At 47.7% G+C, this 57,671-nt stretch carries 58 protein-coding genes; 51 read left to right on the top strand and 7 right to left on the bottom strand.

The window, feature by feature from the left end; translation table 11 throughout:
- Positions 1-154 precede the first annotated feature (154 nt).
- Together ACKTR5_RS05680 and ACKTR5_RS05675 are read left to right on the top strand one after the other, a co-directional pair.
- Positions 155-667, top strand: a complete 513-nt coding sequence (locus ACKTR5_RS05680; protein WP_407879908.1) for a tRNA (cytidine(34)-2'-O)-methyltransferase — start codon at positions 155-157, stop codon at positions 665-667.
- A gap of 36 nt (positions 668-703) precedes the next feature.
- Entirely contained in the window at positions 704-3,031 is a 2,328-nt protein-coding gene (locus ACKTR5_RS05675) for an FtsK/SpoIIIE family DNA translocase (RefSeq protein WP_407879907.1), read from the top strand.
- Positions 3,032-3,118: 87 nt separating this feature from the next.
- Here the strand turns inward: ACKTR5_RS05675 and ACKTR5_RS05670 are convergent, their stop codons facing one another.
- Together ACKTR5_RS05670 and ACKTR5_RS05665 are read right to left on the bottom strand one after the other, a co-directional pair.
- Positions 3,119-3,241, bottom strand: coding sequence for a DUF4044 domain-containing protein (locus tag ACKTR5_RS05670; protein ID WP_407879906.1), 123 nt, complete (start codon positions 3,239-3,241; stop codon positions 3,119-3,121).
- Between the two features lie 83 nt (positions 3,242-3,324).
- Positions 3,325-4,281: a magnesium transporter CorA family protein gene (locus ACKTR5_RS05665; protein ID WP_407879904.1), complete on the bottom strand. Its 957-nt coding sequence runs from the start codon at positions 4,279-4,281 to the stop codon at positions 3,325-3,327.
- Positions 4,282-4,407: 126 nt separating this feature from the next.
- On the opposite strand from ACKTR5_RS05665, the gene ACKTR5_RS05660 reads away from it, so the two are divergent.
- From ACKTR5_RS05660 to ileS, 16 genes are all read left to right on the top strand, one after another.
- Complete coding sequence (locus ACKTR5_RS05660) at positions 4,408-4,767, top strand: DUF3397 family protein (RefSeq protein ID WP_407879903.1); 360 nt, start codon at positions 4,408-4,410, stop codon at positions 4,765-4,767.
- A 382-nt stretch (positions 4,768-5,149) separates the two neighbouring features.
- The gene (gene mraZ, locus ACKTR5_RS05655) at positions 5,150-5,581 is read left to right on the top strand and encodes a division/cell wall cluster transcriptional repressor MraZ (RefSeq protein WP_407879901.1); all 432 of its coding nucleotides are present in this window, start codon (positions 5,150-5,152) and stop codon (positions 5,579-5,581) included.
- 28 nt (positions 5,582-5,609) lie between these two features.
- A complete protein-coding gene (gene rsmH / locus ACKTR5_RS05650; RefSeq protein WP_407879900.1) occupies positions 5,610-6,563 on the top strand; it encodes a 16S rRNA (cytosine(1402)-N(4))-methyltransferase RsmH in 954 nt (317 codons plus the stop codon).
- A gap of 61 nt (positions 6,564-6,624) precedes the next feature.
- Positions 6,625-6,996, top strand: coding sequence for a cell division protein FtsL (gene ftsL / locus ACKTR5_RS05645; RefSeq protein ID WP_407879898.1), 372 nt, complete (start codon positions 6,625-6,627; stop codon positions 6,994-6,996).
- Positions 6,996-9,161: a penicillin-binding protein gene (locus ACKTR5_RS05640; RefSeq protein WP_407879896.1), complete on the top strand. Its 2,166-nt coding sequence runs from the start codon at positions 6,996-6,998 to the stop codon at positions 9,159-9,161. The genes ftsL and ACKTR5_RS05640 overlap by 1 nt, the downstream gene beginning before the upstream one ends.
- Before the next feature lie 44 nt (positions 9,162-9,205).
- Complete coding sequence (gene mraY, locus ACKTR5_RS05635; RefSeq protein WP_407879895.1) at positions 9,206-10,174, top strand: phospho-N-acetylmuramoyl-pentapeptide-transferase; 969 nt, start codon at positions 9,206-9,208, stop codon at positions 10,172-10,174.
- Positions 10,175-10,276: 102 nt separating this feature from the next.
- Positions 10,277-11,659, top strand: coding sequence for a UDP-N-acetylmuramoyl-L-alanine--D-glutamate ligase (gene murD / locus ACKTR5_RS05630; RefSeq protein WP_407879894.1), 1,383 nt, complete (start codon positions 10,277-10,279; stop codon positions 11,657-11,659).
- Positions 11,656-12,771 (top strand): undecaprenyldiphospho-muramoylpentapeptide beta-N-acetylglucosaminyltransferase, encoded by a 1,116-nt coding sequence (gene murG / locus ACKTR5_RS05625; RefSeq protein WP_407879893.1) that lies wholly within the window; start codon positions 11,656-11,658, stop codon positions 12,769-12,771. Before murD ends, murG begins: the two co-directional genes overlap by 4 nt.
- Positions 12,772-12,844: 73 nt before the next feature.
- Positions 12,845-13,774 (top strand): cell division protein FtsQ/DivIB, encoded by a 930-nt coding sequence (locus ACKTR5_RS05620; protein WP_407879891.1) that lies wholly within the window; start codon positions 12,845-12,847, stop codon positions 13,772-13,774.
- Between the two features lie 239 nt (positions 13,775-14,013).
- Entirely contained in the window at positions 14,014-15,369 is a 1,356-nt protein-coding gene (ftsA, locus tag ACKTR5_RS05615) for a cell division protein FtsA (protein WP_407879890.1), read from the top strand.
- Between the two features lie 20 nt (positions 15,370-15,389).
- Complete coding sequence (ftsZ, locus tag ACKTR5_RS05610) at positions 15,390-16,682, top strand: cell division protein FtsZ (RefSeq protein WP_407879889.1); 1,293 nt, start codon at positions 15,390-15,392, stop codon at positions 16,680-16,682.
- Positions 16,683-16,744: 62 nt separating this feature from the next.
- Positions 16,745-17,170 carry a cell division protein SepF gene (locus ACKTR5_RS05605; protein ID WP_407879887.1) on the top strand — a complete coding sequence of 142 codons (426 nt, stop codon included), beginning with the start codon at positions 16,745-16,747 and terminating at the stop codon, positions 17,168-17,170.
- Between the two features lie 48 nt (positions 17,171-17,218).
- Entirely contained in the window at positions 17,219-17,485 is a 267-nt protein-coding gene (locus ACKTR5_RS05600) for a YggT family protein (protein WP_407879886.1), read from the top strand.
- A 35-nt stretch (positions 17,486-17,520) separates the two neighbouring features.
- The gene (locus ACKTR5_RS05595; RefSeq protein WP_407879885.1) at positions 17,521-18,309 is read left to right on the top strand and encodes a YlmH family RNA-binding protein; all 789 of its coding nucleotides are present in this window, start codon (positions 17,521-17,523) and stop codon (positions 18,307-18,309) included.
- 67 nt (positions 18,310-18,376) lie between these two features.
- Positions 18,377-19,087, top strand: a complete 711-nt coding sequence (locus ACKTR5_RS05590) for a DivIVA domain-containing protein (RefSeq protein ID WP_407879883.1) — start codon at positions 18,377-18,379, stop codon at positions 19,085-19,087.
- Between the two features lie 317 nt (positions 19,088-19,404).
- Positions 19,405-22,194, top strand: a complete 2,790-nt coding sequence (gene ileS, locus ACKTR5_RS05585; protein ID WP_407879881.1) for an isoleucine--tRNA ligase — start codon at positions 19,405-19,407, stop codon at positions 22,192-22,194.
- Positions 22,195-22,336: 142 nt separating this feature from the next.
- On the opposite strand, the gene ACKTR5_RS05580 is transcribed toward ileS, so the two are convergent.
- On the bottom strand, positions 22,337-22,576 hold the full coding sequence (locus ACKTR5_RS05580; RefSeq protein ID WP_407879879.1) for a helix-turn-helix domain-containing protein: 240 nt from the start codon (positions 22,574-22,576) through the stop codon (positions 22,337-22,339).
- A gap of 402 nt (positions 22,577-22,978) precedes the next feature.
- On the opposite strand from ACKTR5_RS05580, the gene ACKTR5_RS05575 reads away from it, so the two are divergent.
- The 18 genes from ACKTR5_RS05575 (at position 22,979) to ACKTR5_RS05490 (ending at position 40,196) form a co-directional block, all read left to right on the top strand.
- The gene (locus ACKTR5_RS05575) at positions 22,979-23,221 is read left to right on the top strand and encodes a cold shock domain-containing protein (protein WP_407879877.1); all 243 of its coding nucleotides are present in this window, start codon (positions 22,979-22,981) and stop codon (positions 23,219-23,221) included.
- Positions 23,218-23,784, top strand: coding sequence for an NUDIX hydrolase (locus ACKTR5_RS05570; RefSeq protein ID WP_407879875.1), 567 nt, complete (start codon positions 23,218-23,220; stop codon positions 23,782-23,784). Before ACKTR5_RS05575 ends, ACKTR5_RS05570 begins: the two co-directional genes overlap by 4 nt.
- Positions 23,785-23,829: 45 nt before the next feature.
- Positions 23,830-24,204: a hypothetical protein gene (locus ACKTR5_RS05565; protein ID WP_407879873.1), complete on the top strand. Its 375-nt coding sequence runs from the start codon at positions 23,830-23,832 to the stop codon at positions 24,202-24,204.
- A gap of 44 nt (positions 24,205-24,248) precedes the next feature.
- The gene (locus ACKTR5_RS05560) at positions 24,249-24,947 is read left to right on the top strand and encodes a 5'-methylthioadenosine/adenosylhomocysteine nucleosidase (RefSeq protein WP_407879871.1); all 699 of its coding nucleotides are present in this window, start codon (positions 24,249-24,251) and stop codon (positions 24,945-24,947) included.
- 27 nt (positions 24,948-24,974) lie between these two features.
- On the top strand, positions 24,975-26,147 hold the full coding sequence (locus tag ACKTR5_RS05555; RefSeq protein WP_407879869.1) for a cysteine desulfurase family protein: 1,173 nt from the start codon (positions 24,975-24,977) through the stop codon (positions 26,145-26,147).
- Positions 26,147-26,494, top strand: a complete 348-nt coding sequence (locus ACKTR5_RS05550; protein ID WP_407879867.1) for a DUF1831 domain-containing protein — start codon at positions 26,147-26,149, stop codon at positions 26,492-26,494. The genes ACKTR5_RS05555 and ACKTR5_RS05550 overlap by 1 nt, the downstream gene beginning before the upstream one ends.
- A gap of 173 nt (positions 26,495-26,667) precedes the next feature.
- Positions 26,668-27,801 (top strand): tRNA 2-thiouridine(34) synthase MnmA, encoded by a 1,134-nt coding sequence (mnmA, locus tag ACKTR5_RS05545; protein ID WP_407879865.1) that lies wholly within the window; start codon positions 26,668-26,670, stop codon positions 27,799-27,801.
- 150 nt (positions 27,802-27,951) lie between these two features.
- Positions 27,952-28,614 carry a histidine phosphatase family protein gene (locus ACKTR5_RS05540; RefSeq protein WP_407879863.1) on the top strand — a complete coding sequence of 221 codons (663 nt, stop codon included), beginning with the start codon at positions 27,952-27,954 and terminating at the stop codon, positions 28,612-28,614.
- A 35-nt stretch (positions 28,615-28,649) separates the two neighbouring features.
- On the top strand, positions 28,650-29,360 hold the full coding sequence (locus ACKTR5_RS05535; protein ID WP_407879861.1) for a tetratricopeptide repeat protein: 711 nt from the start codon (positions 28,650-28,652) through the stop codon (positions 29,358-29,360).
- Positions 29,361-29,379: 19 nt separating this feature from the next.
- Entirely contained in the window at positions 29,380-31,884 is a 2,505-nt protein-coding gene (gene recD2 / locus ACKTR5_RS05530) for an SF1B family DNA helicase RecD2 (RefSeq protein WP_407879859.1), read from the top strand.
- 24 nt (positions 31,885-31,908) lie between these two features.
- Entirely contained in the window at positions 31,909-33,171 is a 1,263-nt protein-coding gene (locus ACKTR5_RS05525) for an MFS transporter (protein ID WP_407879858.1), read from the top strand.
- A gap of 175 nt (positions 33,172-33,346) precedes the next feature.
- Positions 33,347-34,333 (top strand): ribose-phosphate diphosphokinase, encoded by a 987-nt coding sequence (locus tag ACKTR5_RS05520; RefSeq protein ID WP_407879857.1) that lies wholly within the window; start codon positions 33,347-33,349, stop codon positions 34,331-34,333.
- Between the two features lie 218 nt (positions 34,334-34,551).
- Entirely contained in the window at positions 34,552-35,541 is a 990-nt protein-coding gene (locus ACKTR5_RS05515; RefSeq protein WP_407879856.1) for an aldo/keto reductase, read from the top strand.
- Between the two features lie 509 nt (positions 35,542-36,050).
- Positions 36,051-36,878, top strand: a complete 828-nt coding sequence (locus ACKTR5_RS05510; RefSeq protein WP_407879854.1) for a MetQ/NlpA family ABC transporter substrate-binding protein — start codon at positions 36,051-36,053, stop codon at positions 36,876-36,878.
- Between the two features lie 96 nt (positions 36,879-36,974).
- Positions 36,975-38,099 (top strand): methionine ABC transporter ATP-binding protein, encoded by a 1,125-nt coding sequence (locus tag ACKTR5_RS05505; RefSeq protein ID WP_407879937.1) that lies wholly within the window; start codon positions 36,975-36,977, stop codon positions 38,097-38,099.
- Position 38,100: 1 nt separating this feature from the next.
- Positions 38,101-38,799, top strand: a complete 699-nt coding sequence (locus tag ACKTR5_RS05500) for a methionine ABC transporter permease (RefSeq protein ID WP_407879853.1) — start codon at positions 38,101-38,103, stop codon at positions 38,797-38,799.
- A gap of 254 nt (positions 38,800-39,053) precedes the next feature.
- Positions 39,054-39,647, top strand: coding sequence for a hypothetical protein (locus ACKTR5_RS05495; protein WP_407879852.1), 594 nt, complete (start codon positions 39,054-39,056; stop codon positions 39,645-39,647).
- Between the two features lie 63 nt (positions 39,648-39,710).
- Entirely contained in the window at positions 39,711-40,196 is a 486-nt protein-coding gene (locus ACKTR5_RS05490; RefSeq protein WP_407879850.1) for a universal stress protein, read from the top strand.
- Between the two features lie 144 nt (positions 40,197-40,340).
- Here ACKTR5_RS05490 and gnd read toward each other — a convergent pair whose 3' ends face one another.
- Positions 40,341-41,240 carry a phosphogluconate dehydrogenase (NAD(+)-dependent, decarboxylating) gene (gene gnd / locus ACKTR5_RS05485; protein WP_407879848.1) on the bottom strand — a complete coding sequence of 300 codons (900 nt, stop codon included), beginning with the start codon at positions 41,238-41,240 and terminating at the stop codon, positions 40,341-40,343.
- 344 nt (positions 41,241-41,584) lie between these two features.
- On the opposite strand from gnd, the gene ACKTR5_RS05480 reads away from it, so the two are divergent.
- On the top strand, positions 41,585-41,851 hold the full coding sequence (locus ACKTR5_RS05480) for a type II toxin-antitoxin system HicB family antitoxin (protein ID WP_407879846.1): 267 nt from the start codon (positions 41,585-41,587) through the stop codon (positions 41,849-41,851).
- A gap of 205 nt (positions 41,852-42,056) precedes the next feature.
- Positions 42,057-43,292, top strand: a complete 1,236-nt coding sequence (gene codA, locus ACKTR5_RS05475) for a cytosine deaminase (protein WP_407879844.1) — start codon at positions 42,057-42,059, stop codon at positions 43,290-43,292.
- A 77-nt stretch (positions 43,293-43,369) separates the two neighbouring features.
- Here the strand turns inward: codA and ACKTR5_RS05470 are convergent, their stop codons facing one another.
- Positions 43,370-44,197: a Cof-type HAD-IIB family hydrolase gene (locus ACKTR5_RS05470; RefSeq protein WP_407879842.1), complete on the bottom strand. Its 828-nt coding sequence runs from the start codon at positions 44,195-44,197 to the stop codon at positions 43,370-43,372.
- A gap of 23 nt (positions 44,198-44,220) precedes the next feature.
- Complete coding sequence (locus ACKTR5_RS05465) at positions 44,221-45,363, bottom strand: ArgE/DapE family deacylase (protein ID WP_407879840.1); 1,143 nt, start codon at positions 45,361-45,363, stop codon at positions 44,221-44,223.
- A gap of 300 nt (positions 45,364-45,663) precedes the next feature.
- On the opposite strand from ACKTR5_RS05465, the gene ACKTR5_RS05460 reads away from it, so the two are divergent.
- On the top strand, positions 45,664-46,398 hold the full coding sequence (locus ACKTR5_RS05460) for a transaldolase (RefSeq protein WP_407879838.1): 735 nt from the start codon (positions 45,664-45,666) through the stop codon (positions 46,396-46,398).
- A gap of 70 nt (positions 46,399-46,468) precedes the next feature.
- Here ACKTR5_RS05460 and ACKTR5_RS05455 read toward each other — a convergent pair whose 3' ends face one another.
- On the bottom strand, positions 46,469-47,035 hold the full coding sequence (locus tag ACKTR5_RS05455) for a sigma-70 RNA polymerase sigma factor region 4 domain-containing protein (protein ID WP_407879837.1): 567 nt from the start codon (positions 47,033-47,035) through the stop codon (positions 46,469-46,471).
- Positions 47,036-47,362: 327 nt separating this feature from the next.
- Here ACKTR5_RS05455 and deoC point away from each other — a divergent pair, with 327 nt between their 5' ends.
- The 12 genes from deoC (at position 47,363) to ACKTR5_RS05395 (ending at position 57,356) form a co-directional block, all read left to right on the top strand.
- Complete coding sequence (gene deoC, locus ACKTR5_RS05450; RefSeq protein WP_407879835.1) at positions 47,363-48,037, top strand: deoxyribose-phosphate aldolase; 675 nt, start codon at positions 47,363-47,365, stop codon at positions 48,035-48,037.
- 87 nt (positions 48,038-48,124) lie between these two features.
- Positions 48,125-49,324 (top strand): phosphopentomutase, encoded by a 1,200-nt coding sequence (locus ACKTR5_RS05445; protein ID WP_407879833.1) that lies wholly within the window; start codon positions 48,125-48,127, stop codon positions 49,322-49,324.
- A gap of 27 nt (positions 49,325-49,351) precedes the next feature.
- Positions 49,352-50,062 carry a purine-nucleoside phosphorylase gene (deoD, locus tag ACKTR5_RS05440; protein WP_407879832.1) on the top strand — a complete coding sequence of 237 codons (711 nt, stop codon included), beginning with the start codon at positions 49,352-49,354 and terminating at the stop codon, positions 50,060-50,062.
- An 82-nt stretch (positions 50,063-50,144) separates the two neighbouring features.
- Positions 50,145-51,110, top strand: coding sequence for a sugar-binding transcriptional regulator (locus ACKTR5_RS05435; protein ID WP_407879830.1), 966 nt, complete (start codon positions 50,145-50,147; stop codon positions 51,108-51,110).
- 15 nt (positions 51,111-51,125) lie between these two features.
- A complete protein-coding gene (locus ACKTR5_RS05430; protein WP_407879828.1) occupies positions 51,126-52,433 on the top strand; it encodes a pyrimidine-nucleoside phosphorylase in 1,308 nt (435 codons plus the stop codon).
- Positions 52,434-52,880: 447 nt separating this feature from the next.
- A complete protein-coding gene (locus ACKTR5_RS05425) occupies positions 52,881-53,273 on the top strand; it encodes a YwqH-like family protein (RefSeq protein ID WP_407879826.1) in 393 nt (130 codons plus the stop codon).
- 16 nt (positions 53,274-53,289) lie between these two features.
- Complete coding sequence (locus tag ACKTR5_RS05420; protein ID WP_407879825.1) at positions 53,290-53,568, top strand: hypothetical protein; 279 nt, start codon at positions 53,290-53,292, stop codon at positions 53,566-53,568.
- Positions 53,569-53,581: 13 nt separating this feature from the next.
- Positions 53,582-54,811, top strand: coding sequence for a T7SS effector LXG polymorphic toxin (locus ACKTR5_RS05415; protein WP_407879824.1), 1,230 nt, complete (start codon positions 53,582-53,584; stop codon positions 54,809-54,811).
- Positions 54,808-55,437: a hypothetical protein gene (locus tag ACKTR5_RS05410; RefSeq protein ID WP_407879822.1), complete on the top strand. Its 630-nt coding sequence runs from the start codon at positions 54,808-54,810 to the stop codon at positions 55,435-55,437. The genes ACKTR5_RS05415 and ACKTR5_RS05410 overlap by 4 nt, the downstream gene beginning before the upstream one ends.
- 38 nt (positions 55,438-55,475) lie before the next feature.
- Entirely contained in the window at positions 55,476-55,901 is a 426-nt protein-coding gene (locus ACKTR5_RS05405) for a hypothetical protein (protein WP_407879820.1), read from the top strand.
- A gap of 240 nt (positions 55,902-56,141) precedes the next feature.
- Positions 56,142-56,462: a DUF4176 domain-containing protein gene (locus tag ACKTR5_RS05400; protein WP_407879818.1), complete on the top strand. Its 321-nt coding sequence runs from the start codon at positions 56,142-56,144 to the stop codon at positions 56,460-56,462.
- A 171-nt stretch (positions 56,463-56,633) separates the two neighbouring features.
- On the top strand, positions 56,634-57,356 hold the full coding sequence (locus ACKTR5_RS05395; RefSeq protein ID WP_407879817.1) for a DUF443 family protein: 723 nt from the start codon (positions 56,634-56,636) through the stop codon (positions 57,354-57,356).
- The last annotated feature ends 315 nt before the right edge of the window (positions 57,357-57,671 follow it).

Below are 57,671 nucleotides of genomic sequence, written 5' to 3'. Positions count from 1 at the left end.
GGAGCCAATATCGAAATTTTTTCGTTAGTGACTTTCAGAGTTGGACTTCATTAACGTAGCGCCTCGCTGTATCTTGATACCGAGGTGACTACGTTTTTATTTTCGTTATCACATTTTATTGATTGTAACTAATGCGCTTAAAAGGAGTTTTATCGTGACTAATCACATTGCCTTATTTGAACCATTAATGCCTGCAAATACTGGAAATATTGCCCGGACCTGTGCTGGGACAGATACAGCCCTTCACCTGATCGAACCACTCGGGTTTTCGACAGATGATGCCCACTTAAAACGGGCGGGACTGGACTACTGGGATAAGGTTGCCATTACATACCATAAGAACCTCCAGGCGTTTATGGCGGCCATCCCTGAAGAAGATGAACTGTTTTTAGTGTCGAAGTTTGCCAACCAAACGTATGTTGATCCAGATTATTCCAAGCCTGATCACGACTACTGGTTTTTGTTTGGGAAGGAGACAACGGGGTTGCCAGAACCATTTATGCGCCAGCATCCTGATGAAGCCATTCGGATTCCTCAGGATGATTCGCACATTCGGGCACTGAACTTATCCAATTCAGCGGCAATCGTTATTTATGAAGCTGTCCGCCAGCAGGGGTTCAATCAGCTTGACCAAACGTACTGGTACAAAAACGACAAATTAAAGTAACCATGGTAGTCAATGAACAAAGGGGGACGCAGTAACATGCCAGCACGAAAAAAGACCACCCGTAAACGGCCGGCCACTAAGCGTAAGCGTCCGCAAACTAAAAAAGCGACCCGTGAATTTCGGTATACAAAAAACGTTGTCGGGTTTGGGCTCGCGTTGTTATCGCTCATTGCCTGTTTACGACTCGGGGCAGCGGGAACGTTTGTTGCCAACTGTTTTTCAATTTTGGTGGGAAACACAAACCAGGTGCTTGCGGCTGGTTTGGTCCTTGGCGGCCTGATTCTTGGTGTCACGGGGCGGTGGCCGCGACTTCCGCGGCAGCAGGTAACGGGCGCGCTGCTCGTGTACCTCGGGGTGCTCGTTTACGATCACTTACGACTGTTTATGGGGTTGAATTACCACACGAAGTTTATCGCACTGACCTGGGGGTTTTTGGGCGAAAACTTACGGGGTGGCACCCTGAATACGAACGTCGGCGGTGGCATGATTGGCGCGGCAGTCTATGCGCTGTTTGAACACACAGTGGCTAACTTAGGGGCAGCATTGCTGTCCACCGTACTACTGTTTGTTGGGGCAATGTTGCTTCTTAACATTCCGTTCTCAACGGTTGGTCGGGGACTAGTTTGGCTGTGGCGGTTCTTGGCGCGCACCGGTCGCCATGTGGCGATGTGGAGCCGGCACTTCGTTTCTGAAGCGGTGGAGCACACCGTGACACCAGATCAGCCAGTCAAACCACAGTCAGAACCGAAAACGACACCTGAACCAGTCGTACAGCCACAACCACCAGTGACAGCACCGGCTCAAAAAGCAACACCGGTTACACAAGCACCACCAATCGCACCAAAAATCACGGTGGCGGCTGATCATACGGACAAGCTTCCGGAGACAGACCCCGAACCGTTTGCAAGTACGTCAGCAGACCTTTCTGATTACCAGTTTCCAACGGCGAGTTTGTTAACAGAAATCCCGCCAACGGATCAAAGCGGTGAATATAACGCGATTGAGGAGAATTCCCGGATTTTACAGAAAACACTCGCGAGTTTTAACGTGGAGGCTGAGGTGAAAAATGTCAGTCTAGGACCATCAGTCACAAAATATGAACTTCACCCGGCCATTGGGGTCAAGGTCTCCAAAATCGTTAACTTAGCGGATGACCTGGCGCTTGCACTATCAGCGAAGGACATTCGGATCGAAGCGCCAATTCCAGGGAAACCGTTGATCGGAATTGAAGTCCCTAATAAGGAGATTTCCACGGTTTCCTTCCGGGATGTGATTGAACATGCCCCGGCTCACGCCAATAAGGTACTGAATGTGCCACTGGGGCGTGATGTCACCGGGAACATCGTGATGTGTGATTTAACGAAGATGCCGCACCTGTTAATTGCCGGATCAACAGGATCAGGGAAGTCAGTGGCCATCAACGGGATCATTACAAGCTTACTGATGCAGGCGAAGCCAGATCAAGTGAAGTTTATGCTGATCGATCCGAAACGGGTCGAACTGTCCGTTTATAACGACATTCCTCACTTGCTCACGCCGGTGGTCTCGGAACCAAAGCGGGCAGCCAAGGCGCTTCACAAGGTGGTGGCCGAAATGACGCGGCGGTACGAGTTGTTTGCTGATTACGGTGTTCGAAACATCGATGGCTACAACAAACTGGCTGAACATAACAACGGGGGCACCAACGTGGCGCAGCCGAAGCTGCCGTATGTGGTGGCGATTGTGGATGAATTGGCTGACTTAATGATGACCGTTTCGTCAGAGGTTGAGGATGCCATCATTCGAATTGCGCAAATGGGCCGGGCCGCTGGGATTCACATGATTCTAGCGACGCAACGCCCATCTGTGGATGTCATCACGGGATTAATCAAAGCAAACGTGCCGTCACGAATTGCGTTTGCTGTTTCCAGTGGGATCGATTCACGCACCATTTTGGACAGTAACGGGGCTGAACGGCTGTTGGGTCGTGGGGACATGCTGTATGAACCCATTGACCAGAACAAACCGACCCGGGTTCAGGGGGAATTTATCTCGGATCAAGATGTGGCGGCTGTGGTGTCCTTCATTAAGGAACAACAGACAGCCGAATACGATGACAGTATGACGGTGAGCGATGCGGACTTAGCGGAAACTGCTGATGAAGAACGTGCAGACGATATGGACGAACTGTTTGATGAGGCAGTTGCCTTTGTTCAGGAGCAACAAAAGGCGTCAACATCGCTACTGCAACGACGGTTTCGAATCGGCTATAACCGGGCTGCCCGGATGATTGACGACATGGAGACCAAGGGGATCGTTGGACCGGCTGATGGTTCACGACCGCGCCAGGTGTACCAACAAGAATCGCCGCAGTCACAAGGTTAATTACAAAACCACCTAAAAACCCGTTCGCGTGTCATTTTAGACACGCGAACGGGTTTTTAGGTGGTTAATGAGCAAACTTGGTGCTGATTAAAAGAGATTTAGTGGTTGCAAGGCCGCTAAAATGACCCCACCGAGGGTCAAAATAATCATGAACCAAACAACGACCATCGTTAATTTTTCAAAGCCACTACGCTTTTTCTTACCTTGCATAAATGAACTACTCCTTAAAACTTTTATGCTTCATGTTAACGTGTTCTCCGGTAAAGTACAAGGGAGAAGCGACTAATTCCCAGTTAGAGCCAGTCATGACGCCGCAAAATGTTGGCCGTGAGCAGACAGATGATGACCGTCGCTGCCATCACAAGGGCAAACGCATGGGCAAAGTGCGCAAACGGGAGCGTTACGTTCATGCCGTAAATTCCGGCGATCACCGTTGGAATGGTCATGATCAACGTGACGGAGGTTAACAGTTTCATCACTTCATTTAAATTGTTGGAAACAATGGCAGAAACCATGTTGCTGTACTGGGTGAGGATGTCATTTTGGATGACGGCCATCGACTGAGCCTGGTTAGTTTCAATAATGATTTGGGCCAACAGTTCTTGAAAGTCGGGGCCGTTGAAATAAGCGGGTGCTGTGGAAATTTGGTCTAACACCGGCCGGTTATCGTTTAAAGCGTTGGTGAACGTGATGAGTGACTTTTGCAGCGCCATAATTTGGTACAGTTGGTCGTTACAGGTGGCCGTGGTCAATTCACGTTCCAGGGCTTTTGTTTGGCGTTCGGTGAGGGTGAGCGCATGGACAAAGTCATGGGCAATGTACCAACCAAACCGTAAAATGAAGTCCTGCCGGTCGGCAATTTTAATGGCCGTATCCGTTGGGTTCATGATGAAGCTATGAATGAACGGTGCCGGGTGGGCACTTACGGTGATGACGGCGGTCTCCGTTAAAATGAACGAAAACGGATAGGTGGCAAAGCCAAGGTACCCCAGGGGCGTTGTTTCATATTGCGGAAATTGGAGGAGCAGGTGGAGCGGCTGCTTCGGTCGGTTGGGATCAATCCCGTCGACCCGCGGCTTTTCACGGTCATCCAAAATGGCGCTGATGTATGTGGCCGGAAAGTGGTAGCGGGCAACAAGTTCATTGATTTCATCTGGCGTGGGTTGGATCACGTTGATCCAACAGTCGGTCGTGGGACCGGCGACGGGGAGCAAATGGCCCGTTGTGTCGTTAACATAGTATTCAATCATGTGGGTATCCTTCTGGTTAACTTACTGTTAACCGCTAAGTGCAATTGATAACATAGAGTGTAGGCGATTGCGTCACTGTTTTCAAACCAGTATACTAACACTGTAAAAAATGACGAGGTGGCTAGTGTGATCAACGAAATTATCATTCAGGTGGCGTGTTTAATTCTGTTAGCCATCATTATGTTTCTCTTGCGGCGGTTAACCCATAAGCACTGGCCAGCGTGGATTCATCCACTGGATGCATTGTTACCGGTGTTGCTCGTGTTAAACGTTTTGTTAATGGGCACGCTTAGTGTTCGCCCACTATTTTTATGGGCGGTTGCCGGCTGGTTTTTGATTGGGATCATTACAGCGTGGCGAATCTTTCAGGGGCGCAAACCCGTTAGCTACCAAAAATGGGCGGTCGTGTACTGGCGCAGTAGTGATCTCTACTGGCTTGCCATATACATCATCACGGTGATCGTCGTTCTAATGACGCGCAGGTAGTAATACCAACTGTGTAAAAAAATTAAAAATCGCTAAGGTCAGGATGTCACAGGGCATCCTGACCTTAGCGATTTTTAATTTGGCGACGTTTATTGCTGGTAGCTGGGACAGTTTACAAAAATCCCCCACCATTTTCCAAAAACGGGATTAAATGGAAATTAGGCCCGGCCTAACAATGATTGAGAAGCTTTTTTAATCCATTTAAAAAACAATTATTTAACAAAAATAATACAATTTTCTGTTTCACGTGGTAGAGAGTGGGGGATTGTGGTAAGCTTTTTTTCGTAAGCAGTATGGAGACCGTGTAACCACCGTTGAAAACAACATTGGTAAGGGTTTCCTAATGAAGCTAAACAAAATTGGTTGGGGAGGTGAGTCAAACATGTTCATGGGCGAGTTTCAGCATAACGTTGATGACAAAGGGCGACTCATTATTCCCGCCAAATTTCGGAACCAACTGGGCGATAAATTCATAGTGACACGGGGACTTGACGGCTGTTTATTCGGCTACCCTGAAGCCGATTGGAACCAGTTGGTCGAAAAGACCCAGGCATTATCGTTAACTAAACGTGATGCCCGTGCGTTTGCCCGGTTTTTGTTCGCCGGCGCAACTGAATGTGAGTTTGATAAGCAGGGCCGCATCAACATTTCCACGCCATTACGCGAACATGCGAAGTTAGAAAAAGCGTGTGTCATTGTTGGGGTGTCCAACCGGTTTGAAATTTGGGCCGCTGATGAGTGGACTGCATACAATGAAACAACTGCAGATAATATTGATGATATTTCAGAAGCGATGGCAGATTTTGATTTTTAATGGGCTGAATAACTGAGAGGAGGGCGGCATGGCAACATTTAATCACGTGACGGTGTTACTAAACGAAGCAGTGGATGGACTTGCCATCAAGCCTGATGGCGTCTACGTCGACTGTACCCTTGGCGGTGGCGGACATTCAGCTAAGATTTTGAGTGCATTGACGACGGGTCACCTATACGCATTTGACCAGGACCAAACGGCACTGGATTACAATAAAGAACACTTGGCCGCGGCAATAGCGGCTGGTACATTGACCCTGATCAAAGCAAACTTTCGTGAATTGACCGCTGCATTGGCGGCCCAGGGCGTGACCCATGTTGATGGTGTCTTGTATGACCTCGGTGTAAGTTCCCCGCAGTTTGATGACGCACAGCGGGGCTTTAGCTACCGGTTGGACGCGCCGCTTGATATGCGGATGAATCAAGACCAGGACTTATCAGCAATGCAGGTGGTTAACGAGTGGGATTACAACCAACTGGTTCGGATTTTTTACCGTTACGGTGAGGAAAAATTTTCCAAGCAGATTGCGCGGCAAATCGAGAAGACCCGGGCAGATCATCCCATCACAACCACGTTGGAACTGGCCGAACTAATTAAAAATGCCATTCCCATGGGGGCCAGACGACATGGTGGGCACCCGGCCAAAAAGACCTTTCAGGCCATTCGGATTGCGGTCAACGATGAATTAGGCGCACTGGAAAGTTCTTTGGAGCAAGCATTGAAGCTCCTAAATCCTGGTGGCCGCGTCAGTTGTATCACCTTCCAGTCATTAGAAGATCGGTTGGTTAAGACCATGTTTAAGGAACAAACGGAGTTGCCAGAGTTGCCGGCTGGGTTGCCGGTGGTTCCGGATGACATGTTACCCCAGTTCCACCTGGTCAATCGAAAACCCATTGAGGCCACAGCAACGGAACTGGCGGATAACCGCCGTTCACATAGTGCAAAGTTGCGGGTCATTGAACGCAACGCGGTGGTTGATTAGGCCACCATTTGAATGATGCAATGACTGTTACACATAAAATTTAAGGAAGAAGTTAAGCTTAATGGCACAGAATTTAGCGCAACCCCAACCAGAAGAACCAAAACGACAAGCCGCACCAGCTGGTCAGTCGGATCACCAACAAAACCCCGGGTTTAAACGATTGCCACTTTCTGGCTTTGAAGTGTTGCTGGGTGCAGTTTGTAGCATTATCGTGGTGTGCTTTGCGATCAACATCATTCATACGCAGATTGCCATTACAGCTTCGCAACGGACACTTCAGACTACGCAGGCTCAGTTAAGCAAGGTCAACACAAAAAATGCCTCTGCCAACCAAGAAATCAGTGAACTTTCAAGCCGGTCCCGGTTGGATGCGGTCGCTGTTAAAAATGGGTTGACGCTGTCCAGTCAAAACATAAGGAATGTTAGTAAATAATGAAAAAAGATCCGCAACGAATGTCTAGTTTAGGTAACACCCGTCGTAATCGTCAGCATTTTGGTAATACACTGCTGATTGCAATTCTTGCGGTGTTTATCTTGCTGGGCATTCGTTTTGTTTATATTGCCGTGGGTAAGCATGTTCAAAACGTGAGTCTGTCGAAACAGGCACAGGCGCTCTATACGGAGCAGCAGACGGTTCATGCCAAACGGGGAACGATTTATGACGCAGAGGGTAACGCCATTGCGATGGATACAAATACATACACCGTCTATGCGGTCCTGAATAAGGAACAGTTATCGACGACTGGGAAACCAATGTATGTGACGGATAAAGCGAAGGTTGCAAAGACCTTGGGGGCAGCACTGAACGTTGACCAAAAGAAAATCATGGCGACGTTAACGTCGGCAAAAAAGGATACCTTCCAGGTGGAATTTGGTGCCGCCGGGAAGAACCTATCCATTGCCACAAAACGTAAGATCGAGCAGGCCAATCTGAGTGGGATTGAATTTACCACGCAAAGTGCGCGGCTGTATCCAAACGGTATTTTTGCCAGCCACATTATTGGCTACGCGCAACCGGTGGAAGATTCAAACGGGCTCACGGCGCTCGTCGGTAAGATGGGGATCGAGCAACAGCTGAATCAAAAGTTGACCGGTGAAAACGGAATTAAGCAGACAAAGCACGATTCGTCTGGCTATACACTGCCGAATTCACAGCAAAACAAGAAGGCCGTTAAAAACGGGGATAACGTGTACACGACGTTGAGTAGTCCGTTACAAAACCTGCTGGAAAATCAAATGCAGGTTTTGTATAACAAACTTCAACCAAAGAACATGGTGGCCATGATGGTGGACACTAAGACCGGTAAGATCGTGGCCGCAACACAACGGCCCACGTTTAATGCGTCAACGATGGAAGGATTGAACGATCAATGGAGTAACCTCTTGGTGGAAAATCCGTTTGAACCAGGATCGACCATGAAGAGTATTTCACTGGCAGCATCCATTGATACCGGGAACTTCAACGGGAATGCAACGTATCAGTCGGGTCGGTACAAAATTGATAACTCAGTCGTTCCGGACTGGAACCCCAATGGGTGGGGAACCATCACGTACTCTAAAGGGTTCGACTTATCCAGTAACGTTGCTATGGCCCATTTGGAGCAACAAATGGGCGCTACCGCATGGCAGAAGTACATCAAGGCGTTTGGGTTCTTAAAGTCGACCAAGAGTGGACTTCCAAACGAAGCAAGTGGAACCATGCAGTTTTCACAGCCGATTGAACAGGCCAACACGGCGTTTGGTCAGGGGATCACGGTGACCCCCATGCAGTTATTGCAGGCGTACACGGCAATTGCGGGTGACGGAACCATGATCAAGCCGTACTACATTGATAAAATTGTTGACCCGAACACCGGGAAAGTTGTCTATAAGGGCAAACGAACCATGGTGGGGCACCCGATCAGTGCGGCAACCGCTAAGTCGGTTCGCGATCACATGACGGATTATGTGTATAAATCCTACGGGATGGGGCAGGACTTTAAGATCGACGGGTATAAAGTTGCTGCTAAAACTGGGACAGCGCAAGTTGTTGGGAGTAACGGGCAGTACATGGACGGCATGGATTCAACGCTGAACTCCATTATTGGAATGGCACCGGCCAAAAACCCCCGGTACCTGTTGTACGTGACCGTTAACCAACCAAAGCAAGTGCCTGATCAAACCATTACGAAGTGGGAAAGTGACGTGTTCAAACCGGTGATGCAAGAGGCCCTGGAAATGAACCATGACACTGCTAAAACCGGGAAGACAGCGACGGTCAAGGTCCCATCACTAACGGGGACGGCGGTGAGTGACGCCAGCCAACAGTTAACGGCAAAATCGTTAACGCCGATTGTGATCGGTGATGGTAAAAAGGTCACGGCGCAATCGCCAAAGGGTGGTGACACGAGTCTCACGAACCAACGAATCTTCTTACGGGCAGGTGATAATTTGACCATGACTGACATGAAGGGATGGTCAATGGGGGATGTGTTAGCGTATGCTAAACTAGCCGGGATGTCCGTGACAACTTCAGGCAGTGGTTATGTGACCGAGCAAAACATTGCGGCTGGTCAAACCATTCAACGAAACGCACAGTTAGTGGTGAAATTTAAGTAGCCGGCACCAATCATTTATTATGTGAAAGTAGGGATAGTAGCGTTATGCAACTCAATATTTGGATCTGGTCACTTGTGGTGGCTTTTGCCATTACGGCAATCTTTTTACCCTTTTTAATTCGGTATTTCCGCGCCCACGGTGAGGGCCAAACCATCTGGGAAAAGGGTCTCAGTTGGCACGAAAAAAAGAATGGTACACCGACGATGGGAGGCCTGATGTTCATTGTGGCCGCCATCGTAACAACGCTTATTGTGGGGCTGGTGCAACACCATCTTGATGGCAGTGCCGGAATGCTTATGTTTACCATGATTTTCTATGGGGCGCTGGGCATGTGGGATGACTCCATTAAGGTGTTTAATCGGCAAAACGATGGTCTGAAGGCTCGACAAAAGATGCTTGGGCAAATTATCGGAGCCGTTGTGTTCGTCATTATGTTTGCAATCGCTGGTTTTTCCATGAACCTGCATGTGCCGTTTGTTGGCAATGTGCCGCTTGGCATCGGGTATGGCTTGTTTGCAATCATCTGGCTGATCGGCTTTTCAAATGCGGTCAACTTAACGGACGGCCTGGATGGTTTAGCCACGGGGCTTTCCATCATTGCCTTTCTTGCGTACGGCATCATTGCTCAGCACCAACAGCAATACGGGGTCATGACGTTTTGTTTAGCAACCGTTGGGGCCTTAGCAGCCTTTCTGTTGTGGAACCATAAGCCAGCGCAGATTTTTATGGGGGACATGGGTTCCTTAGCACTGGGTGGGGCCTTAGCAGCCGTTGCCATTTTGTTACACCATGAGTTATCTCTACTATGGGTCGGTGGTGTGTTCGTTACGGAAACGGCCACGGTTATGATTCAGGTGAGCTACTTCCACATCACACACGGAAAACGGCTCTTTAAAATGACGCCGATCCACCATCAGTTTGAACTGGATGGCTGGGGTGAATGGCGCATTGACCTGACGTTTTGGGCAATTGGTGCCGTGATGGCAATTACCGGCATCTGGGCGATGTGGTAACATATTAATAATGTAAATGATTAACTGTCCGGTTGATTGAATGTGATCAACCGGGTACATATGGCTTTTAGCTTTAAAAATTTAAAGAAACGGGTGCACACTGTGAAACAAATAACGACGTATAAAAATCAAAAGGTGTTGGTTTTAGGATTGGCAAAGAGTGGGGCGAATGCCGCGCGCTTACTAAAGAAACTGGGCGCCCTGGTCACGGCAAACGATGCGAAACCGTTTGATGAAAATCCAGAGGCAAAGGCACTCGTTGCTGACGGAATTCGGGTCATTGCAGGAAGTAACCCGGTGTCGTTATTAGAAGAAGACTTTGCCCTTGTGGTGAAAAACCCAGGAATTCCTTACAGTAATCCGTTGATCAAGGCCGCTCAGGCGCACCACATTCCGGTGATTTCAGAGGTTGAATTGGCTGCTCAGGTAAATGACGCTGAACTCATTGGGGTTACCGGTACAAACGGCAAGACGACGGTCACCACCATGATTACGAACATGTTGAACCAGGATCGCACGGTGGGCGTTGCAAAGTACGCCGGAAATATTGGTGTGCCGGCCAGCCAGGTGGTCCAGATGGTCGGAGAAAAAGATGTTTTGGTGACAGAACTGTCTAGTTTCATGCTGGCAGGGATTCAAACCTTGCACCCGCACATTGCGGTGATCACAAACATTTACACTGCCCACATTGATTGGCATGGAAGTCGTGACGCCTATGTGGCTGCCAAAATGCGGATTACCATGAATCAAACAGCGGATGATTACTTGGTGATGAACTGGGACTTGCCTGAACTACGCGAGTTAGCAACGCAATCGCGGGCACAGATCATCAAAGTGTCACGAGAAGGCTTACCGGAGACTGACGCCTATGTGGCTGACGGTCAGTTAATGTGGCGGGGCGAAGCAATTTTGCCGGTTAGCGCGATTAACGTCCCGGGTGAACAAAACGTTGAAAATGCGCTGGTTGCACTGGCTGCCGCCAAGATTGCCGGGCAGACAAGTGAGGCCATTGCCAGAACACTGCGGACATTTGCTGGTGTTCGTCACCGTTTACAGTATGTGATGACGTATGAAGGCCGGGATTTTTATAACGATTCCAAGGCGACGGACATTGAAGCAACCCAGATGGCCCTTCGTGGGTTTAGCCGGCCAATCGTTTTGCTTGCTGGGGGCTTAGACCGCGGGTTTACGTTTGACCGGTTGGTTGACGATTTAAAGGCGCACGTGAAGGGCGTTGTTTTATTCGGGCAGACAAAAGAGTTGTTAGCTGATGCTGCCAAAAAGGCGGGCATTACAAACATTCAGTTTGCTGAAAACGCGCCTGCTGCTGTCCCTGCCGCTTATCAAATGAGTGACGAGGGTGACATTATTCTCCTTTCACCGGCGAACGCCTCATGGGATCAGTTCCCGAACTTTGAGGTGCGCGGGGACGAATACATTAAAGCTGTTGAACAATTGACGGGACAAAAGGAGCAACACGCATGAGATTAATGGTATCTGGTGGTGGCACCGGGGGGCATATTTACCCTGCGTTGGCATTAATTGATGATTTAAAGGCGCACGACAACACGGCTGAATTTTGTTATGTTGGAACGCAACGCGGCCTGGAAAGCAAAATTGTGCCAGCCCGTGGAATCCGGTTTGAGACCATTAAATTACAGGGGTTTTCACGGCAAAAAAACTGGCACGGGTTAACGACAAACATTAGTACCCTCCGGTTATTCATTGAAGGGGTGCGGGAAGCACGCCGAATTATTGCAGATTTTAAACCGGATGTTGTTGTGGGAACCGGTGGTTACGTCAGTTCAGCCGTGTTGTATGCGGCTAGCCGGATGCACATTCCAACGCTAATTCATGAACAAAATTCCGTTGTCGGGGTCACCAATAAGTTTTTGGCACGGTTTGTGGATAAGATCGCCATTGCGTTTGAGGATGCCCGTGATCAATTTCCAGAACAAAAGGTTATCTTCACCGGAAACCCGCGGGCCCAACAAGTGGCCACGATGCACAGTGATTTTCAATGGTCGAGCTACGGGCTGAAGGATGATGTGCCGACCCTGTTGATTTTTGGTGGAAGCCAGGGGGCATTAAAAATTAATGCCGTTAGTGAAAAGGCAATTCCTGAATTTAATCAGCGGCCGTACCAGGTTGTCTTTGTGACTGGGCAGAAGCGTTATGACGATGTGATGGCCCAGTTAGAAGCGGATGGCATTCACCCCGCTGAAAATGTGGTCGTTAAACCGTACATCAGTAACATGCCAGAAGTATTGCCACGGGTAGCCGCCATTGTTGGCCGGGCAGGGGCAACAAGTCTGGCAGAAATTACGGCACTGGGAATTGCGTCCATTTTAATTCCAAGTCCATACGTGACAAACGATCATCAGACAAAGAATGCCAAAAGTTTGGTAAAGGTTGGGGCCGCGGAAATGATCACGGAACCTGAACTAACGGTGGACCGGTTAATGAGTGTTGTGGATCAGTTGATGACAAATGATGCCCAGCGGACACAGATGGCCGCGGCTGCTAAAAAGATGGGCGTACCAGACGCTGCCGACCAGCTGTTAGACGCCGTAACGGCACTTGTTCAATCAAAGTAATCAATTTAAAGTAGGGGACGTTCCCGTCTTTACCATCGATGGGGACGGTTAAGTTCATCAAAGAAGGAAGGCGTTGGCCATCGCAAATCGAATTGGTTCACAAACAGTTCCACCAAAGAAACGGGCACGACTGTTCCGGTCAGGTCGTGGTGCAAGGACAACGCCGAAAATAAAGCCGATTAACGCGACCCCACCAAAGCCGCCACACAGTGATGTCGTTAATCGGCACCGCCGCCATTTGGTGGGAGGCGTTTTCGCCGGATTGTTGTTGTTAGTGGGGCTAATGGGATCACCACTATTAATGGTGCATTCAGTGACCGCTAACCACACTAAAACATTGACCAGTAAGCAAATCATTCAGGCTAGTGGTGTTAAGTCCGGTCAGCCGCTGTGGACAATTTGGCGCCACGATCGGCAACTTGAGGCCACCGCAACCAAGAATAATGACCTTATTCAGCACCTTTCTGTGAAGATTCAAAATGGGTGGACGGTTCAGCTAACGGCAAAAGAGTATCGTCAGGCAGGGTACTTAATGCAGAACAATAAGTATTATGTCGTCATCGAAAATGGGCGAATTTTGAAAACGGCTCAGGATCATCCGGTGGCGGGATCTGGCTACCCCGTTTACGGTGGCTTTAAATCGGACGATACGTTTGCAACGGTGATTAAACAGTATGCTGGTTTATCGGCGGACGTAAAGCGCGGAATTTCACAAATTGATTTATCGCCAACTAAAGAAAATCCGGACCGGTTGCATCTATTTATGAACGATGGCAATGAAGTTTACGCGACAGCAGACACATTTGGCGCTAAAATGAAGTATTATCCGGAGATTGCAGCGTCAATGAACAAAAAGGGTGTCATTAACCTTGAAGTTGGGGCTTATTCGCACCCGTTTAAGGCGGCCAAAAGCTCAACGAGTCAAACAAGCTCAAGTTCATCTGAAAAATCACCGACAACCGCGTCATCAAATGTGGCCCAGAGTCAGGTGACAACGCAATAATTTTCGTGACGATGACGGCAAAAGTCATGAAAAAATTAAATTGTGGGAAATGTTGTTAAAAACGCCGCTCTAGTGCGGTGTTTTTTCAAATCCGGGTGCGTTACTTACCCTAAGTATGGTAAACTTTTAGTAATTGGAATATGGAGTGAACACTCTGTATTATCAACAAAATCAATGAATTGAATGATTAAAACAAAATTATTTTGATGAAGCATAATTTTTAGGAGGTTCCGGTAGATATGGATAATGCGGAAATTTTCGTCGGGTTGGATATTGGGACCACCACAATCAAGGTGATCGTTGCCGAAAATAACAACGGCGAAATGAACGTGATCGGAGCAGGAACACAACCATCACACGGCCTTAGTCGTGGGGTGATCGTTGATATCGATCAGGCCGCAAGCGCCATTCGGAGTGCCATTCAGCAAGCCGAACAAAAGGCCAATGTTCACATCGACTCGATCATCTTAGGAATTCCAGCTAACCAGCTAAAAATTGAACCAACAACTGGGATGGTTGCCGTCGCTGATGGTAACCAAGCACGTGAAATCACAGACCGTGACGTTCAAAACGTGACGAACGCAGCTTTGTTTCAAAGTTTGCCACCTGAACGCGAAATCATCGCACTGGCGCCAGATGAATTTGTTGTGGACGGCTTTGATGAAATCAAAGACCCTCGTGGCATGATGGGTGTTCGGTTAGAATTGCACGGAACGATGTACACCGGTCCAAAGACCATCGTTCATAACGCCAAAAAGGCGGTTGAGCAGGCCGGACTCCATGTGGCTGACGTAACCGTCACGCCATTGGCACTTGGTCGAACTGTGCTAAATGATGGTGAACAAGATTTTGGGACTGTCATTATCGATCTCGGTGGTGGTCAGTCTAGTGCAGCGGTCATTCACGATCACAAATTGAAGTATGCCGTTGTGGACCAAGAGGGTGGCGATTTCATTACCAAGGACATTTCCGTGGTATTGAACACCTCAATGGAAAACGCGGAGCGCTTAAAGCGTGATTATGGCTTTGCCATTGCAAGCGCTGCTAGTGAAGAAAATCGCTTTCCAGTGGATGTTGTTGGTCAAAGCGAGCCAGTTCAGGTGACAGAACACTATTTAGCTGAGATCATTGAAGCACGGTTACGGCAGATCTTCGAAACGTTACGCGCCTCACTTGATGAGGTTGCTGCGCTTGAACTCCCTGGTGGGGTCATGCTCACTGGTGGGGTTGCCGCATTACCAGGAATTGTGGAACTTGCCGAATCAGTGTTCGGCGTTCATGTCCACATTTATGTACCTGATCAAATGGGACTGCGCCATCCACAAAACGCAACGGCCTTGGCGTTGATTACGTACAGTGGCTGGCAAACAGAAACGCAGCGGTTGGTAAAGGATGCGTTAATGGGTGAGTTTGTGCCCCAAGCGCCAATTGAACCGGCCGTTGATCGGCGAGCACAACCCCGTCAGGCCGCTAGTGCTGCCGCACCAACAGCACGTCAACAATCAACAAACAACAGTCAATCAAGTGACACCGCAGAAGTTAAGAAGGACCGGACGAGTAGCGTTCGTAATTTCTTCCGCAACTTCTTCGATTAAGTTATTGGAGGAACCATAACATGGAAAACGCAACGGATTTCAGCCAACCAGTTGGCGCAAAAATCAAAGTCATCGGTGTCGGTGGTGGGGGTAGCAATGCCGTCAACCGAATGATCGATGAAGGGGTAACCGGAGTTGACTTTATTGTTGCCAACACGGATATTCAGGCATTAGATGCCAGCAACGCAACCACTAAAATCCAATTAGGGCCAAAATTGACCCGTGGATTGGGCGCAGGGTCCAACCCAGAAGTTGGTCAAAAGGCAGCGGAAGAAAGTGAAGATGCAATTGCTGAATCACTATCCGGCGCTGACATGATCTTTGTGACGGCCGGGATGGGTGGTGGAACCGGGAACGGTGCTGCACCAGTTGTTGCGCGGATCGCCAAGGAACAGGGTGCATTAACGGTTGGGGTTGTTACCCGTCCGTTCACGTTTGAAGGACCAAAGCGGGGGCGTTACGCCGCTGAAGGAATTGCCAACTTAAAGAGCAACGTTGACACATTGATCATCATTGCCAATAACCGGTTGTTAGAAATGGTTGATAAGAAGACGCCAATGATGGAAGCCTTCAAAGAAGCCGACAATGTGTTGCGTCAAGGGGTTCAAGGGATCTCTGACTTGATTACATCACCTGGTTACGTTAACTTGGACTTTGCGGATGTGAAGACAGTTATGCAGGACCAAGGAACTGCCCTGATGGGAATCGGCTCTGCTTCTGGTGAAAACCGGACTGGTGATGCCACCAAAGCGGCCATTTCTTCACCACTTTTGGAAGTTTCCATTGATGGTGCCGAACAGGTCTTACTGAACATCACTGGTGGCCCAGACCTGTCCCTGTTTGAAGCCCAAACGGCATCAGACATTGTGGCGCAAGCAGCCACAACGGACGTTAACATTATCTTCGGGACATCAATTGATGAAAACTTAGGTGATGAAGTCCGCGTGACGGTTATTGCGACTGGAATCGACCATAAGAAGGCTAGCCGGTCAGCAAATAACGCTTCAACAGGTGCAACATCAACACGGACACCGTTTGATGAAACACTTGCAAGTGCAGCCCCAACACAAACGGTTACTAACACAGATCCGTTTGGTAACTGGGACATCCGGCAACAGCCAACGACCAACAACCGGCCAACAAGCGAGCAACAACAAGCGAACGGTGAGTTTGCGGGCGTTGACAAACCGGACTTTGATGTCTTTAATAACTCTGCGGCTAGCGCACCAGCCAGTGAAGCTAGCCAAAGTTCAGATGATGGCTTAGACACGCCAGCGTTCTTCCGGCGTCGTCACCGTCAGGACAAAGACTAGGTAAATTGATAACTTCGAGTCACTCAAGCGGTTGAGTGACTTTATTGTTAGAGGAGATTAACATGGCATTTAGCTTTAGCAACTTCTTTGGCACAGAAGAAATGGATGAGCCAGCATCGCAAACACAGTCCATGCCCCGTTCAACTGCCTCAGCTTCAAACATGAACACGAAGCGGACGGCGGCAAAGGTGGTCGACATGGCAGGGCGCAGTGCAGCGCCAACGCACATTGCGCTGTTTGAACCCCGGATTTACTCAGATGTGAAGGGCATCGCTCAGCAGCTGATTGAAAATCAGGCGGTCATCGTTAACTTTGAAAAGTTGGATGATGAGTCAAGTAAACGCATTGTTGATTTTTTAACCGGAACGGTGTTTGCCATTAGTGGTGAAATCAAGCGGGTCGGTGAGACAATTTTCTTGTGCACGCCAAATAACTTTGAAATTTCGGGTGATCTTAGCACCCGGTTTGATCAGAATTCGTCGTTTTAGAACTTACGTAACAACAGTGGTTACGTGTGAAATGGAGTAACTTTCGTTATGGCTGTACTTGGTTTTATTGGGTTTGTCATTAACTCGGCGTTTCAACTGTACATGTTAGCAATTGTGATTTACATTCTCATGTCATGGTTTCCTAACGCCTATGGAACAGCATTTGGTCAATTTTTAACCCGTCTTTGTGAACCTTATCTGCGGATGTTTGATTTCGTCCCACCGTTCTTTGGGTTGAGCTTTGGCCCATTGGTTGGGATCATCGTCCTGCAATTGGCGCAACGCGGTGTGCAGTACCTGTTGACATTACTGTAATCTGACCGTTATTCGGTGAGGGAGGTGCGAAGGCATTGGTAGGGCAAGGGAACATTGAACAACACTTTCGTGCCGAAGAAGCCCCGTTTGTTGAAACGGCACAGACATGGATCGCAACCGCGGCCAGTCAGTACCGCCCGTATTTAACGGGCTTCTTAAATCCGCGCCAGCTGTACATCTTGCAAACGTTGATTAATCGGCAAGACGGGTTAGCGGTTCATATGAATGGTGGGTATCCTGGTGCTGAACAGCAACGGGCGTTGATCTTCCCAGATTATTACACCCCCCAAACCGCGGATTTTGAGTTACAATTGTTTGAAATCGTTTATCCAACAAAGTTTGCCGAGCTGCATCACTCACAAATTTTAGGGACCCTGGCTAATCAGGGAATCGCCCCCACCATTTTTGGTGACATTGTGACTGATGATGGGGTTTGGCAGGTTGTGGTGGCCCAGAACATGGCCGAGTATTTCAAACTCCAGGTGGACCGGATCGGTAAGATTAAGGTTCATCTTAGTGAACGTGAACTTGGCGACATGGTGCGGCCCCAGATTGATTGGGAGCACATAACTGGGTTAGTGGCGTCACTACGGCTAGACACGGTGGTCGCAGAGGCATTCAATCTGTCTCGAAACCGTGCGAAGGGCATCATTGAAAGTGGTGACGTTCGCTTAAACTGGATGACCAATCAACATGCGGACGCTGACCTTGGTGCAGGGGACATGGTTTCTGTCCGGCACTTTGGTCGGGTTCGGCTAGATGCATTAAATGGTAAAACACGGAAAGATAAACTAAAAATCGACTTGTCAGTTGTCCGTAGTTAACTTATGCTTAAGGATGTATGAAGACGTAAGCAATTTACGGATTTCGTTTCGGATGGAGGAAGTCATTATGGCATTAAGTCCAATGGATATTCACAACAAAGAATTTACACGTAAGGGCCGTAACGGTTACGCAGCCCAAGAGGTCGACGACTTTTTGGATGAAATCATTGCTGGGTACCAACAGGTTCTGAACCAGAACAAAGATTTACAAGATCAACTGGATAAGGCGAACCATAACCTGAGCCAGTATGATGAAATGAAGAACTCGCTGAATCAATCAATCTTGGTGGCCCAAGAAGCAGCCGACAAGGTGAAGCAAGAAGCCAGCGCCCAAGCAGGGAACATCTCCCGTGAAGCCCAACAACAAGCACAAGCGGTTGTTGCTGAAGCACAGGCAAAGGCTGGCCAAATTACGACTGATGCCGCTAACAATGCAACCCGGTTGAACAATGAATCGAACGCATTGCGTGAGGAGACTAAGGTCTTCCAGCAACGGTTAGCAGCAATGTTACAATCACAACTTGATTTGGTGAATGCAGATAACTGGGGTCCACTCTTGGAACCAACCGGGTTAGATAACTATCCTGAACTGCAACAAGCCATCAGCCAGGTTGCACCAAGTCACATGGCAACCTCAACACCAGTTCATTCAAGTGGGGCTGCTGACAGTAACGATGCAGCACCGGCACAATCACAGACTGTGGTGATTTTCCCTGAAAATGATGACCAACAGGACGGGAGTATGAGCCAGGCCCCAACAAACCCAGATTTTAAATAAGCAATGTAGTAATGTGCCCAAAACCAGGGCTCACGGCATGTCCGAACAGCGAACTGATCACGTGGTGAGAGATCAGTCGGCACCATGCGGTGAGTGATCACTTTGGGAAGTGTTTTTCTGAACGCCAGCAATGGTAGTAAGAAAAAGCGGCGCCGTCCGTTATCCGGTCTTAAGGGATCATTTGTTGACTCATCCGCCCAAAGTGACGGGTGGGCAAGAAACGGTCTAAATTTAGGTGGTACCACGAGTGAACTCGTCCTGATGTAGGATGAGTTTTTTTGTGTTTAAAATGGAAATAAGGGAAGGGAGCTCACATAATGCGGATTAAAGAAACATTGAACCTGAACAAAACCGGGTTTCCGATGCGGGGAAATTTACCTGTAACGGAAGCTGAACGGCAAAATGTTTGGGCTGAAAACAAGGTGTACGAGCAGCGACAAAAGTTAAACGAGGGCAAGCCAACGTTTGTTCTTCATGATGGCCCGCCATATGCCAATGGTGACATCCACATCGGTCACGCAATGAACAAGATCAGTAAGGACTTCATCGTTCGTTACAAATCAATGAGTGGCTACCGGTCACCATATGTGCCTGGGTGGGATACTCATGGGTTGCCAACGGAACAAGCCTTAACAAATCAAGGGGTTGACCGTAAAGCGATGTCAACCGCTGAGTTCCGTGAACTATGTAAGCAGTTTGTCCTGAAGGAAATTGATAAGCAACGGACTGGTTTCAAACGGTTAGGGGTCGCTGGTGAATGGGACACGCCATACATCACACTTCAACCAGAATATGAAGCCGCTCAAATTCGGGTCTTTGGTGAATTTGTTAAACGTGGTTACATCTTCCAGGGACAAAAACCCGTTTACTGGTCATGGTCCTCTGAATCTGCTTTGGCGGAAGCCGAAGTGGACTACAAGGATGTTGAAGCACCATCCGCATTCTTTGCTGAACAGGTCAAGGATGGCCACGGTTTGTTAGATGACAACACCTACTTTGTTGTGTGGACAACGACACCATGGACGATTCCCGCTTCTGAGGGGATTACCGTTGACGCTGGCTTTGACTACGCGGTTGTGACCGTTGCTGGCGATGACCGGAAGTTTGTTGTGGCTGAGCAACTCTTAACCGACGTTGCCGCAAAGCTGGACTGGGAAGATGTTCAGACGGTCACAACGCTGAAGGGTGCCCAATTAGAAAACATGACGGCGCACCACCCATACTATGACCGTGACATTCTTGTGATGAACGGGAGCTTCGTAACATTGGATGCCGGAACTGGTTTGGTTCATACGGCCCCTGGGTTTGGTGAAGATGATTTTAACGTCGGAAGCAAGTACGGACTCCCAATCTTGTCACCAGTGGATGAACAGGGGCGGATGACCGAAGAAGCCCCTGGTTTTGAAGGGGTCTTCTATGAGGATGCCAACAAGATCAGTCTGGATAAACTGAAGGAAAATAACCTGTTATTGAAGTACATGCCATACACGCATAGTTATCCGTTTGACTGGCGGACCAAAAAGCCAATCATCTTCCGGGCAACGCCGCAATGGTTTGCCAGTGTGTCTTCATTCCGTCAACAGATCTTGGATGCGTTAGCAGACGTTAAGTTCTACCCTGATTGGGGGAAACGGCGTTTGTACAACATGATCAAAGATCGTGGTGACTGGGTCATTTCACGGCAACGGGCCTGGGGTGTGCCGCTCCCAATCTTCTATGCAGAAGATGGCACGCCAATCATGACGGAAGAAACAATTAACCATGTGGCCGATCTCTTTGCTGAACATGGCTCAAACTACTGGTTTGAACATAACGCAGAGGAATTACTGCCAGAAGGGTTCACTTCAGAACATTCACCAAACGGCATGTTTACCAAAGAAACGGACATCATGGATGTTTGGTTCGATTCTGGTTCAAGTCATCAGGCTGTTTTGGCTGCTCGTGATGAACTGACATACCCTGCTGACCTGTACCTTGAAGGCTCAGATCAGTACCGTGGGTGGTTTAACTCAAGTTTGATCACTTCCGTTGCAATCTCTGGTCACGCGCCATACAAGGCGGTTATGAGCCAAGGGTTTACGTTGGATAAAGACGGAAAGAAGATGAGCAAGTCCATCGGGAACACAATTTCACCCGATGACATCATCAAGCAGATGGGGGCAGAAATTCTCCGGTTGTGGGTTGCTTCCATTGATTCATCTGCCGACGTTCGTGTTTCCATGGAAAGTTTCACCCAAATCTCTGAAAGTTACCGGAAATTGCGGAATACAATGCGGTTCATGTTAGCAAACGTCACGGATTTCGATCCTAAAGAAAATGGCGTTGCGTATGCTAACTTGGCTGGTGCAGACCGGTACATGTTAAGCCGGTTGAACAAACTGGTTGAACAAATTCGGGCCGACTACGATGCGTACAACTTTATTGACGTTTCGAAGGCACTTTTGAGTTTCATCACGAATGATCTGTCCGCTTTCTACCTGGACTTTGCAAAGGACATTTTGTACATTGATGCCGCAAATTCAAAGACCCGGCGGAGCATGCAAACGGTGTTGTACCAAGTGATCGCACGGATCACTAAGTTAATGACGCCAATGCTGCCCCATACGGCTGAAGAAATCTGGCCGTTCCTTCATGAAGATGTTGCGTACGCGCAGTTATCAGAAATGCCTGAGATCGAACCAGAATGGCAGGATGAGACGTTAATTGCACAGTGGGCTGACTTTATGCAGATCCGGTCAAACGTGCTTAAATCATTGGAAGAAGCCCGTGACGAGAAGCTGATCGGTCGCCCAATGGAAGCAGCTGTTGACCTGTACGTTAGTGATCACTACGCGAACGTTCTGAACACGTTGAACAGTGATGTGGCGCAAGTATTGATCGTGTCGCAACTTCATGTTCATCCGTTGGAAGAAGCACCACAAGAAGCCGCTCATTATGATGATGTTGCGGTGGTGGTTGCCCACGCCGAAGGGGATGTTTGTCAACGTTGTCGCATGATCAAAACTGATGTTGGTAGTGACGACGCCTACCCAATGTTATGTGCGCGTTGTGCCCACATTGTGCGGACTGAATTTCCAGAATCTGTTACCGATGGGTTAGAAAAGTAACCATTCAGGAATAAACCTTGCTTAGTTAAAAGCCGTCTTCCAGTTATTGGAAGGCGGCTTTTAATTGCACTTGAGACGATTGCGGTTGAGAACACAAAAAACCGTCTGACTGGTTAGGTTCAGACGGTTGACGATCTAATGCTTAACGGGCTAAGTCCGTTCGGCGTTGGTCCACAAATGTTTTTGCAAAAGACGTTAAGTCAATTTCAAAAAAATCTGCAATGAAGAATAAATTGCCTGTTGAAACGTTTGTGCCGTTTTCATAACGAGACAACATTCCAGCTGAAAGGTTCAATCCATAACGTTCGTTCAACGTTGCAGCCAACTGTCTTAACGTCATGTTGCGGTTAAGGCGTTGTTCCTTCAATAAAACTCCTAACAAGTTAGCCACCTCCAAGGGGGTAATTTCAAAAGGTTGTCTGAAAATTTGAGTAATTCATGACAAAGAAATTATACAGGGCTGGCAGAAAAACGCAACCGGGCCGCTGTTCAGCCGGATTCATCCACAAACTTTCACAAATAAATCATGCACCTACAAAGACTGTTAAATCAAAGAATATTCAATGTTCTGCATGATTTTTAAGAAACCTTATTGTAAAAATAAAATTAAATAATATTGCGATGAGATCGCGGTTTTACCACCTTTTTAGTCACTTTTCTAAAAAATGTATTAAAAAATCAATTGGGGAACGTTAAGATTCGCCCAGTCAGCGGGCAGAACTGGAAAAAATGCTGAATGTTTCATATACTTAGACAAAAGTCTAAACATGAAAGAAGAGTGACCATGGCGAAATTAGCGGATGGCCGTGAACACGGTGTTGTTAAAACGTTTGATCAAGAAAAGGGGTTTGGCTTCATTGCCGTTATGGGTAACCCAGATGTTTTTGTTCATTTTTCGGCAATCGAGGGCAGCGGCTTTAAATCATTAACGGTTGGCGATGAAGTCGATTTTGTCGTTGTTGAAGGGGTTCGTGGCCCGCAAGCCGCGAAGGTAACCAAACGCGGTGAAGGGACGGACGCACAATGAACTTTGAAGAAAAAGTGACAGCAGTAAGCCCCAAGTACCACGGCGCCATCATTGATGTTGAAAATCAAACCGTTGCGTTACCCGATGGCCGGATTGCGCACCGTGATGTGGTTCACCATGCAAACGCGGTGGCAATGTTGGCCATTACAGAAGACGGCAAGGCCATCTTTGAAGAGCAGTGGCGGGCCCCCATCGGGAAGACCACGTTGGAAGTCCCAGCAGGGAAACTGGATGATCGTGACGCCGATAACGCGAAAGAGGCCGCAATTCGTGAGTTAAACGAAGAAACGCGGTATGTAGCAACCGAAATTCATAAAATCGCTGGTTTTTACACCTCGGTTGGGTTTACGGATGAATACATGACGTTATACATGGTGACGGGGTTGAAGCCTGTCGCCGACGCGTTGCCACAGGATGCAGATGAAAATATCGTCCTGCACGAATACACACTGGCTGAAGCCAAACAATTGTTGGCTGACGGAAAGCTTGATGATCAAAAGACCGTGATGGCCGTTTATTACTGGCAGTTATTTGATGCCGGATTAGTGACGTTTGAAGATTAGACTGTCCTAACCGATGCGAAGCGAAAGATTGATTGAGGGAACAAGATGAACGATGATCAACAACCTGGGTCTGAGCCCAATTTAACGCGTGAACAGTACCGAAAACGTGGTAGTGAACAGGCCACAGCGCAACCAGAACCTTCAACGAGTGCGGCAGCTGAGCCGTCAAGACGGGCAACACAAAAACGTCGGGGATGGCAGTGGCCAACCTGGTTACGGCGCCGGTCACAAAAAAATGAAACGACGGAACCCGTCACGCCCACTATGGATCCCAATCAGCCGGAAAGCCGGGTTAAACCGGATGGCAAGCTGACTGGTGAAGAGAAAAGTCAACGGCTGGCACGGCGACTGAACGTTGTGATCATTACGTTAGTGGCCCTGATCGCGGTGGTCTATGTCATTTTGCGGTTTATCGGCTAGGGCGATTGCAGCACATTAATAAAAGTAAACGTTAGGGGATCATGATGAAATTTGGAATTTTATGTGCCATGGAAGAAGAAATCAAGGAATTAACGGCCCAACTGGCTGACGAACAAATTGTGACGGTTGGAAACATTGATTTCTTTACCGGAACCATTAGTGGGCAAGACGTTGTGCTGGTTCAATCAGGAATCGGTAAGGTTGAGGCCGGTTTAACTACCGCATTGTTAATTACAAACTTTGCAGTCGACGTTGTGATCAACAGTGGTTCTGCCGGTGGAATCGGTGAGGGCTTGAACGTGGGTGATGTGGTCATTGCTGACGAAACAGCCTACTGGGATGTTGACGCCACCGCCTTTAACTACGTTTATGGGCAACTTCCACAACAACCAGCACGGTTTGCGGCCTCGAATAAATGGGCAGAAGCCATCACACAGGCGGCGGACGCCACGGGCCTCGCTGTTAAACGGGGGCTGATCGTGACGGGGGATTCATTTGTTGCCAGTGACACCACGACGGCAATGATCAAGTCACATTTCCCAACGGCGCTAAGCTGTGAAATGGAAGGGGCTGCGGTTGGTCAGGTGGCCCACCAGTTCAACGTGCCATATCTAGTGATCCGTGCGATGAGCGATACAGGAAACGGTGACGCTGGTGTGTCATTCGATGAGTTTATTATTGAAGCCGGTCAGCGGTCAGCAAACATGTTGTTAAACTTCTTTGCTAACCAAGCAACCGCATAAGTAGTGATAAAGTGAGGAGGCAGATTCGTGCAACCGATTTATTTAGATAATGCTGCCACAACGCCAATGAGTGACGAAGTGGTTGCAACGATGATGGACCAAATGCAGCATGATTTTGGTAACGCAAGTTCCGTTCATGCGTTTGGTCGAAAGGCGCGGGCCGTTCTTGATGACGCGCGGCACGTTATTGCAACAAGTATTAAGGCGAATGATGATGAAATCGTCTTTACAGCTGGTGGAACGGAAAGCAACAATACGGTGTGGATGCAAACAGCCACCGCGAGAAAAGCACTTGGTCGGCGGATCATCACCACCGCCATTGAACATGAGTCCGTGATGAAAACGGCCAAGTGGCTGGGTGAAAATGGCTTTGACATTGTGTACTTGCCCGTTAACGAGGCCGGGGAGATCAGTTTGACCGACCTCAAGTCAGCCTTAACTGATGACACCATTTTGGTCTCCATCATGACGGGAAACAATGAAGTGGGGTCTGTAATGCCCATTCACGAAATTGGGGAACTGTTAAAGGATCATCAGGCATGGTTCCATACGGATGCCGTGCAGGCCTATGGGTTATTGGACATTGATGTGAACCGTGATCACATTGACATGTTATCCACGTCTGCGCACAAAATTAACGGGCCGAAGCAGATGGGCTTTTTGTATCGTCGAGATGGCATTAAGTTCCCAAGCTTCATGAAGGGCGGAGACCAGGAAGATAAGCGGCGGGCAGGCACGGAGAACATTCCAGCCATCGCTGGTTTTGCAACGGCCGTAACGGCGTTGACACCGGATGAAAAGGCCGCCCGTCAAGCCAAGTATGCTGGTTTCAAACAGGCCGTGATCGATGGACTGACGGATGCCGGTGTGATGTTTGAAGTCAACGGCAGTCTCAAATCCGATAATTTACAGCACGTTTTGAATCTGTGGATCAAGGGCGTAGAAAATGACGTCTTGTTGACAAATCTGGACCTGGCCGGGGTTGCGGTGTCCGCTGGGTCCGCATGTACGGCTGGCTCATTAGACCCAAGTCACGTTCTGGTCGCCATGTTTGGTGAAGGGTCACCGCGCATTATGCAGTCCATTCGCCTCAGTTTTGGCCGGTATACGACCACAGACGATATTGACGGCTTTGTTCACGCACTAACTGAAGTGGCAGCACGGTTACAACCACAGGCTGTCGGAAAGAAGGAAAACTAATGGCATTTGGAAAAACGGTAACGGTTACGGGAGATTCAACAACGTACGGATTAAGCGATCAAATTAAAAAATACACGCTGCGCGACCTTGGATTCACGCAGACAAATGCGGGTGGTTTTAGTTTAGAACGGCCGTTGGACCCAGCTGCTGGCGTGGCGGATTCAATTAAACTTCGTGTGCTAATTGGGAAAAACCTTGATGTGTTTAAAATGAGCACAGTTAATCCTAGTGGGACCGGTAATGTTAACATCTTTACCAACGCGAACCACGATGTGCTGGTGGAACAATATGGTTATCAAGTGGCAAATTTGGTGGAACGAAACGTCTTAACACCTGTTGAAAAGTAGCTATCATTAAACCGCCTGGGCGGTCACGGAAGCGTGACATCGTCTAGGCGGTTTTTGTTCCCGTGAGTCAGCACTTGAAAATGGTAAGTGTCACCTGTTATACTTATTCTCACTGATAATAACGACCTTCAAATCGTTGATTCTCAGAATCTAATTGAAATGATGGTGATACCATGACTGATCAAGCAGTTGATCATTCCAAGACCCGTGTTGTCGTCGGCATGAGTGGTGGGGTAGACTCGTCAGTAACGGCGCTCTTGCTCAAGCAGCAGGGCTACGATGTGGTTGGTGTGTTCATGAAAAATTGGGACGACACCGACGATAATGGCGTTTGTACGGCGACAGAAGATTATAAGGACGTTGCAAAGGTTGCCAACAAGATTGGCATTCCTTACTACTCCGTGAACTTCGAAAAGGAATACTGGGACCGTGTGTTCACGTATTTCTTGGACGAGTACAAAAAGGGGCGGACACCGAACCCTGACGTGGTCTGCAACAAGGAGATCAAGTTTAAGGCCTTTCTGGACTATGCGTTGGAACTTGGTGCCGACTATATCGCAACGGGGCACTACGCCCGTGTGACACACGATGAAGACGGGCATAGTCACTTGCTTCGTGGTGAGGACAGCAACAAGGACCAGACGTACTTTTTGAGTCAGCTTTCATCTGACCAGTTGGACCGGGTTATGTTCCCACTGGGTGAGATCGAGAAGCCGCAGGTTCGGGAGCTGGCCGAGGAGGCTGGGCTTGCTACCGCTGAAAAGAAGGATTCCGTTGGGATCTGTTTCATTGGTGAGAAGAACTGGAAGGGCTTTTTAAACCAGTACCTGCCAGCGCAAGAAGGCCAGATGTTGACGCTCGATGGTGAAGTCAAGGGAACCCATTACGGGTTAATGAACTACACCATCGGTCAGCGAAAGGGGCTGGGCATTGGTGGTCAAAAGGAAGGCGCCGAGCCGTGGTTTGTTATTGGCAAGGACCTCAGCAAGAACGTTTTGTATGTGGGTCAGGGCTTTGACAATCCGCACCTGTTGGCAACCAGCTTATCCGCCTCTGACCTGAACTGGGTCAATGAAAGTGATGAAAATGACTTCCACGTTACGGCCAAGTTCCGGTATCGTCAAAAGGATACCGGTGTGACGGTTCACCTAAACGAGGACCGCACGGTGGCCACCGTGACGTTTGACCAACCTGTTCGTGCCATTACACCGGGCCAAGCCGTGGTGTTCTATGATGGTGAAGAGTGTCTTGGGAGTGGCATCATTGATGCTGCCTTTAACGAAACGAAGACACTTCAGTACGTTTAAGCTTTAACGTAAATCAACTAACACAGCGGGCGTCTTGACGAATCAGTCAGGGCGCCCGTTTCATTATGATGGAAAGCACGGTTGGCTTTTATTTAAGCGGTAAAAATGCCATAATGAAAACACATTATTTTTAATTAGGGTGGCAAAACAGTGACCAAATTATACTTTATTCGTCATGGTAAGACGGAATGGAATTTATCAGGGCGGTACCAGGGGGCTAATGGAGATTCACCATTATTGCCCAGTAGTTACGAGGAAATTGAACGGTTGGCAGATTATTTGCGGGATGTCCCGTTTGTTCACGCTTATGCCAGTCCAATTAAACGTGCACGGGTAACGGCCATGCGGCTGTTGCAAGGCTTGAAGCAACATCCAGACCTAACGCTGGCCTCTGGACTACAGGAATTTAACCTTGGTAAAATGGAAGGCATGACGTTTACAGACGTAAAAGAGCAATTTCCCAAGGCGTATGATGGGTTTCGGTACCACGCGGACCAGTATGATCCGGCAGAAATCAACGGAGAATCCTTTGCTGACGTAATTGCGAGAATGACACCCATTATTCGGCAAGCGGCCGCCGTTCACCCACGAGAAACGGATAATTTATTGTTTGTGTCACATGGTGCTGCGTTAAACGTTGGGATCAACGGGTTACTTAATGTGCCCCTGGATGAGATGCGCGCCAAAGGTGGGCTGGCAAACACCAGTACCACCATTTTGGAAACAACGGATGGTGGCCAGTCGTTTACGTTAATTGACCGCAACATTACGAGTTATTTAAATGAACAGGCGAGTGCCACTAACACCATCTAGGCGAACACGTGGACACGACAAGTGGGAGCAAGACAATGAGTGATCACAAAAAGCAGACAAAAAAAGCGAGTGAACAACATATGACGGAGCCAGCCCAAACGGCGGCTGCTAATGCCGCGGTAACCAAGCTCATTAAGCAGATTGATGAAGCACCGCAAAATTATCATTTGAGTTATGAGTTGGCGACGGTTTTGTTAGAGATGCAGGATTATGAGCAGGCCGAAGAGTTGCTGTTAAAGACCCGGAGTTTATTCCCGGATGATGAAGCGGCAACCGCCTTACTTACGTATGGGCTAGGAAACGTTTATTACCAGGCGGCCCTTTATGATAAAGCGGCGGCCGCGTTTGGCGCGGTAACAGACAAAACGTTGCAGGTCGAGGCCTACCAAATGTTGGCGCAAACGTACATGCAGCAGAATGACTATCAAAAGTCGTTTGCATTTGCTTTGACAGTTCACGACGCTAAGCGCCAGGACAAAACGGTTAATGCGATGCTTGGGGACATCCTTCTAGCCATGGGAAACTTTAACCAGGCGGCCGATTTTTACGATCAGTCACTTGCCAGTGACCCTAAAAATGGCCCGGTCAACTTTAGCCGCGCGTTGACCGCAATGGTGCTTGATCAAGACCCTGATAGGTTTATGGCGGCTGCCACAGCAGCCGATCCACAATTCGTGGCGGATGGGCAACAGCGAATCGATGACATCGTGACACTGATCAACGATCGGAAGCAACAAACACATTAAATGAATGAAGGGGGTGACCATGATGTCAGAAAACATCGGTCTTTTTGACGATTCAGAATTCAAACCGGATTATGTGGTGGGCAAAGTGGCCACCATTTTTTTTAGTAGCAGTGACTCGTTTTACAAGGTTTTGCTTGTTCACGTTAATGAGACCACGTTGGACTGGGTGGAAGATGAAATCGTGGTAACGGGGTCCTTTGGGGATGTTAACGAAGAGGGCACGTACCGCTTTTTTGGAAAAATCGTGGATCACCCAAAGTACGGGAAGCAATTTGCGGCTAGCAACTATGAAAATGAAACACCAACGTCAAAGACGGGGCTCATCAAGTACCTTTCAAGTGACATCTTTCCGGGACTCGGGAAGAAGACGGCAGAACGAATCGTCGAGACGGTGGGATTAGATGTTATTGATAAAGTGGCCCAGGATCCCACTGTTTTAAACGGGATCGGGTTGAAAAAGTCCGTTCAGGATCATTTGGTTGAGGTCTTAAGTGAAAACCACGGGACGGAACAAATCATTATTGGGTTGAACGGATTTGGCTTTGGGAGCCAACTGGCGGCCAGCATTTACGACAAGTATAAGCGGGACACGTTGAACATTCTCCATGACAACCCGTATAAGCTGGTTGAAGACATTAACGGGGTCAGCTTTAAACGGGCGGACCAGGTTGCCGAACAGATGGGTTTTGACGCTGACGCGCCGGGCCGACTTCGCGCAGCACTGGTCGAGACCCTTAATGAACTATGTTTTTCGTCTGGGGATACTTATGCGCGGTTACAACCCCTCATGACGGGTGCCACCCGGCTGTTAGAATCGGCACGAAATGTCAGGATCGCCCCCGATGCGCTTGCTGATCAAATGCTAGCCTTGGCAAAGGATCAGATCATTGTTGGTAATGGACAACTTGTTTATCCCAAAAGTATGTATGATACAGAATGGGAGAGCGCTGAACATTTGATGCGGTTGCAAGAGAACCAGAAAAAGCCGGTAACACAGGATGTGGATTTAGATCATGAAATTCGCTGGGTGGAACGCCAGCTGAGTATCGATTATGATGACGCGCAAAAAGCAGCCCTGAAAGCAGCCATTACATCGCCAGTTTACCTGTTGACGGGTGGCCCCGGAACCGGGAAGACGACCATTATTAACGGGATTGTCGCGTTGTTTGCCCGCATTCACGAGGTGTCCTTAGATGTCAACGAGTATGAAGCAGGCACCTTTCCTATTTTACTGGCAGCCCCCACAGGGCGTGCTGCCAAACGGATGAGTGAAGTGACCGATCTGCCGGCCGGAACGATTCACCGGTTACTGGGATTGACCGGGCGAGAAGATGAGGACAGTCAGGAATCTGGTAAGGATCTGGAGGGCGGGCTGTTGATCGTTGACGAAATGTCAATGGTCGATACGTTCTTGTTTAAGACCCTGATTGCGGCGGTTCCAAATCACATGCAAGTGATTCTCGTCGGAGATCGTGATCAATTGCCATCAGTTGGCCCGGGGCAAATTTTTGCCGACCTGCTGGATTCACAGTGTTTGCCATTCATGGAACTTACCCGGATTCACCGACAGGACGATAAGTCATCGATCATTCCGCTGGCCCATGAAATTAAAGAGGGCGGCTTACCGGCAGACTTTACGCACAATCAGAGTGACCGAAGTTTCTTTGCGGCAAAACCATTTCAGGTTGTGCCGCTAATCAGTCAGGTGGTCGACCGGGCCAAGGCACGAGGGTTTGCCAAGGCAGACATTCAGGTGCTTGCACCAATGTATCGTGGGGCGGCCGGTATTAACGCACTGAACACAGCCCTTCAGGACGTTTTGAATCCGAAAAAGGGGCCAAAGACCAAGGAACTGGAAGCTCACGGGGAACATTTTCGGATCGGCGATAAGGTGCTCCACCTGGTGAATAGTCCGGAAAATAACGTGTTTAATGGTGATATGGGGCAGATCGTCGGGATCGATTTAGCAAGCGACAAGGGGAATGAGGATCACGTCGACCAGCTCACGATTGCGTTTGATCAAACGGAGGTCACGTACGGACGCCAAAACTTTGACCGGCTAACTTTAGCGTACTGTGTGTCTATTCATAAAGCACAGGGGTCACAATTCAAATTGGTCATTGTTCCCTTAGTGCCACAGTTTCGGCGGATGCTCCAACGAAACTTGTTATACACGGCCGTCACACGGGCACAGCAGTGGCTGATTTTGGTGGGGGATCAACAGTCGTTTGTCCAAGCTGCTGAAAATGCTTCTGCGGTGCGGCACACCACATTGAAAGAACGTCTGAAGACGGTCTTCCACCGTGAAGATGAGAAGCCAGTCACTGCACCAGTGGCGCCATCAGTTGGCGACGCCGAACCTAGTGACGACAAACAACCGGCTGGTGAAATAACACCAGCGCCGGTGATTCATGATGAACCAAGTGTGCCAGCGTTAACGTCGCTCACCACAGCGATGGTTCTTAGTGGTGAGGTGGATCCCATGATCGGCATGGTGGCGCTGACACCAGGAGACTTTGCATAAGGATTGATTGAGGGGGAGAGTAACATGTCAGAGACACAAACACCGGCCAATGTGGCCGTTCAACAACACTGGCGGCGAAATACGGGACTATTTTTGGCGGCGCAAAACTTCTTTTTATTTGGGTCGTCTTCCGTTTTCTTCGCCATTTTATGGTACATTGCGTTAAAAACGTCGTCCGGAACGTGGATGATGCTGGCGACACTGGCCCAGAGCTTGCCACAAATCCTGGTTTCATTGTGGGCTGGCGTGTGGGCCGACCGTTCTAACCGTCGCAACCTATTGATGTGGGCAACCGGAATGGTCACCGTTGTGACGCTTGGAATTGCGCTATTGTTTTACTTCGGGTGGCGGGACCTGTGGCTACTTTTATTGATTGCAGCGGTTCGCTCCATGGGGACAGGAATTGAAATGCCCGTCGGTAACGCCTTACTCCCACAGTTGGCGCCCAAAAATGAATTGACGCGAATGAATGGGTTAAACCAGTTGATCAACGCCGTTCTTTTACTGATTACGCCGATTGTGTCAGGGATTATCTTGGGACGGTTAGGAATCATCTTTATCTTTGTGATTGACGTTGTAACGGCCGCCGTGGGGCTCTTATTACTGGCGTTTATTCGGATTGCACCGGCAGTTTTGGCGGAGCAAAATGTGACAGCCGGCGCGGTGACCTCGACACTGAAACAAATTCGCGGTGGGTTATCGTTTACGTTTAACCACGCCTTTATGAAACGCTTTATGCTCCTCATTGCCTTAGCGTTTATCATGGTCGCGCCGAGTTCCCAGTTATCTACGTTGTTTGTTAAGCAAACGTTTGGTGGAAAGGTCATGCTGCTGACCCTAAACGAACTGTTATGGACGGCGGGCGCAACCGTTGGTGGCATTTGGATCAGTAGTCATCAACACATCGGTAAAAAGGTGCCGGTGATTGCGATTGCACTAGGAGTCAGCGGGGTTGCCTTCTTCTTCATGGGTGTCCCGGAGCCATTTTATGTATATCTGGTCTTTATGTTTATCAGCGGAATCGCCATGCCAATTATTCAGGCAACCAGTAACATCTTAATTCAGGAAACGGTGGCCCCAAACATGATGGGGCGGGTGTTCTCTATTTACCAAATTGTATCAACCGGGATTTATCCAGTGGCGATGCTCTTCTTTGGCCCACTGGCAGACGTCGTGGCCATCAAATGGATCTTTATGGCTTCAGGTCTTGCATTAGTGGGGGGTGCCTGGTGGTTTAACGGGGCGTTAGCGCACCGTGAACAGGATGAAACAGTTGGAACTGATTAAAAATCAGCATGATAGCGCTCCCGTGGTTGCTTTAGGGCTTGTCATTACGTGAGCGGCTTGCGATAATAGTGGTATTCAAATGAACGGACTGTAACGAGGCGCCCAGCGTCAAGCAAGGCAGCCATCATCCCACAACGAGTGGGTAAATTCTTGATTTAAGAACACGGAGGCAATCATGAAGGATCAACATACGAGCGGCAACATTAAGCTGTTTTCGTTAAACACTAACCGGCCACTGGCTGAAAAAATCGCAGCGGCCATTGATATTCCGCTGAGTCCCACCACGATTAGCACGTTTGCCGATGGCGAAATTGCCATCAGCATTGATGAAAGTGTTCGAGGCGACGAAGTGTACGTCATTCAGTCTGTTAGTGATCCCGTTAACAGTTCGTTTATGCAAGTGATGATCATGGTTGACGCGTTACGGCGGGCAAGTGCCGGTGAAATCAACGTGGTTCTTCCATACTATGGCTATGCTCGGGCTGACCGGAAGGCGCGGTCCCGCGAACCAATCACAGCCAAGTTGGTTGCAAACTTCCTCCAAATCGATGGTGTTGACCGGGTGTTAACGCTTGATCTTCATGCTGATCAGGTGCAAGGGTTCTTCAACATTCCGGTGGATCATTTACTGGGTGCACCACTGTTAGCCAAATACTTCTACACAAATGATCTGTTGGACAATGTGGTCGTGGTGGCACCGGATCATGCGGGTGTTTCACGGGCCCGGAACTTTGCCGAGTTATTAAAGGCACCGATTGCTATTATTGATAACCGGTCGGAGGATGAATTCGATCCTGAACCAGACTCCATTATCGGTGAGGTTGATGGCAAGACGGCCATCATCATTGATGACATGATCGATACGGCAGACCGGATGGCCATTTCAGCAGATGTGTTGAAGGCTGGCGGAGCCAAGGATGTTTATGCCGTGGCAACCCACGCCGTCTTTTCCGGAAATGCAGCAGCAACACTAAATCAATCTCCACTGAAGAAGGTTATTGTGACTGATTCAATTGCTGTTCCTGAGACGAAGGCGTTTGATAAGCTGGAAGTGATTTCGGTGGCTGAATTGATGGGTGAAGCCATCATGCGGATTCATAACAACCAACCCGTGGATGAGCTGTTCATCAGTAAGCAAAATCCGGACGTTAAGTTACGGTAATCAGAAGCGTGATTTTTAAAACGATCGTTTTTCCTATGGATGGAAGAACGATTTTTTTTTAGACCATTAAAACAACAATGGGTGAAAAGCTAAACAGATGAGTGATGAGGCGTTAGCCCAATTTTCCCAACTGCGTGTCAGGACGGTCTCTTAGTCGTGTTCATCCGTAAAATACGGTAGAATAGAAAGCTGTAAACAGGTGAGAGAGGAGTTTTTATATGTATCAAGCAGATGAAACACGTTATAACAACATGCCCGTTCGCCGGGTCGCAGACACAGGGTTTATGCTCCCTGCAGTCAGTTTTGGATTGTGGCGGAACTTAGGGGATCAACAACCCTACGCAAACAGTCGGGAAGTCATGCTGAAGGCGTTTGATAACGGGATTTTTAGTTTTGATAATGCGTCAAACTACGGGCCAAGTAATGGGACCGCTGAAGAAACCTTTGGTCGCGTCTTTGCACAAGACCTAAAACCTTACCGGAACGAATTGGTCATTACAACGAAGGCCGGCTTTCACATGTGGCCTGGCCCGTACGGTGAATTTTCATCACGGAAGACGTTGATGAACGCACTGGAATTATCCTTAACCCGGATGAACTTAGATTATGTCGACGTCTTTTACATGCACCGGTTTGATCCTAACACGTCATTAGAAGAACAGGTTGAAACGTTGGACCTGATGGTTCGGCAAGGAAAGGCGTTATACGTTGGGGTTTCAAACTTCACAGCTGACCAAACGGCCGCCATTACCAAGCTCTTTAAGGAACACCACACGCCATTTGTCGTGAACCAGAGCAGTTACAACATGATTAACCGAAGCGTTGAAGCAGATGGTTTACTCGACGTGTTAAAGGACAATAAGCTCGGCCTCGTTGCGTACGGGCCGCTGGCTGAAGGGTTACTGACGGACCGCTACTTAAAGGGAATCCCTGCTGACATGCCAATTCATTGGAGTAACAAACTGTCACTTGAACAGGGAGCAGATAAGGTCGTTGCAAAGCTGAACGATCTGAACAAGCTTGCTTCTGACCGTGGCCAAACGTTGGCGCAGATGGCATTGGCCTGGCTTTTGCATGATGACGTGGTAACCAGTGTTGTTATTGGGGCCTCCCATGTTGATCATTTGTTAGGTAACCTTCAGGCCGTGAATAATTTGGCCTTTACGGCGGATGAATTGGTCCAGATCGAAAGTATTTTGAACCGCTAACGGGGCCGCTTTATAAAAACATTTATGAGAAAAACGTGGTTAGCCTCATCATTTTCTCAAAAAAATTGTTGACATCGTTTTTTTAGTGCGGTAATCTTTATTTAATTTCAGATGACGATTAAACAATTTGAACAGGAGAGTAGTCGTAGTTGAACTGTCCAGAAAGCCTGCGTATGCTGAGAGCAGGTCAGGGAGACTCCGATGAATATGGCCTGCGATTGGTGTTAGCGAGCCACTAGGTAACTAGTGGTGAGTTAGCAATGACTTGGCGCTCATTACCGCGCACACCGTTACTAAGGAATTCTAGACCCTTTCTTTGTGTCGGTTGATGAGAAGTCAAATGGAAGTTTGACTTGAACTTAGAATGGTAACGCGATGGCTCGCTTCTAATTTTTGATAATTAGAAGCGGGCTTTTTTGTTTTACCAGCCAAATCAGTCGTCATGTGAAGCGTACCGTAAATTATTTAGGTGGCGCAATGCGCCTAACAACATTAAGGGAGAGATGATTATGAATAAAAAAATTCGGCATTTATTATTGGGTGTAGCAACGTTGTTAGCGCTGGTAGTCGTGTTAACGGGGTGTGGCAAATCAAGCAACGAGACGACCGTTAAAGTGGGAATCGTTGGCACTGACGATGAAAAAATTTGGAAGCCAATTGCCAAGGACGTGAAGAAAAAGGGCATCAACCTGAAGATCGTTACGTTTACGGATTACACGCAACCGAACCAGGCTTTGAGTGATAAGCAGATTGACATCAATGCGTTCCAACACTACTACTTCTTGGACCAATGGAATAAGGCCCACAAGACAGATTTAACAGCCGTTGGGAAAACGGTGGTTGCGCCACTGGGACTCTTTAGCAAGAAGATCAAAGACGTTTCTGACTTCAAGAAGGGTGACCAAATTGTCATTCCAAACGACGCCACTAATGAGGGACGGGCATTAAATCTTCTGAAGAATGCTGGTTTGATCAAACTGAATGACGCCAAGTTGCCAACACCAAAGGACATTACGGCTAATCCAAAGCACCTTAAGATCACCGCAGTGGCTGCCGACCAAACACCACGGTCACTGGATTCTGCAACGGCTGCTGTGGTCAACAATACGTACGCCGTTGATGCTAAGCTCGACATCAAAAAGGCCGTTTACGCTGAAAAGATCGATAATAACGTTAAGCCATACATTAACATCATCGCAGCACGGAAGGCTGATAAGAACAATAAGGCAATCAAGGAAATCGTGAAGGCTTACCAAACTGAACGAAACGCACAGTTGATCAAGAAGGACTTTAACGGAACATCCATTCCAGCGTGGAACCTAAAGATTGAAAAGTAAGCATCAATTCGGGGGCAAAGACGCCCCCATACATAGAATAGCAAGCACCATCCGCACTACGGCAACATATCGGCAGGGAAATGAAAGGAAAAAATGATGAAAACAACGACGGCGACGACAACCCCAATCATTGAGTTAACGGACATTGATGTAACGTTTAAAGAGGCTGACCGCGCGGTTCAAGCGGTTAAACAGGTCAACCTAACGATTAACCGCGGTGATATTTACGGCATTGTTGGTTACTCTGGTGCCGGTAAAAGTACACTCGTCCGGGTCATTAACCAACTGCAACGGCAAACGGCCGGAACCGTGGTGGTTAATGGTCAGGATATGGGGCAATTGACCGGGAAGACACTGCGCCAGGCCAGAACTAAAATTGGGATGATCTTTCAACACTTTAACTTAATGAACGAGCGCACCATTGGTGATAACGTGATGTTTCCGTTGTTGCTGAACAAGAATCTGAGCAAGGCGGAAAAACAAGCGAAGGTGGACCAATTACTGGACCTGGTTGGCCTGGCTGAAAAAAAGAATGACTACCCAACTCAGTTGTCAGGTGGACAAAAACAGCGGGTTGCGATTGCCCGTGCGTTGGCCAACGACCCGGAAATTTTGATCTCTGATGAGGCAACGTCCGCATTGGACCCGAAGACGACGGCAGCCATCCTGGCGTTGTTGAAGCATTTAAACGAAACGTTGGGGCTCACCGTCGTTTTAATCACGCACGAAATGCAGGCCGTTAAGGCAATTTGTAATCAGGTTGCCGTGATGCAGAATGGTGAAATGATCGAACGGGGGGATCTGTTAACGATCTTCTCAAACCCAACGCAGCAGTTGACAAAGGAGTTCATTGAAACGTCGTCACAGGTTGATTCCGCCTTGGCAAACGTTGTCGAACAACCGGCCATCCAACAAATGGGGGCGAATGATCGGTTAGTGGTCTTGTCTTATGCAGGGGATTCAACAGAGGCACCACTGATTGCCCAGTTGTATGAACAGTTTAAGGTGACGCCAAACATCCTGTTTGGAAACGTCGAAATTTTGCAAAATACGCCGGTTGGGACCCTCGGGCTTGTGCTGAGTGGAGAAGGTCATCAGGTGGCGGATGCGTTGACTTATGTGAAGCAACAAGGGGTCACGGTTCGTGAAATTGATGTCCCTGCCTACCGTGCTGAACTGGCACAACGGGCGGATGAAGACGCTGAAACGGAGGAGAACTAGCATGGGAACAGTATTAGCAAGTGGTTTTTGGGCATCACTCATGCCAAACGTTGTGACAAATACGGATGTTTTCATTCAGTCAACGTGGGAAACAATTTACATGACACTGATTTCCGGTGTGATTGCCGGGATCTTAGGGTTAATTATTGGGATTACCCTTGTGGTGACAGCACCTGGCGGGATTCTTGCCAACCAGCCAACGTACTGGATTCTGGATAAACTGGTCAACATTTTCCGGTCCATTCCGTTCATTATTTTATTGGCAGTGATTGCACCGTTTACCCGGCTCATTGTTGGGACGTCCATCGGGACAACGGCAGCGTTAGTCCCCTTGACGATTGGCTGTGCACCGTTTTACGCCCGTCAAGTTCAAAATGCCTTGGTTGATGTGGATCGGGGCATCATTGAGGCGGCTGAAGCAGTTGGTGCCTCACCGCTACAAATCATCTTCCGCGTTTATCTGCGGGAGGCATTGCCAGACCTCATTCGGACGTCTGTGGTGACCATCATCAGTTTGATCGGGTTAACCGCGATGGCGGGTGCCATTGGTGGTGGTGGTCTTGGGAACACCGCTATCAGCATTGGGTACGACCGGTTTGAAAATGACATTACGATCATGGCGATGATCATCATCCTAGCGTTAGTATTTTTGGTTCAAATCATTGGTGATTGGTGGGCTAAACGCACAGATCACCGGTAATTGGCCAACCAGTAATTGAATCTGAAACAGCCGTAGCCGTGGGTTAGATGACCCGTGACTGCGGCTGTTTGGTTTGTGAGACCAATATTGATGTTGTTTCCTAATGGATTAACAAGTTTTTTTCGCTGAAAAGTTTGCTAATGTTTGCGATAATAGAAAGCAGAAGTAACTAAAAAGAAAAAGCTGTCATTCTGGAGAATGACGTTGACTGGCATCGTTAAGCAGTCAGGGCTAATTAAGGGGTAGACGGATAAATGACAACAACACAGACAAAACGCTGGTTGGGTAACTTAGTGAAGGGCGTTTTACTGGTCGCAGCGGGTTTTTGTTTAGCACAGAGCAATCAAGCGGCGCATGCAGATAAAAAGGCTTCAACACAGACACCGTTTTGGCAGCAGCAAGCTTACCAAGGGACGTTTAAAAGTCAAAGTGCGGCCGGAAAGAACAAATCACTCACAAACAAAGTGGTGGTTCGGTTTAGTAAGGGTGACAATCGGTTTACGCAACAAGTGACGACTTCACTGGGCATCTCTGGGATTCAGCAACAGGTCACAGACGGTACGGTCAAACAGGATGGCAACAAACTGACGTTGACGCCGGAATCGACAGCAACGGTTGTTTATAAGACAGCGGCAGATCAGAAGGCCCACAAACCAGCAAACTATCACCAAAGCGGGTCTGCTTTTAACAGCAAGTTGACGTTTAGCGCCGCTGGTCAACCAATGAACTACACGGTCAACACGAAGAAAAAGGTCATTACGGGTGCTGAAAAACCGGCGCTTAAAATGACCCAAACGAAGACAACGTTGATCGCAACGAAGGAATTTGTGGATCAATTGCAAAAATAGCGTTTTGACTAGCTTTCCATGTTTGTTAACGGTTACAATAGATAGAGAAGGGGTGGGTAAACCATGTCAGATAATGAAAAGAAGAGCGGCAAGAACAAGGCCGACGTCATTAAGGGAAAAGTGTACGATTATAAGCGGATCTTGGTCGGGGTCGATGACTCGCCAGATGCACAATTGGCCTACCAATATGCGGTCAAACAGGCGAAGGAAGACAAGTCTGAACTGGTTATCGTCAGCATCTTGGAAGAACAGGATGTGAACGTCTTCGCTGCGCTCAGTAAAGAAATGCTGGACCAGCAACGTGATGCCATTCAAAAGCGGCTGGATGACTACCGTGAGACTGCAGAAAACTCCGGTGTGAAGGTCGTTAAGACCTTAATTGCTGAAGGGGATCCTGGTGATACAATCGTGAAGCAGGTCATTCCACAGGTTGATCCTGACCTCGTCATTGTGGGATCATTATCACGGCAAGGGGTTGCCAAGTACTTTGGGAGCCAGGCAGCGTATGTTGCTAAATACTCACCAGTTTCTGTTCTGGTGGTCCGGTAAAAAAGTAAAACGATTATTGACTCAATGGGGAGTCGATAATCGTTTTTTTGTACCCTCATGCATGAATTTGCTGGTGCTTTTTGAGCAAAAAAACAGGTGGCTGAATTTTCAGTCACCTGTTGCAATGATAATCAATTAATTGGGTTAGGCCTTGTCAACGGCGTGACCACCGAAGCCGTTCCGCAATGATGAAACAACCTTACCTGTAAAGGTATCGTTTTCCATTGAACGGTAACGCATCAACAGTGACATTGCGATAACAGGGGTTGCCACTTGTTGTTCCATGGCTTCTTCAAGGGTCCACTTACCTTCACCAGATGAGTGCATAGTTCCCTTGATGTTGTCCAATTTAGCGTCGTTAGCAAAGGCTTCTTGCGCTAATTCGATCAACCATGAACGAACAACTGAACCGTTGTTCCACAGGCGGGCAACGTCTTCGTTGTTGTAGTCAAACTGGCTGTGTTCCAAAACATCGAACCCTTCACCAATGGCTTCCATCATCCCGTATTCGATCCCGTTGTGGACCATCTTCAGGTAGTGACCTGAACCAGGCTTGCCAGTGTACAAGTAACCGTCTTTTTGGGCGATACCTTCGTACAGAGGACGTAGTGTTTCAAAGGCTTCGGCGCTAGTGCCACCGATCATGAAGTTACCGTCGTGACGAGCGCCTGATTGACCACCAGAAGTTCCACAGTCAAAGAAGTTGATGCCCTTGGCTTCAGCCTTCTTGGCGTCTTCAACGGAGTCCTTCCAGAAAGAGTTCCCACCATCGATGATGTAGTCACCAGCACTCATTAAGTCGAGGAGGCTATCGATGGTTGCTTCAGTTGGCTTACCGGCAGGTACCATGATCCAAACAATTTTTGGTGATGGTAATTTTGCAACCATGTCTTCCAATGATTCAGCGCTTTCTGCACCAGCAGTGACTGCTTGGGCAACGAAGTCCTTGTTTAAATCAAAACCAACAACTTGGTTATCGTGGTCCATCATGTTTTCTGCTAAGTTCAGGCCCATTTTACCTAAACCGATTAAACCTAATTTCATTTGAGAAATCCCTCTTTCGGTATTTGTGTTTTATTACTCTTTGATTATATGAAAAGTTTTTTCAAAAATCAAGAACAAACTTGTAAAGTCATTTCAAACGATTAAGTCCATTAATTGATTGACCGTGAAGCCATTCAATGATGTCGTATCGTGAAGGGGGCATTTTATGTTGTCTTAGTTAATTAATTGACGTGGTAAAGGTAAGCTTTTATTAAAGAAGTTTGAGACTTTTTAAAGGTCAAAAAAATCCTTGTAACATCCTTGTCATTTAATTGTTACATCGGTAAAATTAAGGCTGTTCGAATGAGAGAAAGTCCATCTTCTTTTTATTGGAGGCGGTCCAAATGCGACAATCCGGAAATCGGTCTGTCGATTATTACATGGGGCTGTGTTACCAGGTGGTCGTTAATTCGATTGAGGAGGGCGCGGGCAAGCACTACTTTGCCCTTAGCATTCCTGAATTAACGGGCTTGGGCGTTGCAGCCGATTCGATCTCCGCTGGCATTCGTGAACTGAACGAAGCCAAGCGAAAATGGTTTGAAACGAACCTCAAGTTGGCCCGGCCGATCCCCGAACCAACGGTTGAGCAAAGCTCGTCACAAGCCATCTAATGAAATCTGGTTTCACTCCTAAAGCGACCGTGGCTGGTCGCTTTTTTTGTGCTGGCCAGATGGATTTTTGTCATTAATAAAATGATTAATCGAATTAATTAACGAACTTTATTGGCGTGAATGTTTGCAATCGTTCATAATTAGCCGTATTCTAAATTAAAGTTTTATTGTTGTGTAAAACCAATATTTGGAAGGGGCCAGACGAATGCTTATCCAACAAGCGTTAATCAACAATCAACAAGAACCATGTGACTTACGAATTGAGGACGGTCAGTTTACGGCCATTGATCACCACATTGAACCACGAGATGGTGAAACGATCATCAATGCTGACCATAAACTGTTACTTCCACCACTGGTTGATCCCCATGTTCATTTGGACGCGACCCAGACGGCTGGCGATCCAGAGTGGAATCAATCGGGCACATTGTTTGACGGGATTCGGATCTGGTCTGAACGAAAAAAGACACTAACGGTTGACGACGTGAAGGAGCGGGCTAAGCTGACCCTACGCAAACAAATTGCGAACGGAATTCAGGTGGTTCGGTCACACGTTGACGTAACGGACCCCAGCTTTACCGCATTAAAGGGCCTGTTAGCGGTTAAAGAAGAAATGGCTGATGAAGTCGAATTACAGTTGGTTGCGTTTCCACAGGAAGGGATTTTATCGTTTCCACATGGAAAAGAACTGATGGAAGAAGCCGTGAAGATGGGGGCCGACGTGATCGGGGGGATTCCGCACTTTGAATTTACCCGCGAATATGGGATCGACTCACTTCATTACATTGCCGAGTTAGCAGAACGCTACGACCGTTTGATCGACGTTCACTGCGATGAAATTGACGATCCGGCTTCACGGCACCTTGAAACACTGGCCACCATCGCCTACGAGACGGGTCTGGGTGACCGTGTCACGGCAAGTCACACCACAGCGTTGGGTTCATATAATAATGCGTACGCGTATAAGTTGTTCCGGTTATTACGGATGGCTGACATTAACATGATCGCCAATCCGCTGGTGAACACAAACTTGGGTGGTCGGTTTGACACGTATCCGAAGCGACGGGGAATGACGCGGGTCAAGGAGCTCACCGCTGATGGAATCAACGTTGCCTTTGGGGAGGATGACATTCGTGATCCGTGGTACCCAATGGGGAATGGGAACATGCTTGATCCCGTTTCAATGGGGCTACACGTTGGGCACATGATGGGGTATGACGAAATCAATAATTCGTTTGAATTTGTGACAAGCCACGCAGCCAAGGCCCTCCACATTTTGGACCATTACGGGATCGAAGTGGGCAAACCGGCAAACTGCATCATTTATAACCAACATGATTTCTACAACACACTAAATGAGCACGCAGAGGTGCTGTATTCAATTCGTCACGGGAAGGTGATCGCGCAAACGACGCCAAAAGAGACAACCCTGAACTTTTAAGATCAGTGTGAACGAAAAAAACGGTGCCAAGATGATTATCTTGGCGCCGTTTTTTTAATTGCGCTGGGTGAGGGCAGTTAGTTTGCTGCCAAAATTTGATCGATCACGTTTAAGACACCGTCATCGTTGTTGTGCCCACCCTGTTTTGGGGCCTGGTCAATGATGCTTTTATGAGCGTTTGCCATGGCGTAACCATGGGGCGTCATCGTTAACATGTCCAGGTCATTTTCGTTGTCACCAAACGTGGCGAGCTCATCGTTAGCAACGTGATACCGTTCCTGAAGGTGCTGGAGACCCGTCGCTTTGGTGATGCCGGTAAGACCGATATCTTGGGTATCAAAACCAGAGTTCAGGGCGGTGAGGTGGGGATCAAGCAGCGCGGGTAACGTTGCAGCTTGCGCAGGCGTAACCCGTGTAGGATCAAAGGTGAGGGCAATTTTAACCACTTGGTCCGCGAGTTGCTGCGGGTTGACATCAAATAAATCGGTTAAGCGGTCAAGGGCATCATAATACAGTTTAATGTGTTCAAAAACGGGATCCGGGGTGATGCCATCAACGTACGCACTGCGAACCCCAGAGACAGTGGTCAGCGCAAACGGTTGGGGGAAGTGCGTTTTCAACGTTTGTAGCGTTTGGACGATGAGGTCATCAGGAATTTGACTGGCAAAGAGCAGTTCATCTCTGGCGTGGACAATGGCGCCATTGTCGGAAATGAAGTCCATTTGATGTTTGAATTCGGTAAATTGTTTGACGAGGCGTTGATACTGGGAACCAGACGCTGCCGCAAAGTGAATGCCCTTATCCGTGAGTGCGCGTAATTGATCGGCAAAACGATCGTGATTATAGGTGTTTGCGTCGTTTAGAAAGGTGCCGTCCATGTCGACAGCGATAAGTTTGATGGTCATGAAAACTCCTCTGTTTCGGTAGGTTAGTTTAGAAAATCGGTACTGATGCGCTGATAAACAGCGATCATTTGTTGAAAGTCGGTCAATTCGATCCGTTCATTGACCTGGTGAGCAAGTTCCCAACGACCCGGACCAAGCACGATAATGGGAAATTGATGGGTTGCTTTTGTATATTCAGACGCATCCGTTGCCCCGTGAATAACGGCCAACTGCGCGGGGGCTTGGTGAACCGTTTGAAAGGCCGCTTGCGCCGTTTTGACGAGGGCTGATTGGCGGTCCGAAATGACTGGGAAGAAACTAAAGTCAACGGTGAGGGCAAGGGTGCCCTCCTGACGGGCGTTGATGGTGTCGACAAGTTGTTGAAGGCGAGCAATGACCTTGTCATTATCGAAGTCAGGAATCGGCCGGATGTTGCCCTCTAAATGGGCCGTTCCCGGGATCGAGTTGACCTGATCACCACCGTTGATCACCGTGATGGCGTGGACAACGGGGCCCAAGACGTCACTGATCGGGGCGTCGTCAAATGCATGGGCTTCTTCATTAATAAACTGAACAAGAAGATCAATGGCGTTAATGCCTTGTTCAGGCATCGATGAATGCACGGAGCGACCGGTTGCATCAATTGAATAGTCAATGGAACCGTTATGGGCAAAGATAATTTGGTTACTGGTTGGTTCGCCCACAATCATGGCGTCAACATGGTCGACGTAGCCCTTTTGAGTGAGCATTCGTGAACCCGGAGCCCCATATTCTTCCCCAACCGTTGCGAGAAATTGGAGTTTGCCGCGGGTCGGTTTGCGGGCATCATGGAGGTTAATTAACGTAGCCACCATGGCGGCGAGGCCGCTTTTCATGTCAGCTGCCCCCCGGCCGTACAACACATCATGGTCGATGTGACCTGCCAACGGTGGAAACTGCCAGTCATCATGTTCATCGGCGGCCACCGTGTCTAAATGGCCAGTGAGCATCAATGTTTTACCAGGTCGGCCAGAATCGAGTTCAACAAAGAGGTTACTACGGCCAGGAGCGTACGGAATCTTGGTGGCCGAAATCTGATGAGCCGCAAGTTCGGTCACAATTCTGTCGGCAACGGCCTCTTCGTGGCCGTTACGGGAATCAATTTGAAGGAGATTACGTAAAAATGCGACCGCTTCTTCATTATTCATAATAACATCAACCTCCTAAACGGCAGTTTTAATTGGTCACAAGGGTTAATTAGTAACGAATTTAATGAGAATTGTGCAACCGGTGCAAATCACCTAGACCAATTGGGATAAAAATGCAATTTATTAGGGATTGCCAGCAATTTTAAGATTAACCAATATGAGAGAAAAACTGTCTTTTAATCATTCTATCATAAAACAAGGCTTGTCGCTGATAATCGCAACGAGTATGTTTTTTACATAGACCAATTATGATTATATCGAAAATATTGGCTATACACAAAGATATAAAGGATGATACCAATGAATAACAACGTTAAAATGAATCAATTAGGTGTGGAATTATATGCAGATGGTGCAGACATTAATCAGATGGTCGAAGCTTATCACTCTGGCATCGTAAGCGGGTTTACAACGAACCCATCGTTAATGAAACAAGCCGGGGTAACTGACTATGTTGAATTTGCCCACCAAGCGGTGGCCGCAATTCCTGATGTGCCAATTTCGTTTGAGGTCTTTAGTGACGATTTAGAAGAGATGGAAAAAGAAGCAACACTCATCAGTCACTTTGGCACGCACGTCTACGTTAAAGTTCCGGTGATGAATTCGTTAGGTGAATCAACCGTGCCGTTGATTCATAAACTATCGCAAAAGGGCATCAAGATCAATGCCACGGCGATCTTTACGGAGCAACAGGTTCGTGAAGTGACTGACGCGCTGGACGAAACAACCGGCGGAATCGTGTCGGTCTTTGCTGGACGCATTGCTGATACGGGTGTCGACCCACGCCCATTGATGTCCAAATACGCTGACATTGTTCACTTTAAGCCAGAATTGAAGCTTCTGTGGGCGAGTCAACGGGAAGTTTACAACGTCATGCAAGCTGCCCAAACACACACGGATATTATTACATGTCCACCAGAACTCTTGAAAAAATTGACGCTTCTTGGAACACCGCTAGAAGATTATTCATTGGCAACGGTGAAACGGTTCAAAGCGGATAGCCAAGCCCTTGGTTTTTCAATTTTATCCCGATAATTTAAAAATGGCTGTCATCCCTTAATGTTACTGGGATGACAGCCATTCTTTGGTTGATTAACGGGGGCCGTTATTCTGGTGGAAAAAGGGTTGGGTATCGGTGGCGCAGGGTGGCTGCTAGTGCTCGGCGTCGGCGGTATAACGTCGGGCGCGAAATGTGAAGTTGACTGGCCGCAGTGGTTACTGATTGATCTGGAACCAAGAGGACGGTGAGCAGCTGGCGTTCGCTGTCTGTACACCGCGCCAGGACCTGCGTCAAAAACGCATGGTCTGCGATGGGGGCCGTGAAGTCAGTGGTCGTCGTCTTGGTAATGGTGGTCTCGGTTAAGGGGGCTTGATGGATCATTGTTCGGGTCGTGGCACGAAGCCAATCCAAGAGGCGCCAATACAAGCGTTGATATGCATAGCGGCGTAATTGTTCTGGATCGTAGCTGGTAAACTTGAGCACGTATTCGACGTACACCTGGACGTATTGTAAACGGCCCTCGGAGCAGACGTCGTCATAATAGGAATCGGTTGGGCGGACGTGGAGTCGTTTGACCACCCCGTATAAAACGCGGGCATTTGCTGGTGCCAAAATAAAGGTAAAGCCGGCTTGAGTGAGTGCCGGGTAATCGTGCAAACAAATTTTGGTCATGGAGATACCGTCCTTTATGCATGATCCAAAGGCCTTTGGTCGAGAACAGTGTAGTGGATGCGCTGGCATAAACGCGAGGGGCCACAGGTTGAAAAATGATCCGTCAATCTGAGCCATCACTAGCGTCAGATACTGGTGGTGAGCAGTTGGCGTTGTTATTGATCCTTATCGTGGAGGAAATGCGATGGTAGCCGGCTAAAACAGCCATTTAACGGATGAGTTTACCCGGCAAAAAAGCAAATGTGAAAAAATGTTCGCGAAATTGCTGGACAAATGTTCAAGGGTGTTGCTATACTGAAACCAAAAAATGAAAGGGGTTTCATAACGATGAAATTAACTCAAGCAGAATTAGCCAAATACATGGATCACACAATGCTCAAGCCTGAAGCAACGGAAGCCATGATCGACCGAACGATTGCGGAAGCGCGTGAATATAACACAGCATCCGTCTGCATCAACCCATACTGGGTTAAGCGGGTTCACGAAGGGTTAGCCGGAACTGACGTGGCAACTTGTACCGTTATTGGCTTCCCTCTGGGGGCAAACACAACGGCTGTGAAGGTCTTCGAAACAAACGATTCTATTGATGATGGTGCTGATGAAGTGGACATGGTCATCAACATTGGTGAATTAAAATCAAACCATGATGACGTTGTTTTGGCAGACATCAAGGCCGTTGCTGACGCAACCCATGCTAAGGGGAAACTGCTGAAGGTGATCATCGAAAATGCCCTGCTCACAGATGATGAAAAACGGCGTGCTTCTGAACTGACCGTTAAGGGTGGCGCTGACTTTGTGAAGACGTCAACTGGGTTCTCCACGTTTGGTGCCCGTGTTCAAGACGTTGAATTGATGCGGAAGGCAGTTGGCCCAGACTTCAAGATCAAGGCTGCTGGTGGAATTCATTCATTGGCTGACGCGTACAACATGATCGAAGCTGGTGCAAACCGTTTAGGTGTTTCTGCGTCCGTTGCGATCCTGAAGGAAGCAGCGGAACAGTAGACTGTCGGAATTTTTGCCGGCAAGATTATGTAAGCGCTTTAAAATAACGTAGGAACGATTCTGAGAGACGGAAAGGAACGTTTGATCATGGCTTATAAACGAATTTTTGCAATTGTGTTGGATTCAGTTGGGATCGGTGAAGCACCAGACGCCGAAAACTTTGATGATGTTGGGGCAGATACATTAGGACACGTGGGGGCCCACTTTGCGGGGAACCTTGCCCTCCCAAATTTGGCTAAGTTGGGGCTGAGCAACATTCGCCCAGACAAGCCCATTGAAGGGGTTCCTGTTGCAACACCAGCACTCGGTGCCTTTGGAAAGATGGAAGAAGTCTCAGCGGGGAAGGACAGTATGGACGGCCACTGGGAAATGATGGGCTTGCCAGTTCGCCACCCACTTTCAACATTTCCAAACGGTTTTCCAGCAGAAATTTTAACAAAACTGGAAGAATTTTCTGGTCGGAAAGTGATTGTGAATAAGCCATATTCGGGAACTGATGTTATTCATGATTACGGTGAACAACAGATGGCGACCGGTGACCTGATCGTGTACACCTCCGGCGACTCAGTGCTCCAAATTGCGGCGCATGAAGACGTGATCTCAGTTGATGAATTATACAAGATCTGTGAATATGCCCGGACGTTAGTTAACGGTCCAGAATGGACAGTGGGGCGGATCATTGCGCGGCCTTACGTCGGCCCAGATAAGGACCACTTTACGCGGACAGCAAATCGGCATGACTTTAGTTTAGAACCAACGGGCGAAACGGACTTAGATCGGTTGAAGGCTGCTGGTCTTGATGTGATTGGAATTGGGAAGATCAACGACATCTTCTCTGGTCACGGCATCACCAAGGGTTACCACAACGAAAGTAACATGGACGGGATGGACCACGTGGACACGGTCATGGCGACAGACTTCCATGGTTTCTGTTTTACAAACTTGGTGGACTTTGACGCAATGTACGGTCACCGGCGGAATCCTGAAGGGTTTGGTCAAGCGCTGATGGACTTTGACAAGCGGCTTGAAACTGTTATGGCCAACTTGAAGGATGACGATTTGCTGCTCCTGACTGCCGACCATGGGAATGACCCTGGTTTCAAGGGGACAGACCACACCCGTGAATTCGTTCCAATGTTGGCTTACTCCCCATCAATGACGAAACCAAACCAGTCCTTAGGTGTCCGCAAGACATTTGCTGACATGGGCGCAACGGTTCTGGAAAACTTCGGCGTTACCGGCGGGGCTGACGGCACCAGTTTCTTAACGGCAGTGACAAACGACTAATTCAGACGGAATTGAAAGGAGCAACACATGAGTACACATATTGGCGCAAATGACGGTGACTATGCAGACACGGTGTTACTACCAGGCGACCCATTACGGGCAAAGTACATCGCTGAAAACTTCTTAACCAACGTTAAGCAGGTCAACTCTGTGCGAAACGCGTTCGGTTACACCGGTGAATATAAAGGACACCGCATTTCCGTTCAAGGTTCCGGGATGGGGATTCCGTCGATGTCGATCTACATTAACGAACTGGTGAAGTTTTTCGGTGTTAAGACGATCATCCGGGTTGGCTCCTGTGGTGGGATGGCACCAGACGTTCATTTACGTGATGTTTTGTTGGCGTCTGGTTCGACCACGGACTCAGCCGTTACGGCGAACACGTTTGGCCCTGGAATCCACTACGCGCCATTAGCAAATTTTGAATTGTTAGACACGGCGTACCATGCAGCAAAGGACCTCGGGATTACGCCAAAGGTTGGTGACATTTTTGCGGCAGACCGGTTCTATAACGACGAACTGGACATGCAAAAATTGGCCGACTACGGTGTCATCGGAACGGAAATGGAATCAGCGGGGCTGTACCTCCTGGGTGCTAAACTGCACTTCCGCGCACTGTCTGTTTTGACGGTCAGTGATTTGATTTTCGCTGAGGAAAAGACGACGGCTGAAGAACGTGAAAAGACCTTTAACGATATGATCAAGATCTCACTGGAAACGGCAATTGCAGGAAAATAAGTCAAGTAACCATCTAACGGCCGGCCGGATCTGTTCCGACCGGCCGTTTATTGGTTTATCAACATAATGGGAAGTGATCAGCATGGAAGCGGAGGAAGCACGGTTAGCTGCTAGCCTTAAGGTGGCCAAATTGTATTATCAAAACAATTGGAGTCAGGGCGAAATTGCAACTGAAATTGGTAGTTCACGGGCGACCGTTTCCCGGCTACTGCAACACGCGCGGGAGACGGGGCTCGTGAAAATTGAAATTGTTAATCCGGTGGCCTCGGTGGCGCAACTAACGGATGCACTTCAGGCCAAGTACCCGAAATTACGCCATTTACTGGTGGTTCCGGCGCAGGCCTCAACCTCAACGGATCTGTTAGAACGCGTGGGTAATGCGGCCGCTGGTTACATCGAGCAAATTGTTCAAAACGATGACATTATCGGAATTGGTTGGGGCAAGACCTTGCACCAGGTGGCCAATCATCTAGATCCAAAGGATGTCAGTGGCGTGCAGGTCGTCCAAATGAAGGGGAGCGTTGCCAACACGCAAAGTAATAATTACGCATTTGAAAGTGTCAATACGTTTGCGAATGCGTTTCACACGCTGCCTGAATATTTACCCCTGCCGGTTATTTTTGATCATCAACAGACCAAAGAACTTGTGGAACAAGATACACACATCAAACACATCATTGAACTTGGTAAACAGGCAAGCATTGCCGTCTTTACCGTGGGAACGGTCCGTGACTCAGCACTTCTGTTTAAACTGGGGTATTTCACCCATGAGGAGCAGGAACGGTTGCAAGAACGCGCGGTCGGGGACGTCTTTTCTCGGTTTATTGATGTGAACGGTCAGGTGGTGGCACCAGATATTGACCAACGCACCATTGGGGTGGCGTTAACCGACCTGACGACAAAACCACACAGTATTTTAGTGGCGGCCAACCCGGCGAAGGTGCCGGCGGTTCATGGCGCGCTACAGGCCCAATATGCCAACACGCTGATCATTGATCAAGAAAGTGCGGCAGAATTACTTGCGTTTGGCAGTCCCGACGCAGATTAAAGGAGGAACCAACCCATGCGGATGGTCGATGTAATTGATGTAAAACGAAACGGTGGCACATTAAGCCAGGAACAAATTCAGTTCTTTATTGACGGATATACAGCCGGTGATATTCCGGATTACCAAGTGAGCGCGCTTCTCATGGCCATTTACCTGAAGGGCATGACTAAGGAAGAAACGACGGCTATGACCATGGCAATGCTGCACTCTGGCGATGTGCTGGATCTAAGCGACATTCCTGGAATGAAGGTCGATAAGCACTCAACCGGTGGGGTTGGGGATAAAACGAGCATTCCGTTGGCCCCGTTAGTGGCAGCCATGGGAATTCCGGTCCCAATGATTTCTGGTCGGGGCCTGGGCCACACTGGTGGAACGCTGGATAAACTGGAAGCAATTCCCGGATTAAACGTTGAAATCAGTGAAGCTGCATTTAAACAACAGGTTCGTGACGTTGGTTGTGCCATCGTGGGGGCCACCGGGAACATTGCGCCTGCCGATAAAAAGATTTATGCCCTGCGTGACGTGACGGACACCGTGGATTCAATTCCGTTGATTGCGGGTTCCATTATGAGTAAGAAGATTGCCAGTGGCACCGACGCGTTGGTCTTGGACGTGAAGACCGGTTCTGGTGCGTTTATGAAAACGGAAGCTGAAGCCGTTAACTTGGCAACGGCGCTTGTTGAAATCGGGAAGGGCGTTGGCATGAATGCCATGGCAGTCATCTCAGATATGAATCAACCACTCGGTTTGGCCATTGGGAACGCCCTGGAAATCAAGGAATCCATTGACCTGCTAAAGGGGCAAGGTCCCGCTGATTTGACGGACCTCGTGTTGACGATTGGAAGTCAGATGGTAGTGATGGCCGGCTTGGCACCAGACTTAGCGGCGGCACGGCAACAGTTGCAGGCGAAGATTGATGACGGGTCCGCCCTAGAAAAATTCCGGGCCATGATCGAAGCGCAGGGTGGTGATGGAAACGTGATTGAACACCCTGAATTGATGCCACAAGCAGCTCATCAAATTGAGATCAAGGCCACGACGGCCGGTGTTATCACTGGCATGAAGGCGGATGAAATGGGAATCGCCGCCATGCTCCTTGGTGGTGGCCGCCAAACTAAGGATGACAAGCTGGATTATGCGGTCGGCATTATGCTGAACAAGAAGGTCGGCGATGACGTTGCTGCCGGTGAATCGCTGATGACAGTGTATAGTAATCAGGAGGACATCAGTGAAGTTGAACAGTTGATTCGGGATAACGTGACAATTGATAAGCCCGGTACAGTTGTTGAACCATTGACGTTGATTCATAAAGTATTGTCATAGAAATAATTTTGATAATCAAAAGGAAAGCCAACCTGATGGGGGCTTTCCTTTTTTTATGCACTGTAAGAGCGATCATGTATTTAAATTCACGAAATGATAAACGCTTGTTTTCCATATAATAATGGCGGTAACTACCTAAAAAGGCCTAGGCGTGTTAAGCGTGACCGGAAAGATTGGGGGTAACTAGCACTAATAATGAGCACAAATATCAGTGAAAAAATAAAAAAGTTTTGTCTGTCTTAATTGAGTGCAATTGCCGGTTTAATACCGTTTTACGAACATGAAACAAAATGTGCCATTGTGAAAAGATTTTTTTGTGATTGACGGTTAATTACTGATGTGTAAATATAAGGTGTTATTAATTTATGATAAGAAATGTTTGAGATGGATAGCGATTTTTGCCGCCATTTTACGAAAAAATTGATTTATCAATGGAGGATGTTGTTAATGAGTGATGCACAAGAAAAGGCGGCTAAACAAGCCCGTAATTCACGGCGTCGACGAGAGATTGCGGAGCACCATGAACAATTAGAATCTTTACATCGAAAGCTAACGCGGTTGAAACATGCAAAAATAACCATGGTGGCGGCCATGGCAACGTTAGAGCAGGTTGAAAGTCGTGCCAACTCATTTGGCCGTGGACTAGACGACAGCCGTTGGCGTGGTCAGCGGCGACAAATGTTTGATGAGCGCTTTGACAGTGTGACGCGGGCAATTAAGCGAGACGTTGAGCAGAACAAGGAAAATAAAGCTACTGTGCAGCGAAAAATCAGTGAACTTGAAAGCCGAGCAACCGATGTTGAACGGGTAATTAGCAGTTTAGAGAGTGCCATGGAATAGAAAGGGTGTGCTGATCATGGGGAAAATCGCAGTTAATCGTGGTGCATTACAAGCAAATATTGGAACAGCTGGTCACGCGGCGGCCAATTTGGCCGGAACGCATCTACAGCCGTTAAACCTTGGGCGGACCAATGCCCGGCCATTTGTTGAAATTGGGCAGTTGGAGCAACGGTTGAACGGAATTATTAACCAGTATGCGAGTTTAGCAGAACGCGACACAGGCCAGTTTAGTCATGTTGGGACGCAAATGCAGGCGGCCGACCAAGCAAGCGCAATTGGGTTTAAAAGTCACTAGGGGGTGAATCATTATGGTAAGGGTTGATATGCGGCAGGTCATAAACGCCGCGCAACAGTTGCACGCCCAGGGGCGTCACATGGTCAATCAGTTAAACCGGGTGAAGGTGACCATGGGCCAGGTTCCTCATTCAGAGGGATTTCAGGGAGCGGCTCAGCGGAGCATGGGCATCTATGTTCGCCAAGTGCACGATAATGCGGCTGAAACGTTAGCTGGTAATGTTACCGATTTATCACGGGAGTTTGAGCAGCTGATTACCATGTTTCGAAGCGGCGTTGATAGTCGGGATGACGCCATTCTTGATACGGATTATTTGCAGGAACAGCGGCAGAAATTGGAATCCCTGTACCGTGAATTAGATCAGGGGATTCATAAAGGAAACGAAGGTTGTACCCAAGCGAGCGGATTGGCAACCGTCATTCGGTTACGGACAACAGCGTTGACTGAGCTTGAGGATTCTGAGCGCAGTATCATGCAAACACAACAACGGTTAGCAGAATTCAATGGAATTAGGACCCCACAACGAATCAACAACTTGTCAGATAGTGCAGCCAAAGTTGCGAGTCACATCAAGGTGTCGTTAGATCATAAAGGTGATAATGTCTTCATGGGCGGGCTCGGACAAACAACTAAGGCCAAGGTTAAACATGGAAAGAAGAATCAGCGGGTAACGGTAAGAAGCGTAAATCATCGTGCGGTTCAACATGAAGAGGATTCTAATATCTTTAAGGATATTATCTTGGAAGAGTTATTGAACGGTGTTTCCAAGGCAGGAAAATACGGAAATATTTATTCTAAAGGGTTATCGTTTATTACCAGTCTTTTGTTGAATAACAATGGCGCTAAGGCGCCTAGCAGACATGTCTTAGAGAAAACAACTGCGCAGTTTGTAGCAGGAGAAGTAGCTACGGACGGGATGAATGTAGCCGCTACTGATGCGGGATTAACTGTAGCAGGGGCAGGGATTACCGCGTCATTACCGGCAATTGTTGTAAGCGGATCTATTTTGCTTATAGGGATTGGTGTGACTAATGAGGTCGGGTATATGATGGATCATCCGCATGCATTTAAAAAATCAGGTGAGGAAGATAACGAAATTAAAAGAAGAGGTGCCGGAAAATACGGAGTGGCCTATGGTGGTAAATTACCGAAGAAGACGGTAAAAGTTGATCAACCAAAAGATTATAAAGAAAGTACTAGTGCGGCGTATGCAGCCGCATTTGCAGGGCAAGTAAAAAAATGACAATAAATGAAGATGACGTTTTTGAAGTAAAAGAAATTGAGCAATTCGGAATCTGGCGCATATTAACGCTTGAGGACGGAACAAAATTATCTATAGACCTTCTAAGTAACGCGTTTACGTGGCTTTTTCCATTAACATGGCAAACAACAACCACTACAGGGCGTTTGGTTAATAAAAAAGAATTTGAGGACGGAACGCTAACAAATTTGTCGGATCTACATAACTTCAATGTGAAACTAGGGCTACTACTAAGTATCGCAATATTTTTTTGGACTGCTTTTAACCTCTTAGTTGCAGTGGTTGTTGCATTAATGGTTGGTGCAATTGCCGCCGGAATCTACCTGTATTGGAATAAAAAATTTCAGCAACGGTTTAACCAACAATTTTCTCGCTGTCAAAAGGTGTTTGTTAGATTACAACCGAAACAAAGTTTTTGGGAAACAGACATGTTTAAATATCAGCTTGGGTTATCCCTAATTGAATTTATTTTAATTACACGATTAATTCCAAATCATGTGGTGACCTTTACATTCTGTTTGACGGTAGTTGCCTGTGTAACCTTTATAACATTCGCTTTCGTTAAACTACCATTGGCAAAGAATGTTTGGGTATATCGACGGAAGTAGTTATTGTGCAAGTAAACTTAATTAGTGGGAGAAGTGTTATGCAACAAGTTATTAATAAACCAATCCAGGTTTCTAATAAAGCAATGCTACCTTTGATTAAGATTGGGGATACTCTTTATCTGGTTGACATGTGGTCCAACCCGCTGTGGGCCTTCATTCCCGATTTAACTTGGTACTTTAAACATAACCTCTATCGGCTTGATTCTGGTGAGGAAGAACTTATTCAGCAAGACGAAATGTTGGCATTAACAGGAAATAGATGGCTTCAATTGGCTCTAGGAAGTGGTCTCATAATATGGTTATTTTTGAATGTGACTATTTTTCCAAAATCACCATCGATTAGGTTTGTCGGGGCACTAGTAATGTGTGGGATAACCGTTGCTCTTTGTAATCGAATGACAAAAATGAGAATTAATCGTTTTTTTGGTCGGAATGAATGGCATGGTGAAAAGAAAACGTTGTGAGTTCTTAAAATTGAAACCAAAGCGCATTCTTATATGGGTGGTGCGGATGCACGCGGCTTTCTAAGCATTGTCGTTCTTGTGATGCTTATTGCACTGGTTGGAGTATTTACTACAACGGGTGGGTTGGCTTACCTTATTTTTAACGTATTACTAATTGTTCAACTCAGTGACAGTTTGCGTGTCAGCAAGCTGCCTGTATTTGATGATTTTCGTTTGGAAGATAATTAGGAGGAAATGGTCATGCTAGCACTCGGAACGGTTGTTTATTTAAAAGGTGGAACCAAACCATTAATGGTCTTGGCACGCGGCACAATTGTAGAACAGAATGAGCAAAATGTTTATTTTGACTATGCAAGTTGTGCGGTACCAGAAGGCTTGGATGTAGAAAACGTGTACTACTTTAATGATAGTGACGTGGATAAAGTGATTCATAAGGGTTATGTAAGCGATGATGAAGCGCGATTAGAAGAAGTGTTTGAAAAGTGGCATTCAGAGAACAAAGGTGAAATTTTAAAGCATCAGGGAAACGTAGAGAGCGCAGCTGACTCAAAAAAAGCATAACAAGAGTAAGTGTAAAAAAGTGTTTTTTAATGGCAGACAAAATGGTGTTCTTTGATTATGAGAACTGCATGCCTTCCGAAGGATTATAGCCTGATCAAAACTTTTTTAATTAAGGTTGCTTAGAACCAGGCTGATTTAGAAGCGATTCGTTGAAGATACTAGGAGTTTAAGATGCAGACACTTAATAACGAAAATAATAAAGTTAAATATTTAAAGTCAGAAGCAGCTATAGATTTTGGTTATCTAATGCCATGGATAACGTTCCGGGTTTTAGATGATGGCAAAAACCTTTATGTGATTAATCCCTTTGACCGGTTCTTTTTATTATTTCTGCCGGGATTTGTTTGGTTTTTCCCGCATACAGCATATATGTTTTCGATTGATCGTGAAGAGCAAGCTAAAAAAATGCTGCATCAAACTGACTGGAAATCAAAGGCTGGACGAGAAGGTGGCGGGGGAATAGCGCCCTTTGCGTTGTTTACGCTATTGTTTTCTCAAAAAATTGTCGCTAACAATATGCTCGAAGGCTATGCCTTGATAGTCCTCGTTTTAGTTTTAGTTATTGCCATTCATTTTATACTGTATTTTTATATCCAAAATTTAATCAAAAGGAAGTTTAACGTTTCGATACTGCCTGCCACTACTAAAGTTAAATGTGTGGTTGCTGCCACTAATCAAGTGGAAGACGTAGAGACATATAAAGGGTACGCAATTGGTGCTTTAGTCTTTTTAATTATTTGTTTTATATCGTTCATGGGCTATATACAGGATAGTAATCGTTTGGATGTGCCAACATTTTCGATGATTACACTGATACTAAGTGGCCTGCTGTGGTACGAGGGTAATTATTATTTTCCAAAAGATCTACGAATTCAAATCGAGGATCAAGATTAGACTGAAAATGAGTACAATTGTGAAACCAGTAGGTAACGCATGGAAAGTGATGATTACCATCTCAGATGGCCATTACTGAGCAAAATGGTGATGAAGTGCTATTTTAACGAGGAAACCACCTCGTAAGGCCGGCAAAGTTTCGGTGGATTAAACGGCTAAAAGAGCATTAGAAAATAAAACCTCAAAGTATCAATATCAAGGAAAAAGTTAGTAAAGGTGACCTTTACCCCGAAAGTTGAAACAAACTTTCGGGGTTTTCTTATGACTAAAATTTCTATTGAAACTAAAATCATTGCTGTTGAAGCGTATCTAACA

The organism is Furfurilactobacillus entadae, assembly GCF_045862745.1.
In the GTDB taxonomy this organism is placed as follows: Bacteria; Bacillota; Bacilli; order Lactobacillales; family Lactobacillaceae; genus Furfurilactobacillus; species Furfurilactobacillus entadae.
This window is presented reverse-complemented; position numbering and strand designations above follow the sequence as displayed.

Coding starts and splice junctions, on each gene's coding strand:
- ACKTR5_RS05675 (WP_407879907.1), top strand. CDS start 704: ATGCCAGCACGAAAAAAGACCACCCGTAAACGGCCGGCCACTAAGCGT.
- ACKTR5_RS05670 (WP_407879906.1), bottom strand. CDS start 3,241: ATGCAAGGTAAGAAAAAGCGTAGTGGCTTTGAAAAATTAACGATGGTC.
- ACKTR5_RS05665 (WP_407879904.1), bottom strand. CDS start 4,281: ATGATTGAATACTATGTTAACGACACAACGGGCCATTTGCTCCCCGTC.
- mraZ (WP_407879901.1), top strand. CDS start 5,150: ATGTTCATGGGCGAGTTTCAGCATAACGTTGATGACAAAGGGCGACTC.
- rsmH (WP_407879900.1), top strand. CDS start 5,610: ATGGCAACATTTAATCACGTGACGGTGTTACTAAACGAAGCAGTGGAT.
- ftsL (WP_407879898.1), top strand. CDS start 6,625: ATGGCACAGAATTTAGCGCAACCCCAACCAGAAGAACCAAAACGACAA.
- ACKTR5_RS05640 (WP_407879896.1), top strand. CDS start 6,996: ATGAAAAAAGATCCGCAACGAATGTCTAGTTTAGGTAACACCCGTCGT.
- mraY (WP_407879895.1), top strand. CDS start 9,206: ATGCAACTCAATATTTGGATCTGGTCACTTGTGGTGGCTTTTGCCATT.
- murG (WP_407879893.1), top strand. CDS start 11,656: ATGAGATTAATGGTATCTGGTGGTGGCACCGGGGGGCATATTTACCCT.
- ftsA (WP_407879890.1), top strand. CDS start 14,014: ATGGATAATGCGGAAATTTTCGTCGGGTTGGATATTGGGACCACCACA.
- ftsZ (WP_407879889.1), top strand. CDS start 15,390: ATGGAAAACGCAACGGATTTCAGCCAACCAGTTGGCGCAAAAATCAAA.
- ACKTR5_RS05605 (WP_407879887.1), top strand. CDS start 16,745: ATGGCATTTAGCTTTAGCAACTTCTTTGGCACAGAAGAAATGGATGAG.
- ACKTR5_RS05600 (WP_407879886.1), top strand. CDS start 17,219: ATGGCTGTACTTGGTTTTATTGGGTTTGTCATTAACTCGGCGTTTCAA.
- ACKTR5_RS05590 (WP_407879883.1), top strand. CDS start 18,377: ATGGCATTAAGTCCAATGGATATTCACAACAAAGAATTTACACGTAAG.
- ileS (WP_407879881.1), top strand. CDS start 19,405: ATGCGGATTAAAGAAACATTGAACCTGAACAAAACCGGGTTTCCGATG.
- ACKTR5_RS05575 (WP_407879877.1), top strand. CDS start 22,979: ATGGCGAAATTAGCGGATGGCCGTGAACACGGTGTTGTTAAAACGTTT.
- ACKTR5_RS05570 (WP_407879875.1), top strand. CDS start 23,218: ATGAACTTTGAAGAAAAAGTGACAGCAGTAAGCCCCAAGTACCACGGC.
- ACKTR5_RS05565 (WP_407879873.1), top strand. CDS start 23,830: ATGAACGATGATCAACAACCTGGGTCTGAGCCCAATTTAACGCGTGAA.
- ACKTR5_RS05560 (WP_407879871.1), top strand. CDS start 24,249: ATGAAATTTGGAATTTTATGTGCCATGGAAGAAGAAATCAAGGAATTA.
- ACKTR5_RS05550 (WP_407879867.1), top strand. CDS start 26,147: ATGGCATTTGGAAAAACGGTAACGGTTACGGGAGATTCAACAACGTAC.
- mnmA (WP_407879865.1), top strand. CDS start 26,668: ATGACTGATCAAGCAGTTGATCATTCCAAGACCCGTGTTGTCGTCGGC.
- ACKTR5_RS05535 (WP_407879861.1), top strand. CDS start 28,650: ATGAGTGATCACAAAAAGCAGACAAAAAAAGCGAGTGAACAACATATG.
- recD2 (WP_407879859.1), top strand. CDS start 29,380: ATGATGTCAGAAAACATCGGTCTTTTTGACGATTCAGAATTCAAACCG.
- ACKTR5_RS05525 (WP_407879858.1), top strand. CDS start 31,909: ATGTCAGAGACACAAACACCGGCCAATGTGGCCGTTCAACAACACTGG.
- ACKTR5_RS05520 (WP_407879857.1), top strand. CDS start 33,347: ATGAAGGATCAACATACGAGCGGCAACATTAAGCTGTTTTCGTTAAAC.
- ACKTR5_RS05515 (WP_407879856.1), top strand. CDS start 34,552: ATGTATCAAGCAGATGAAACACGTTATAACAACATGCCCGTTCGCCGG.
- ACKTR5_RS05510 (WP_407879854.1), top strand. CDS start 36,051: ATGAATAAAAAAATTCGGCATTTATTATTGGGTGTAGCAACGTTGTTA.
- ACKTR5_RS05505 (WP_407879937.1), top strand. CDS start 36,975: ATGAAAACAACGACGGCGACGACAACCCCAATCATTGAGTTAACGGAC.
- ACKTR5_RS05500 (WP_407879853.1), top strand. CDS start 38,101: ATGGGAACAGTATTAGCAAGTGGTTTTTGGGCATCACTCATGCCAAAC.
- ACKTR5_RS05495 (WP_407879852.1), top strand. CDS start 39,054: ATGACAACAACACAGACAAAACGCTGGTTGGGTAACTTAGTGAAGGGC.
- ACKTR5_RS05490 (WP_407879850.1), top strand. CDS start 39,711: ATGTCAGATAATGAAAAGAAGAGCGGCAAGAACAAGGCCGACGTCATT.
- gnd (WP_407879848.1), bottom strand. CDS start 41,240: ATGAAATTAGGTTTAATCGGTTTAGGTAAAATGGGCCTGAACTTAGCA.
- ACKTR5_RS05480 (WP_407879846.1), top strand. CDS start 41,585: ATGCGACAATCCGGAAATCGGTCTGTCGATTATTACATGGGGCTGTGT.
- codA (WP_407879844.1), top strand. CDS start 42,057: ATGCTTATCCAACAAGCGTTAATCAACAATCAACAAGAACCATGTGAC.
- ACKTR5_RS05470 (WP_407879842.1), bottom strand. CDS start 44,197: ATGACCATCAAACTTATCGCTGTCGACATGGACGGCACCTTTCTAAAC.
- ACKTR5_RS05465 (WP_407879840.1), bottom strand. CDS start 45,363: ATGAATAATGAAGAAGCGGTCGCATTTTTACGTAATCTCCTTCAAATT.
- ACKTR5_RS05460 (WP_407879838.1), top strand. CDS start 45,664: ATGAATAACAACGTTAAAATGAATCAATTAGGTGTGGAATTATATGCA.
- ACKTR5_RS05455 (WP_407879837.1), bottom strand. CDS start 47,035: ATGACCAAAATTTGTTTGCACGATTACCCGGCACTCACTCAAGCCGGC.
- deoC (WP_407879835.1), top strand. CDS start 47,363: ATGAAATTAACTCAAGCAGAATTAGCCAAATACATGGATCACACAATG.
- ACKTR5_RS05445 (WP_407879833.1), top strand. CDS start 48,125: ATGGCTTATAAACGAATTTTTGCAATTGTGTTGGATTCAGTTGGGATC.
- deoD (WP_407879832.1), top strand. CDS start 49,352: ATGAGTACACATATTGGCGCAAATGACGGTGACTATGCAGACACGGTG.
- ACKTR5_RS05435 (WP_407879830.1), top strand. CDS start 50,145: ATGGAAGCGGAGGAAGCACGGTTAGCTGCTAGCCTTAAGGTGGCCAAA.
- ACKTR5_RS05430 (WP_407879828.1), top strand. CDS start 51,126: ATGCGGATGGTCGATGTAATTGATGTAAAACGAAACGGTGGCACATTA.
- ACKTR5_RS05425 (WP_407879826.1), top strand. CDS start 52,881: ATGAGTGATGCACAAGAAAAGGCGGCTAAACAAGCCCGTAATTCACGG.
- ACKTR5_RS05420 (WP_407879825.1), top strand. CDS start 53,290: ATGGGGAAAATCGCAGTTAATCGTGGTGCATTACAAGCAAATATTGGA.
- ACKTR5_RS05415 (WP_407879824.1), top strand. CDS start 53,582: ATGGTAAGGGTTGATATGCGGCAGGTCATAAACGCCGCGCAACAGTTG.
- ACKTR5_RS05410 (WP_407879822.1), top strand. CDS start 54,808: ATGACAATAAATGAAGATGACGTTTTTGAAGTAAAAGAAATTGAGCAA.
- ACKTR5_RS05405 (WP_407879820.1), top strand. CDS start 55,476: ATGCAACAAGTTATTAATAAACCAATCCAGGTTTCTAATAAAGCAATG.
- ACKTR5_RS05400 (WP_407879818.1), top strand. CDS start 56,142: ATGCTAGCACTCGGAACGGTTGTTTATTTAAAAGGTGGAACCAAACCA.
- ACKTR5_RS05395 (WP_407879817.1), top strand. CDS start 56,634: ATGCAGACACTTAATAACGAAAATAATAAAGTTAAATATTTAAAGTCA.